At 46.4% G+C, this 57,671-nt stretch carries 51 protein-coding genes and 2 pseudogenes (1 of these 53 only partly in view); 8 read left to right on the forward strand and 45 right to left on the reverse strand.

Annotated features, from left to right (window positions below; genetic code table 11):
• Window positions 1-200: 200 nt before the first annotated feature.
• The 23 genes and pseudogenes from CIK93_RS08135 to CIK93_RS08240 form a co-directional block, all read right to left on the reverse strand.
• Window positions 201-1,193 (reverse strand): DUF445 domain-containing protein, encoded by a 993-nt coding sequence (locus CIK93_RS08135; protein ID WP_158215498.1) that lies wholly within the window; start codon window positions 1,191-1,193, stop codon window positions 201-203.
• A gap of 14 nt (window positions 1,194-1,207) precedes the next feature.
• Entirely contained in the window at window positions 1,208-3,964 is a 2,757-nt protein-coding gene (locus CIK93_RS08140) for an AAA domain-containing protein (protein WP_094399531.1), read from the reverse strand.
• Between the two features lie 3 nt (window positions 3,965-3,967).
• Complete coding sequence (locus tag CIK93_RS08145; RefSeq protein WP_094399533.1) at window positions 3,968-7,810, reverse strand: type I restriction endonuclease subunit R; 3,843 nt, start codon at window positions 7,808-7,810, stop codon at window positions 3,968-3,970.
• A gap of 28 nt (window positions 7,811-7,838) precedes the next feature.
• Window positions 7,839-8,837, reverse strand: coding sequence for a virulence RhuM family protein (locus CIK93_RS08150; protein ID WP_094399535.1), 999 nt, complete (start codon window positions 8,835-8,837; stop codon window positions 7,839-7,841).
• A 169-nt stretch (window positions 8,838-9,006) separates the two neighbouring features.
• Window positions 9,007-11,310, reverse strand: coding sequence for an N-6 DNA methylase (locus CIK93_RS08155; protein ID WP_094399537.1), 2,304 nt, complete (start codon window positions 11,308-11,310; stop codon window positions 9,007-9,009).
• 25 nt (window positions 11,311-11,335) lie between these two features.
• Window positions 11,336-11,590 carry a helix-turn-helix transcriptional regulator gene (locus tag CIK93_RS08160; protein ID WP_094399633.1) on the reverse strand — a complete coding sequence of 85 codons (255 nt, stop codon included), beginning with the start codon at window positions 11,588-11,590 and terminating at the stop codon, window positions 11,336-11,338.
• A 141-nt stretch (window positions 11,591-11,731) separates the two neighbouring features.
• Window positions 11,732-12,148 carry a glycoside hydrolase family protein gene (locus CIK93_RS08165; protein WP_094399635.1) on the reverse strand — a complete coding sequence of 139 codons (417 nt, stop codon included), beginning with the start codon at window positions 12,146-12,148 and terminating at the stop codon, window positions 11,732-11,734.
• Between the two features lie 96 nt (window positions 12,149-12,244).
• On the reverse strand, window positions 12,245-14,434 hold the full coding sequence (locus CIK93_RS08170; protein WP_094399539.1) for a type IV secretory system conjugative DNA transfer family protein: 2,190 nt from the start codon (window positions 14,432-14,434) through the stop codon (window positions 12,245-12,247).
• A gap of 82 nt (window positions 14,435-14,516) precedes the next feature.
• The gene (locus CIK93_RS08175) at window positions 14,517-15,425 is read right to left on the reverse strand and encodes a fimbrillin family protein (RefSeq protein WP_094399541.1); all 909 of its coding nucleotides are present in this window, start codon (window positions 15,423-15,425) and stop codon (window positions 14,517-14,519) included.
• Between the two features lie 66 nt (window positions 15,426-15,491).
• Entirely contained in the window at window positions 15,492-16,145 is a 654-nt protein-coding gene (locus CIK93_RS08180; protein ID WP_173815130.1) for a DUF1566 domain-containing protein, read from the reverse strand.
• Window positions 16,146-16,153: 8 nt separating this feature from the next.
• Entirely contained in the window at window positions 16,154-16,627 is a 474-nt protein-coding gene (locus tag CIK93_RS08185) for a hypothetical protein (protein WP_240513529.1), read from the reverse strand.
• 104 nt (window positions 16,628-16,731) lie between these two features.
• Window positions 16,732-17,577 carry a conjugative transposon protein TraN gene (traN, locus tag CIK93_RS08190; RefSeq protein ID WP_094399545.1) on the reverse strand — a complete coding sequence of 282 codons (846 nt, stop codon included), beginning with the start codon at window positions 17,575-17,577 and terminating at the stop codon, window positions 16,732-16,734.
• Window positions 17,578-17,646: 69 nt separating this feature from the next.
• Complete coding sequence (traM, locus tag CIK93_RS08195; protein WP_094447057.1) at window positions 17,647-18,789, reverse strand: conjugative transposon protein TraM; 1,143 nt, start codon at window positions 18,787-18,789, stop codon at window positions 17,647-17,649.
• The gene (locus CIK93_RS08200) at window positions 18,773-19,192 is read right to left on the reverse strand and encodes a hypothetical protein (RefSeq protein ID WP_094399549.1); all 420 of its coding nucleotides are present in this window, start codon (window positions 19,190-19,192) and stop codon (window positions 18,773-18,775) included. The genes traM and CIK93_RS08200 overlap by 17 nt, the downstream gene beginning before the upstream one ends.
• A 12-nt stretch (window positions 19,193-19,204) precedes the next feature.
• Complete coding sequence (gene traK, locus CIK93_RS08205) at window positions 19,205-19,819, reverse strand: conjugative transposon protein TraK (RefSeq protein ID WP_025830775.1); 615 nt, start codon at window positions 19,817-19,819, stop codon at window positions 19,205-19,207.
• Window positions 19,820-19,840: 21 nt separating this feature from the next.
• Window positions 19,841-20,971, reverse strand: a complete 1,131-nt coding sequence (locus CIK93_RS08210) for a hypothetical protein (protein WP_094399551.1) — start codon at window positions 20,969-20,971, stop codon at window positions 19,841-19,843.
• Window positions 20,972-20,986: 15 nt separating this feature from the next.
• Entirely contained in the window at window positions 20,987-21,751 is a 765-nt protein-coding gene (locus tag CIK93_RS08215; protein ID WP_094399553.1) for a DUF5045 domain-containing protein, read from the reverse strand.
• 27 nt (window positions 21,752-21,778) lie between these two features.
• On the reverse strand, window positions 21,779-22,504 hold the full coding sequence (locus CIK93_RS08220) for a hypothetical protein (RefSeq protein ID WP_094399555.1): 726 nt from the start codon (window positions 22,502-22,504) through the stop codon (window positions 21,779-21,781).
• Between the two features lie 14 nt (window positions 22,505-22,518).
• Window positions 22,519-25,056: a hypothetical protein gene (locus CIK93_RS08225; protein ID WP_170935017.1), complete on the reverse strand. Its 2,538-nt coding sequence runs from the start codon at window positions 25,054-25,056 to the stop codon at window positions 22,519-22,521.
• A 95-nt stretch (window positions 25,057-25,151) separates the two neighbouring features.
• Window positions 25,152-25,307 carry a hypothetical protein gene (locus CIK93_RS13685; RefSeq protein ID WP_158215499.1) on the reverse strand — a complete coding sequence of 52 codons (156 nt, stop codon included), beginning with the start codon at window positions 25,305-25,307 and terminating at the stop codon, window positions 25,152-25,154.
• Window positions 25,308-25,327: 20 nt separating this feature from the next.
• A complete protein-coding gene (locus CIK93_RS08230; RefSeq protein WP_094399559.1) occupies window positions 25,328-28,033 on the reverse strand; it encodes a TraG family conjugative transposon ATPase in 2,706 nt (901 codons plus the stop codon).
• Between the two features lie 167 nt (window positions 28,034-28,200).
• Window positions 28,201-28,500 (reverse strand): DUF4133 domain-containing protein, encoded by a 300-nt coding sequence (locus CIK93_RS08235; RefSeq protein WP_094399561.1) that lies wholly within the window; start codon window positions 28,498-28,500, stop codon window positions 28,201-28,203.
• A 48-nt stretch (window positions 28,501-28,548) separates the two neighbouring features.
• Window positions 28,549-28,764, reverse strand: a pseudogene (locus CIK93_RS08240) (DUF4134 domain-containing protein); the annotation flags it as partial.
• A 966-nt stretch (window positions 28,765-29,730) separates the two neighbouring features.
• On the opposite strand from CIK93_RS08240, the gene CIK93_RS08245 reads away from it, so the two are divergent.
• The 7 genes from CIK93_RS08245 to CIK93_RS08275 are packed head-to-tail and all read left to right on the forward strand — an operon-like array spanning window position 29,731 to window position 37,540.
• Window positions 29,731-29,937: a helix-turn-helix domain-containing protein gene (locus CIK93_RS08245; protein WP_094447058.1), complete on the forward strand. Its 207-nt coding sequence runs from the start codon at window positions 29,731-29,733 to the stop codon at window positions 29,935-29,937.
• Between the two features lie 15 nt (window positions 29,938-29,952).
• A complete protein-coding gene (locus CIK93_RS08250; RefSeq protein ID WP_094447059.1) occupies window positions 29,953-30,570 on the forward strand; it encodes an RNA polymerase sigma factor in 618 nt (205 codons plus the stop codon).
• 1 nt (window position 30,571) lies between these two features.
• Window positions 30,572-31,039: a hypothetical protein gene (locus CIK93_RS08255; protein ID WP_144007609.1), complete on the forward strand. Its 468-nt coding sequence runs from the start codon at window positions 30,572-30,574 to the stop codon at window positions 31,037-31,039.
• A gap of 18 nt (window positions 31,040-31,057) precedes the next feature.
• A complete protein-coding gene (locus CIK93_RS08260; RefSeq protein WP_094447061.1) occupies window positions 31,058-32,818 on the forward strand; it encodes a hypothetical protein in 1,761 nt (586 codons plus the stop codon).
• Window position 32,819: 1 nt separating this feature from the next.
• Window positions 32,820-35,027 (forward strand): hypothetical protein, encoded by a 2,208-nt coding sequence (locus tag CIK93_RS08265; RefSeq protein WP_094447062.1) that lies wholly within the window; start codon window positions 32,820-32,822, stop codon window positions 35,025-35,027.
• Complete coding sequence (locus tag CIK93_RS08270) at window positions 35,024-36,427, forward strand: WG repeat-containing protein (RefSeq protein WP_094447063.1); 1,404 nt, start codon at window positions 35,024-35,026, stop codon at window positions 36,425-36,427. Before CIK93_RS08265 ends, CIK93_RS08270 begins: the two co-directional genes overlap by 4 nt.
• 3 nt (window positions 36,428-36,430) lie before the next feature.
• Window positions 36,431-37,540, forward strand: a complete 1,110-nt coding sequence (locus CIK93_RS08275) for a hypothetical protein (protein ID WP_094447064.1) — start codon at window positions 36,431-36,433, stop codon at window positions 37,538-37,540.
• A 69-nt stretch (window positions 37,541-37,609) separates the two neighbouring features.
• Here the strand turns inward: CIK93_RS08275 and CIK93_RS08280 are convergent, their stop codons facing one another.
• From CIK93_RS08280 to dnaK, 21 genes and pseudogenes are all read right to left on the reverse strand, one after another.
• Complete coding sequence (locus CIK93_RS08280) at window positions 37,610-37,915, reverse strand: hypothetical protein (RefSeq protein ID WP_094447074.1); 306 nt, start codon at window positions 37,913-37,915, stop codon at window positions 37,610-37,612.
• 2 nt (window positions 37,916-37,917) lie between these two features.
• Window positions 37,918-38,766: a hypothetical protein gene (locus tag CIK93_RS08285; protein WP_094447065.1), complete on the reverse strand. Its 849-nt coding sequence runs from the start codon at window positions 38,764-38,766 to the stop codon at window positions 37,918-37,920.
• Between the two features lie 4 nt (window positions 38,767-38,770).
• Complete coding sequence (locus CIK93_RS08290; RefSeq protein WP_158215500.1) at window positions 38,771-39,841, reverse strand: relaxase/mobilization nuclease domain-containing protein; 1,071 nt, start codon at window positions 39,839-39,841, stop codon at window positions 38,771-38,773.
• Between the two features lie 97 nt (window positions 39,842-39,938).
• Complete coding sequence (locus tag CIK93_RS08295; RefSeq protein ID WP_094447075.1) at window positions 39,939-40,316, reverse strand: MobC family plasmid mobilization relaxosome protein; 378 nt, start codon at window positions 40,314-40,316, stop codon at window positions 39,939-39,941.
• Between the two features lie 227 nt (window positions 40,317-40,543).
• A complete protein-coding gene (locus CIK93_RS08300; RefSeq protein ID WP_254046765.1) occupies window positions 40,544-40,852 on the reverse strand; it encodes a helix-turn-helix domain-containing protein in 309 nt (102 codons plus the stop codon).
• Window positions 40,853-41,021: 169 nt separating this feature from the next.
• Window positions 41,022-42,347 (reverse strand): site-specific integrase, encoded by a 1,326-nt coding sequence (locus tag CIK93_RS08305; RefSeq protein ID WP_094447068.1) that lies wholly within the window; start codon window positions 42,345-42,347, stop codon window positions 41,022-41,024.
• 40 nt (window positions 42,348-42,387) lie between these two features.
• Window positions 42,388-43,707 carry a hypothetical protein gene (locus tag CIK93_RS08310; protein WP_094447069.1) on the reverse strand — a complete coding sequence of 440 codons (1,320 nt, stop codon included), beginning with the start codon at window positions 43,705-43,707 and terminating at the stop codon, window positions 42,388-42,390.
• Window positions 43,708-43,916: 209 nt separating this feature from the next.
• Window positions 43,917-44,084: pseudogene (locus CIK93_RS08315) on the reverse strand (conjugal transfer protein TraE); the annotation flags it as partial.
• 58 nt (window positions 44,085-44,142) lie between these two features.
• Window positions 44,143-44,475 carry a DUF4134 domain-containing protein gene (locus CIK93_RS08320; RefSeq protein WP_005812854.1) on the reverse strand — a complete coding sequence of 111 codons (333 nt, stop codon included), beginning with the start codon at window positions 44,473-44,475 and terminating at the stop codon, window positions 44,143-44,145.
• A complete protein-coding gene (locus tag CIK93_RS08325) occupies window positions 44,472-44,924 on the reverse strand; it encodes a hypothetical protein (RefSeq protein ID WP_094399563.1) in 453 nt (150 codons plus the stop codon). The genes CIK93_RS08320 and CIK93_RS08325 overlap by 4 nt, the downstream gene beginning before the upstream one ends.
• Before the next feature lie 228 nt (window positions 44,925-45,152).
• Entirely contained in the window at window positions 45,153-46,157 is a 1,005-nt protein-coding gene (locus CIK93_RS08330; protein WP_094399565.1) for a hypothetical protein, read from the reverse strand.
• A gap of 297 nt (window positions 46,158-46,454) precedes the next feature.
• Window positions 46,455-47,552 (reverse strand): ImmA/IrrE family metallo-endopeptidase, encoded by a 1,098-nt coding sequence (locus CIK93_RS08335; RefSeq protein ID WP_158215501.1) that lies wholly within the window; start codon window positions 47,550-47,552, stop codon window positions 46,455-46,457.
• A complete protein-coding gene (locus tag CIK93_RS08340) occupies window positions 47,536-47,859 on the reverse strand; it encodes a hypothetical protein (protein ID WP_094399569.1) in 324 nt (107 codons plus the stop codon). Before CIK93_RS08340 ends, CIK93_RS08335 begins: the two co-directional genes overlap by 17 nt.
• A gap of 120 nt (window positions 47,860-47,979) precedes the next feature.
• On the reverse strand, window positions 47,980-48,912 hold the full coding sequence (locus CIK93_RS08345) for a toprim domain-containing protein (protein WP_094399571.1): 933 nt from the start codon (window positions 48,910-48,912) through the stop codon (window positions 47,980-47,982).
• A gap of 199 nt (window positions 48,913-49,111) precedes the next feature.
• Window positions 49,112-50,218, reverse strand: a complete 1,107-nt coding sequence (locus CIK93_RS08350; RefSeq protein ID WP_170935018.1) for an AAA family ATPase — start codon at window positions 50,216-50,218, stop codon at window positions 49,112-49,114.
• Window positions 50,219-50,220: 2 nt separating this feature from the next.
• Window positions 50,221-50,562, reverse strand: coding sequence for an AlpA family transcriptional regulator (locus CIK93_RS08355; RefSeq protein WP_094399575.1), 342 nt, complete (start codon window positions 50,560-50,562; stop codon window positions 50,221-50,223).
• Window positions 50,563-50,608: 46 nt separating this feature from the next.
• Complete coding sequence (locus CIK93_RS08360; protein ID WP_094399577.1) at window positions 50,609-50,977, reverse strand: helix-turn-helix domain-containing protein; 369 nt, start codon at window positions 50,975-50,977, stop codon at window positions 50,609-50,611.
• A 135-nt stretch (window positions 50,978-51,112) separates the two neighbouring features.
• The gene (locus CIK93_RS08365; RefSeq protein ID WP_254046766.1) at window positions 51,113-51,736 is read right to left on the reverse strand and encodes a hypothetical protein; all 624 of its coding nucleotides are present in this window, start codon (window positions 51,734-51,736) and stop codon (window positions 51,113-51,115) included.
• Between the two features lie 344 nt (window positions 51,737-52,080).
• Complete coding sequence (locus CIK93_RS08370; RefSeq protein WP_094399580.1) at window positions 52,081-53,328, reverse strand: site-specific integrase; 1,248 nt, start codon at window positions 53,326-53,328, stop codon at window positions 52,081-52,083.
• Window positions 53,325-53,891 carry a helix-turn-helix domain-containing protein gene (locus CIK93_RS08375; protein WP_094399582.1) on the reverse strand — a complete coding sequence of 189 codons (567 nt, stop codon included), beginning with the start codon at window positions 53,889-53,891 and terminating at the stop codon, window positions 53,325-53,327. The genes CIK93_RS08370 and CIK93_RS08375 overlap by 4 nt, the downstream gene beginning before the upstream one ends.
• Window positions 53,892-54,105: 214 nt before the next feature.
• Window positions 54,106-56,046: a molecular chaperone DnaK gene (dnaK, locus tag CIK93_RS08380; RefSeq protein ID WP_094447070.1), complete on the reverse strand. Its 1,941-nt coding sequence runs from the start codon at window positions 56,044-56,046 to the stop codon at window positions 54,106-54,108.
• A 244-nt stretch (window positions 56,047-56,290) separates the two neighbouring features.
• On the opposite strand from dnaK, the gene CIK93_RS08385 reads away from it, so the two are divergent.
• On the forward strand, window positions 56,291-57,454 hold the full coding sequence (locus CIK93_RS08385) for a hypothetical protein (protein ID WP_094447071.1): 1,164 nt from the start codon (window positions 56,291-56,293) through the stop codon (window positions 57,452-57,454).
• A 92-nt stretch (window positions 57,455-57,546) separates the two neighbouring features.
• On the opposite strand, the gene recA is transcribed toward CIK93_RS08385, so the two are convergent.
• Window positions 57,547-57,671: the 3' portion of a recombinase RecA gene (gene recA / locus CIK93_RS08390; protein WP_094390843.1), read on the reverse strand. Its footprint extends 904 nt past the window's final position; 125 of the gene's 1,029 nt are visible here — the last part of the coding sequence; the start codon falls outside the window, past its right edge — the gene reads right to left on this strand; the stop codon is at window positions 57,547-57,549.

Raw genomic sequence — 57,671 nt, forward strand, 5'->3', positions numbered from 1 at the left:
ATAGTCATAAAACACGCCATTTACTCGACGGTTGTCAATAGCCCGAAAGCCGCACACTTAAAAACTCGTTTTTCAGAGAAGATATACTTCATCCCGCAGAGAAGATATACTGATATGGAAAGTTAGTAATACCATGGGCAGGTATGTACAGATAAATGGCAAAGTATGTGCACATCTTTGGCCAAGTATCTGCACATACTTTATTGGAGGACTTGAAAGAGGGTGTTCAGGCTTCCCATAATCAGACCAAGCAAGGCTCCCAACCACACGATGGCTTTCAGCTCCTTGTCCATCACCTGAAATATGAGTTTCTCTGTTTCCTTGACATCCATCTCGTTGATGCGCTCACGAACGATCTTGCTGATGTCGATGGATTCAAGAATTCGTGGAAGGTGTTCGCTGATAACAGTGCGGTAGATGGACTCTGTGGTATTCACGGCTTGGTTCAGTTGCTCATCGTGACCTTTGAGTAATTTACAGACAGGGGTAGTCAAGAAACTGTCCACCTCTCCGTCTATCATATTGGACACGATTTCTGCTCCGTTGTTTTTCAGCATGTCATTGATATGCTTGGCAAGGAAATGCTCTGCAGGCTCCCGCAAAAGTCCCAAGAACTTGGCAACGATGCTGCCACCAAACAATCCTGCCGCCATGCCTTTTATGCCACCTATAGCTCCACTGATACCCGAAAGCAGTTCCTGAGCACCATCGATGCTGAACTTGTTAGCCAAATGGTCGATGGCAATATGTGCCACCTTATCTCCCACGGAAGAGTCTGACAGTTTGCTATAAGTCTGTTTCGTGATACTCTCATTGATACTGTTGGATATAGCGGCAATCTCTTCTTCTGACAGATAATGTCGCAAGAATTCACGGACTGTCTCTCTATTCCGTTTTTGCGTGTCGATAAAATCCATCACTGCGTCACGGAGCTTCCCTATCATATCTTCAGACAATAGGTATTTCTCCAGCACCTCCTTATTCATAAGGTTTTCGCTTATCACCCCACCAATAGCCTCCGCTATGCGTCCCTTCTCCTTGGGGATGATGCCCGGAGTAAACGGCACGTGCCATCCCATGATATATTTCGCCTTGTGCGGATGGAACAGCATGCGTATGGCAATATCATTCGTTATGTAACCTATGAGTCCTCCGAGACAAGGAGCAACTATGTATGACATCTGTATATCCATATACATTATTATTTTTAATAAACACAATTAGTTAGTTGTTCAATGATTCTCTCCCCTTCACCGCTCCCTTTTGTTGACAGCCGTAGCAATGGAAGGGAATAGAGGGCAAAGATGTGGTCTTTCATTTTGTCACGTTGATGCTGTTCCGTCGCATCGTTGTGGAAGGAATAGCCGTCTGTCTCAATGGCAAGCACAGGCTTTTTGCTGATGCTGTTGATGACGAGGAAATCGACATGGGTGTTGTAGTTGCCTGCGTATGCCAGTTCCTCCTGCGACATAAGGGATGTGTCCTTGATAATCTGTCGGAGCGGTATGTGGCAAAGCACTTTCAGGCTGGAGAAACGGCTGTCAGAGGTGAGTATGTCGTTGATTAGATGATAGGTCATGTTCTCTGAGGCATACTCCGAGATTTGCGGCAAACGTTCGAGCATGGTCATTCGCTCTGCCGTATATTGCTCATAGAGATAGTCGAAGATGGAGGCTATCTTGCTGTCGGTGACGGTGCAGTTGTTGTAATGGATGTAGTCAAGCAAGTCCATGATGTTGCCGTGGTTCTCCTGTTCGTTGCCTGTCATCACAAGGCAGAACTTCTTCTTGGCACGCGAGACAGCCACATTCAGAATGTTGGCATCATCGGCAAATGGAGTAATCTGGTTATCTACCACACTCATGATGATGGCATCCTTTTCCCGACCTTGAAACTTGTGTACAGTGGCGGCATCCAATTCTGGCATCTGACTGTGGATTTGTTTGACCTGATTGTTGTATGGCGTTACTATGCCTATGTCGTCATACTCCCTCAGTGAGGGAAGTACTTCCTCACGCACTACATCTATCTCACGCTGGTTATACTGTGCCGTGGCATGGTTGCCCTTTCGGGTAAGAAAGGCACAAAGCACATCCTCCTCACCATGGTCGTGGGTCATGATGAGCAAATTGCCTCCATAGAACTTCTGATTGCAGAAATTGATGATGCGAGGATGGCATCGGTAGTGTTCACGGAGCATGGTCTCGGGCACATTCCTGATGACAGTACGGACGGACTCCAAGAAACTGTTCTTGGCACAGTCATACCCCTCTGGGATATGGTATTGCTCCATGATGGCAGTCAGTTTGGTCCGGTCTTCATCCGTCACCACATTAGGCAGTTGGAGCGCATCGCCGACTATCACGGCATTGTTTGCACAAGTAAGAGCCAAGGCACCAGTCTCTATCGACACCTGTGAAGCTTCGTCCATGATGATGTAGTCGTATGGCTTGTCACCAAAGACGCACGAACGGGCAGAGAAGGTGGTGCTCAGCACTACGGGGTAGCGTTTCAGGAAATCCTCGCCGTGAGCTTTCATGTCCTTGGTGTCCTTGAAGAGGACGCTTTCCTTTTTGGCATATCTGCCATGGAGAGAGGCTTTGAACAGTGTCATGGAAGTATCTGTCAAGGTCTTCGTCAGCAGGTCAGCATCGTAGGTGGATAGTTCCTGCCTGATAGTCTCTAAGCGTTCTTCTATCTCTATGCGTCGGTTGAGATAATAAAGAGTCTGAAGTTCTATGACCAACGGCTTCATGTCTGACTGTTCAAACTTGCCTGGCAGCCTCAGCCTGTATCGGCATATCATACGCATCCAAAGCGATTTCAATCCCTCCGTTATCCTTGACCAAAGTCCATCGGGGGCAATGAGTGTTCCGTCTGCCTTGGACTGGTAGTGAAGCCATAGCCTTATGATAAGGGATGACTGCACCCTTCTCTCCAACGGTGTATGTTCATCAATGCCATTATCCATACAAAAGTGCCGCCATTCCAAATCAACGCTTTGCTGTTCCTGGCGCAGCATGGCATCCTCGTTCAATAGCGCATACACCTTATCAAGACTTCTGAGCGTATCATGCAACGTACTTTTCATTCTCATCCCATCCTGCATGGGACAAGACCACGATGAGACCTCCGTAGGAACCAATGTCTGTTGGCTGATGAAGAGTTCCTTGTTCTCCTTGCTGCCAAGCGGTGCCACGATGAATGCGAGACCGTATTTCTCCAACTTCTCCTGCACATTCGTTATGGCAGAGTTGTTGTTTGACACTACAAGCACCGTTTCCCCTTTCCTCACGATATTGGCAATGACATTGAGGATGGTCTGGGTCTTTCCTGTTCCCGGAGGACCTTGCACCACGCTCACCTGATGCTCGAAGGCTGCTGCCACGGCTTTCTTCTGACTGGCATTGCAGCCAAACGGGTATATCAAATCCTTGTGGCTGAGTTTCCTCACCTTGTGCTTGTCGGGATTGATGTAGCAAGCCGCTGCGGTCTTGTCATCAATGAAATCCACCTTCTCGTATATCTGCGACAGTATGCCCTCCTTGTCCTCTTCTTTCCGAAGCGGATTGATGGCTGCCACCTGTTTGAGGTAGGCATAGGTGTTCATTGATGTTTCTTCGTCCAAACAGGTCTTGACTACGTTGAGCTGTCCTTCAGCATACTCTCCCTCATATCCGCTGCGGTATTTGATTCGCCAATAATTATTCTGTCCAGCTTCAAACTGCCATATCTCCGTGACATCCGTTTGTAGGCGACCACCTCGATACACCTTGCACAGTTCTGGTACAAGCCATTGGGGATTGGTGAGCCATACCACCTTGTCTGCACTATATGTATAGGACTTCGGATTGTTCTTGAAAGAGACACGAAAAGCATTGGCACCCAACTTACTGATGGATGCTATCTGCAATGTCTTCAACTCTCCGTTCAGGAGAATAAGCGATTTGGTGAGGTCTTGCATGGTCTATTCCTGAATGTTCTCCACCTTGCACACGAAAGGCAAGTAGCGGTTGCTGCCTCTACGCTGAGCCTTCAGAATGTCATACGCTCCGATGTCGGACATTGCGGACGGATCGTATTCTATCAGCAGGAACTGCTTGGCTTCTTTTTCCTGTCTGAGCATGAAACCTTCGGGAACATCAGCACGACTTACCAACTGTGTCGGGGCAGTGAGGGCAAAAGGCTTTGCCTCGCTGTTCTTCCAATAATGGAACATGATGTATCTGACGCTCTGATATGCCTTGACGGCTTCCTCCGAAAGGTTCGCCTCCTTGATGCCGAGTGCTATGCGCCCTGCCTTCTCTGTCTTCTCTCTCGCTGCCGGCGATATGGCATACATCAGCACAAGGTCGAGAGTACCTGCAAGCAGGTCACATTTCTTGGTGTTTCTCAGGCGCACCTCCAAACTGCCGTAGATAAGAATGTCTTCGGCCACCATTGCCACATTTCTCTCTTCCTGTGGCAGAACATATTTTGGAGCAGAAGGCTTGCCGGGCCTTGCAGGAGTTTGGTTGCTCTTGTAGTTTACCACCTGTTCCATCACGCCGTTGACAGTCTCGTTGTTCCACTGCGGAGGATAACCGTTCTTGAACAAGAGTATTTTCAGGTCATTGTCCAACTTGCTCTTCAGATTGACGTTGTTCAGGAAGTCGGCATATACGGTGGAACCATCCACCTGTTGCTTGATTTTCTTCGCCAGTTCCTTGCATCGTTCGTCGGAATACTCAAAGCCTTTCTCGTCGCGCATCTTGACGAGTATGTCATAAAATGCCTTTTCCTCAAAGGAGATGCCGAGCCGCTCAAAGCTCTTCTTGTCATCGTCCAGTTCCCGCATGATGTCAATCAGCTGGTCGCTGAGGGCATTGACACGCTCATCCACCATCTCGCTGATGCGGCTGATGGTAGATGTGGCTACCTCGTTGGCGTATTCACGGTTGTTGTATTGGTCTATCACCTGTTGCAGCAACTTGTCATACACCTCAGCACGGGTGCGGTTGGTCTTGCCGTATTCCTTGATACTCCTCCTCAGCAGTTTGACAAGCATTTCAAAACGGGTGTTGGGGAGGGTCACTTTCTCCAATTCCTCCTTGAATTCCTCGCTGTAGATGTCTTCCGTGCCGCCGTTTCTTTCCAATACGATTTCCACGCTGCTGCATCCGATGGCTTCCTTCACCATCTGTTCCACATGGCGATTCATTGACTGCACGCTATGCTGCGTGTCGGTCATCTTGCCGAGGAAGCCCGCTATTCCCATCATGCACTGTGCCCACTTTGCCTCTTCGTCCTGTATCAGTGGATGCCCCTTTGCGTCCAGTGCGTTCTTGACGATGTTGTAGGCACTGCGCATTCTCTTGACATGCCCCAGATACTTTGTCTTCAGGGAGGGATTCTTGGCTGTTCCCTTTGCAGAATGGCTCAGTATGTATTCTGCTGCATTATGCAGGAACTGAAGTCGCTGCATGGCATTGTCAGAGAAGAAAGTATTGAAGTCCAGTCCCTGCACCAGTCCTTTGAGTATGTCCAGTTCATTCTGGAATATGGCGTATGCCGAGGCTTCATCCGACAAGTCTATGGAGTCGCCGTTATAAGTTTTGATGGCCTGCTTCATGTTCTCCCTGATACCGAGGTAATCCACCACCAGTCCGCAGTCCTTTGTCTTGTACCGTCGGTTTACACGGCTGATGGTCTGTATGAGGGTATGCTTCGACAGCGGTTTATCGTTATACAGCACTTTCAGACATGGCACGTCAAAGCCTGTGATCCACATGTCCACCACGATGGCAATCTGGAAGTTGGACTTATCATCCTTGAAGCAGCCTTCCAGCGTCTTTCTGTGGGCATCCGTGCCAAAGGTGTCCCATTCCTCCTTGCTGTCCTTGTTTTTGTCGCGCGTACATACCACATTCAGCAGCTGCACAGCGTCCATGTTGTCCAGTTCTTCTGCCGTAAACTGGCTTTCGTCCATGGCTTTCCGCTTCTCGCCCCATTCAGGACGTAAGGCAAGCATTTTCTTGTAGAGGTTGAAGGCAATGTGACGGTCGTTGCTCACCACCATGGCTTTCTGCACCAGTTCGGGAGCGAGTTCGCAGAGCTGTTCATAGTGCTCCACGATGTCTTTGGCCATACGCTCCAGTCGTTCTTCATTGGCAAGGATGATGTTCATCTGTGTCATGTCTTCCTTACTCTTGTCCACATCCTGGGCGGCAGCTCCTTCCGCCTCGCACTTTCGGTAATATTCCTCCACCTTCTTCGCCTGTTCGCTGTTGAGGAACACACGCGCCAGTCGAGCGTTGTAGGTAATGGGAACGGTAATCTTGTCGTTCTTCGCCTCCTCCATGGTGTAGCGGTCCACCTCCTTGCCGAACACCTGTATGGTCTCCTCAATGGGCGTGCCGGTAAATCCCACGAAAGTGGCATGAGGCAGGGCACGGTGCAACTGCTGGGCAAAGGTTTCCGTAAAGAAGGCACCGACTTTCTCTTTCTGCTCTGCCGATGGTGCCAATGTTTTTCTATCCTTGACCTTGTCGTCCTTGGTGCGGATGCTCATGTTGCTGCCAAGACTCACCTGCGTGCGGTGTGCCTCGTCGCTCAGACAGATGATGTTGGAGCGGTCGGAGAGCCTGCCTTCGCCATCAGCAAATTTGTGTATGGTGGTCACATACAGACCACCGCCGAGGTTCGCCTTCAGTTCCTTGCGCAAATCCTCACGACTGTCGAACACCTTCACGTTCTCATCTTCCAAGTAGGTCTTGGCATTGCAGAACAATCTGCTGCTCTGGTCTTCCAAGTCTGTGCGGTCAACGATGACAATAATCGTCGGGTTGTCCATCTCTGTGGAGTAGCGGCATTTCAGTTGACGGGCAAGGAAGAGCATCGTATGCGTCTTGCCGCATCCCGTCGCACCGAAGTAGGTACCTCCCTTTCCGTTGCCTCCCCGTGAATGGAGCGAACGGAAGATGTGGTCGCGGAGCATTCTGGTGGCAAAGAACTGGGGATAGCGGCATACTATCTCTATCTCCTTGCTTGCCTCTGCCTCATCGGCAAAATAGACATAGTCGCGGAGTATCTCCAGCATTCTTTCCGGTGACAACGCTCCCTTGATGAGCATCTCCATCTCGTCGATGCCCACCCGTCCGTTGGGGTCTTCGTTCTCCACCTTCTTCCATGCGTAGTAATATTCCTCGGGCGTAAACTGGCTGCCCATGCGGGTATTGGCTCCGTCACTGATGATAGTCAGTGCAGCATATTTCATCATGGAGGGTATGTCGCGGCGGTATCTCACGCAAATCTGTTCCCAAGCCGTGCTGATGGTGGCTTCGGGGTCAGCGGGATTCTTCAGTTCCACGACAGCCAAGGGTATGCCGTTCACCATAAGCACGATGTCAGGACGGCGGTTCTCCTCACCCTCCACCATCTCAAACTGGTTGATGCAGCGGAAGATGTGGGCAGTCCCCACGTCGTCAGCGTCGAAGTCGATATACCTCACCTTAAACGCCTCGCTGCCGTCCAACGGCTGATAGTCGTAGCCATCATGGCATACGAGCTTGTGAACGGCGCGTGCCGTGAGGTAGTCGTTGACTCCCGATGTGTTGCGCAGGTTGGCAATCATCTGCTGGTAGTCCAGTGTCGTCAGACCTCTGTCACCATACTTTGCCTGAAGATACGCCATGAGGTCTGGCTCATAGATGGCATCCGTAATCCTCCTGTCTGCCAACTCGCAACCAGGAATATACGACCAGCCCACTTCGGTGAGCCGCTGTATGAAAACCTCCTCGTATTCGCTTTCGTGATACCTTACGTTGACCATGATGATTCTGTTTTTAACTGTCAGATTCTCACTTCTTATTCCCCGTGTTTCTCTTCCCCTTCTTGCCAAGCATCTTGATACTGTCTAAATATGCCTGCTCTACTGGCGAAAGCGTCTTCACTTGATACTTTCGATACTCGGCAAGTGCCTTCTCCATAGCATCCTCATGGCTGACGCTTCCTGTCCCCTGAAGCAAAGGACGACCCGTGGACATCAGGATGGAATCAAGCTGCTTCACATAGTCCATCATATAGACCGGCTTATGCTCCAACGCCATGATTTCCGCAAAGTCAAAATATCCGGAGACGATGTTGTTGAGAACCTTTATCTCTTTTTCATCCAAATAGTTCTTGGCTATCTTTATGTCATTCAAACATGGCAGTTCTCCCTTGAAGGACATCAGTCCCATAAACGGTTTCTCGGCATCGGCACGTTCGTAAATGACCTCGGCAGCGGTATGGCCATGGGCTGCATAATGCAATTTGTTCTGGACAATCTTGAAAAACAAGCGGGAGGCTTCCGTCCGAGGGTCATAGTCAACGCTGGTGGCATAGACATCAAGCACCTGGCGATAAAGCACCTTTTCCGACGAACGGATATCCCTGATGCGGTCGAGCAGTTCCTTCCAATAACTGCCGCCGCCAAGGTTTTTCAGCCGTTCGTCATCCATGGTGAATCCTTTTACGATATACTCATGCAGCCGTTGTGTGGCCCATTGCCTGAAGCGCGTGCCTTGAATTGATTTGACACGATAACCAACAGAGATAATGACATCAAGGTTGTAATACTTCACCTCCTTAGACTGCGTTTTCCCTTCTATGGCACCATGTTGAGTGGTTGTTCGGAATTTCCGAACAACCACTTGCTCGTCCAATTCTCCTTCTTTGAAAATATTGGAAATATGCTCACTGATTGTTGATTTGCTCTTATTAAACAAAGAGACTATTTGGTCTTGATTCAGCCAGACTGTGTTGCTTTCAAGTCGCACATCAAGCCTTACTCCCTCATCCGACTGATAGATGACCATTTCGCCCAAATCACCATCGGGGGCATCTTCCCATTTATTTCCGCAATCCAGGCATACATGAAGCAAGCCCTCCGTCTGGATATTACGGGAACCGCACGCTGGACAAACCGGGCATTCGATATTATTATGGATGTTATTATTCATTGCTCGTTATTGTTTTATCTTTTCGTTACTCGGACTCACGTGCAGATTGTGAACGCGTGCGTTCACAATCGTCCGCCTCATGTATGATGTGTTGCATCAGTGCAGGGCAGATTTCACGGCTCAACCGGTCTGCCTCTTCCGCTATGCGCTTTGCCTCCTCAGCACAGTGGTAGATGTTGACAATGGCTCGCTGAACGTCTATCGGGGGAAGGGGGATTCTAATTGCCAAGAAACGAGGCCAATCCAAATTTGCTCGCACACTTGAATCGCTGATAAACCATCCATATCTATCCATCTCGTCCCTCTTGAAAAATAACAGGAAGAACTCAGGTAATATTTTGTTAGTATTCAACTTAAATGTAGTATAAGCAGGAGAAATCAGTATCGGGTTGATGTCATTATACAACGCAATTCTAATACATATATCACGTCCTGTCTGCATACCACTAAACGCAAAATAACCTTTCTTGACGACTTTATATTTGCTAATATCCACACCGGTTAAATCTGCAACTGTGGGCATAAAAGCCTTTGTCTTATTTATTCCACAGACTTCAATTTGTTTGTTGCCAGTATTTCTTTCATCTACTAATTCAATAAAATCACCAATAATATGCAGAGGATAGCTCGAAATGGCGTCAAGAATTGAAACCTCAGACTTTATAGTTTCGAACTTATAATTAAGGTCGCTCATTTTGTTGTGGACATCATCTATAATAGAAATTGTATTATTGATAATATTCTTCTTATGCAATATTACAGACTTATCCTCAAATTTGATATACCTACTTGGCGTGAGGCTCCATCCATTCGCCTCGATCTCGTCGATATAGGCAGCATGATACAGTTCGGGCTTGTCGTATGCCTCCATTTCGGTATAGGTCTGCCAACCGTGGTAGATGTTGCATATGGTCTTAATTTGCTCCTCGTTGAACACCACGAATGTCTTCTTCGACTTGTCGGTCTTGATGGTGCTGTTGTTTTGGTTCCATGTGCGCAAATCCACAAAGAGCACCTCGTTCTCACGGTTGCGCAGCTGCCTGCCATTGCGTATGCCACCCTTCTTGTTCTGATTCAGAATCCAAAGGGTTACGCTCGTATCTGTGGAATAGAACATCTCACGCGGCAGGATGAAGATAGCCTCCACCTTATCGTTACGTATCAGCTGCTCGCGTATGGCCAGTGTGTCTTCATCTTCTAACGCACCGTTGCTCAGCAGGAAACCTGCAATGCCGTTCGCCGTATCGAGGTGATAGAGCATGTGCAGAATCCAGGCATAGTTGGCATTGCTCACAGGGGGTAAGCCATAACCGCTCCAGCGGATGTCCTTTGTCAGCTGCTCCTCAGTGCGCCATGCTTTGAGGTTGAAAGGCGGATTGGCCATGATGTAGTTGGCACGGAGGTCGGGATGCTTGTCGTTGGTGAATGACGATGCATTGCTGTCGCCCAAATGATAGCTGATGCCACGTGCGGCGAGGTTCATCTTTGCCAGACGGTAGGTATCAGGGTCGCTCTCCTGGCCATAGACACTGACATTGCGCTTATTGCCGCCATGCGCCTCGATGAGACGCACACTCTGAACGAACATGCCGCCACTGCCGCAGCAGGGGTCGTAGATGGTGCCGTCGTATGGCTCGATAAGGTGGGCTATCAGCTCCACGATGCTCTGGGGCGTATAAAACTCTCCGTCCTCCTTGGTGGCATTGACGGCAAACTGCTGGAGGAAATACTCATACACACGACCTATGAGGTCGATGTCCTTAAAGTTGCGTGGGTCTATTTTGTTGATGTCATCCATGACACCCTTCAGCACTGACGGTTCCAGACGGGCATTGACAAAGAGGTTGGCAGGAAGGGCATTCTTCAGGTTCTTCTCCGCTTCCATCAGTTGGGTGATGCCGTTATCAAGGGCAATGGCTCGTTCACTGGCTGGCAACGTGACAAGCTGCTCCCAGTTGTAGCCGTCCTGTAAATAGAAAACACCATCCTGTTCAAATGATGACTTGTTTTCCTGCATCATAGTCACGAAGTCACGCTCCTCTGCCGACAGCGCATCCTCTGCCTTGCCCAAATTAGTCAGCACATCGCTCTTGATTTTCTCTTTCTGTTCGTTGAACCGTGAGCAGATGAGACGCAGGAAGACCAGCGTCAGCAGCATGTCGCGCTTGGTGGTCATGTTGGCATTGCCGCGCAACTTGTTCCGACATTCAAAAAGAATGTCTTCCAGATTCTGCTGTTTCTCAGCCTTCTTGGCAGTCTTCCTAGCCTTGGGCTTCTTTTCTTCGGTTTTGGAGGCATTTGCCTCTGCCTTATTTTGTTTCTTTGCCATTATTGTCCTTGATTGTACGATGTAATTACACTAACACACCACCTTTGGGTATTTTCACATAGACCATATTAGGATCTTGGGCAGTGGATTGGAGCAAGTCCTTAACATCCACTTGAAGCACCCTTGCTATTTCAAGAAGCGTTTCAATAGAGGGTTGGGAAGCGTTGGTACACCATTTTGAAACAGTGGCGGGGTCTTTCCCCAACTGTTCTGCAAGCCACTTGTTTGTCTTCTTCTTCTCTGCCAAAACTACCTTTAGCCTGTTGATGTCTTTTGCCATTATGTTCTCAGTTTTACTGTTTAACGATGCAAAAGTAATAAAATTCAGGTAAAAAAAAGAATGTTTAAGTGGTTTTAACTCGCTTTTCCTGCATTTTTTTTGCGTTTTAGGCAATATAATGGAAAATTGGGCACTGTTTTACTATTTCTGATACAACAATAGCAATTCTACCTTTCTACGCTTTCTGATAGATGGAACTACTTTCCCCTTATAGCGGCAGAAGCGGATGTAGTCGTTGTGAATATTTCGGTCGCCGCTTTCTATCTTTTGAACGAGACGGCTTTTCGGGTGGTTGGCGTGCCCCATGAGGGTACCATAACCGACATTATAGGCAAGGGTGGCAAGGAGAAGGCTGTCCTTGCAGTATGAGCGGAACATTTTGCAGAGCTTGCGGAGGTCACGGCGGAGCAGGGCATCGGCTTGTTTTCGGGTAAGTGGAAGACGGAAATGTTCACCGGGCTGGATGCGGTGGCCATATCCGATATAGGGATAATCCTTGGCTTGGTGTAGTCCCTCAAAGAACTTGATGCAACAGACTGCCCGCTCGAATGGGGGCATTTTATAAATGCCGTGACTCTGTGCGGGAGCCACGGCAATGGTGAGGACGAATGTGATGATGGTTATAATGATTCTCACTGCTTTTGATGATTACTTTTAGGTGAGTGTACGAAACTGCTGTATCTCCTTGATCATGGCTTTCACGTCCTCCCCAACCTGAACGAAGTTCTTGTAGAGGATGCGCTCTCGCTCTTCCTTGCTCTTGAACTTATAGAACTTAGGGAGTGGAACATACTCCGATTCCTCCTTCTTGATTTCCGTCATGTCGAAGTCGGTCTTGCAGTAGAACTTGGAGGTCTTGAACTCCTCGCTCTCCTGAATATTCATGCTTCCGTTCATGCCGGTCTTGGTGACTACGAAGTCACGGGCGGTCTGTCCACATATCCAACCTGTGGGCATGTCGGAGATTTTGCTTGCAGGCACAAGGCTGTCCATGTTCTCATTGAGGTTGATGGAGGTCTTGTCACGGTCGATGGTCACACCCTTTTTGAGTTGCACTACTTTACCGAAGATGTCACTCGACAGCCATTCGAGGGTTTCCTTGGCACGAGCCGAACCGCTCACAACATTACCCACGGTGGTGATGATTTTCTGCATACCCACCTTGCCGTAGTCGGCTTCCAACTGCGGTAGCTCCTGGAAGCCCAAAGCCACGCTCACCTTGTTGCTTCGGGCAGTGCCAATCAGTCGGTCGATTTTATGGAAGTATAGGGTCGGCAACTCATCGACGATGATGCTGACAGGCACATTCTTGCCTTGACCTGTATTCACTCTCGTCACGAGGCGGTTGAGAATCAATGCATTGAGCGCACCGATGATGCTTTCCATCTCTGGGTCGTTGGCAATCAGCAGATAGCTCGGATTCTTCGGGTCACTGACCTTCAGGTCGAAGTCATCACCATCCTTGTGGAATATCCAATAACTCTCCTTAGTAGCAAGACGGGAGGTATAGACACGTAAGGTGCCTATCATTCCCTCCAACTGCTCCATCGCCTTGTTGGCAAAGGCGGTCTGGAACGGACCCAGCAAGGGGGCGACCTCATTGTCGGTCTGCAACACCTCGAAGATGGTCTGATAACTCTCATTGAGGAACGACAGAATATGAGGCATGTCGCTGTACTTGCCCAACCAATAGGCGGGCTGCACCTCCATGCCCGAATGGTCGAACACACGTCCTGTGGCTATTAGCCGCTTCGTCTTCGGGTCTTCACGCCGCTCGGCTATCAGCATCTTTCCGTCCTTGTCGTAGGGCTCTTTGCCATAGTTGCAGAAGAAATAGATGCAGGCGGCAAGGAAGTTGACGGCAGAGGTCTGGAAGAACTGGTCGCTGCCACCGCCACCTTCCTTCTTTCCCTTTTGCAGGGATTCCAACAGGGTCTCGGCGGTCTCGCTCGCAGCGGCAAGGTTGTTGATATACTTCAACTGGATAGGGTTCACCCTTCGCGAATACTCCACATCCACAAAGTTGATGATGTTGAACTTCATGCCGTTGGGCATCTTGCTGTCCTTGGCGTTCTTGTTCTTCAGATAGTGATAGTAGAGTTTGGTGGCGAGGGTGGGAAACTTGTAGTCATACACCACCATCGCAAAGCCCTTCTCGCTATGTTGCCTGATGAACGGCTCAATAATGGAGAAGGTCTTACCCGAACCAGGAGTACCCACAACCCATGTGCCACGGAACGGATTGACGATGTTCACCCAGCCCTTGCGGAACTTGCCCTTGTAGTAGTACCTCATGGGGATGTTCACGCTGTACTTGTTCTCCTGCAACTCCCTGCATTGCTCGAAGCTCTCATTCTCGAAGTTGAAGCGGTCTTTCAGCAGTCCTTCCTTCAGGAACTTGGAGATATTGTCGAGGGCGATATGCACCAGCACCACACCGATGATGGAAGTGAGCATGTAGAGCCAAGTGTTTAATCTAAGGGTATAGAGACGGGGCATGATGGAATAGCCGAACAGCCATACCGACAACACAATCAGCAGTACGCCCGACACCAACGGGTAAAGCACCTGCCTACGAGCGTCAAACTCCAGATGTTTTTTGTTTCTCGTCCCCACACAGGTGATACATATCAGCAGGAACGTGGCCACCTTGCTATACACGAGGTTGCCGTCATGGTATATCATCCACCGCTTGATGCGCCCATGGATGTCCGTCACCACGCCGCCCAGGAAGTCCAACTGCTGGGGCTCTAATGCGTAGGCGAAGAACTCCATCAGTATGGAGACATATATCACCGCCCTGAATATCTTGTAAAAACCCTGTAACTCTTTGCTTTCTTCCATTTACTTTTCGATGATGCTTTATGATTGAGTACAAAAGGATGAAGGATGCCACGGTGGACACCCTCCAATCCTCTTTTAAGTTTTATTCGTAGCCGTTGATGGTCTTCTCAGACTCTACTGTCCACGGAGAGATAGTTGCTGATATAACCTCCAGGGTGTTACGCACAGGCTTCAATGAATAGCTGTAGGAATGACCTGCTTTCCACGTGTCGTTTGTGAGGAATACAAAGTTCTCCCCATTACTCAGTTGCAATGTCATGTCCGGCATAACCTGTGCAGGAACATAAAGCGTATATTCCATGTGGTCACTTTGAGGGTCGCCGAAATAATAGGTCGTCACAGACTCGTCACTGCATTCCACCTTTCCGGTCTTGATATTGAAAGTACCGCTGTCAAAATAACCGATGAACGTGAGTAGGCTTCCTGCAAAATCGTTGGTGGTGAAACCGTATTCGGGTGAGGTATAGACCTTGATGATGACACGCACCATCTGATGGGTGAAGTTCAATGTAAGGCTCGGACTGGCGTATGATGCCGTTCCATTGGCAAACAGGAAATCATTGACCTTCTGCTCACTCTGTACTGCTGCTTCCGGCACTTGGAACTCTATGATATCGTTAGTAGGACTTGCCATGTAAGGATAGTAGGCATTGAATGTGTGAGTGTCAGTGTCCGTGAAAAATACCTTGCTGGCTGACACAAATTGATTCGTGCTGCCGTTTCGGGTGAACTTCATGTTGTTGATCATCCCTGTGGAAGAGATGCCAATCATGTCATTGAGTTCCCACTGATTGTCCACGGCTCGTGTGGAGACGGCAGGTTGCAGCATCTCCAGATTTGTGAACACCTGCAGCTGCTTGGTCGATGTGCTGTCGGTCACTACCACCGAACCGCTGCCACCGGGCAGGTAAATCTCATTGACGATGTCTTGGTCACAGGACGTGAGGAGCACGGCTCCAAGTCCCAACATTAGAAACAAATTCTTTTTCATGCTTTTTCTTTTTTAATTGTTGTACTTTGATGATGATACGGGTGATACTTGATGTCTGTATATGGGCTAATCCATTATCGTGATGATGGCTCTCGACTTATGCGGCTGCCATTTGGGAGTCTCCTGTATAGCACCGCTGCCAAGGGAGTAGAGCCATGCCTTGGCGGTCGCTTGTCCTTCTACTTCCGTTGAAGTCCAATACCAACAGTCATCATCCTCATCGGGGATGGGCGTGCCGCCGCATTTCAGGATGTAGGGGTTGATGATGTCCTTGACATGATAGAGCAGACGCATCTGCGCCACACTGGGGATATAGGCACTCTGACCATAACGCCACAGGTCGAAGACACGCTCAGCCAAAGGCGACTTCACATCGGTCGTACCATAGAGGGCAAAGGTGTTGGCGTTGCCGTCATAGGCGGTGAGGTCACAGGAGGTGTCCTGCTCTACACCGATGCTGTCGGCAAAGGATTCGGGAGCGATGTCCCACAGATAGACGGCATATCCGTTCCCCTCCATCTCTTCCCTCTGGTTGATGTTGAACACCACGGCAATGGCTTGCTTGCCCGATTGCTCGTAGGTTTCGTAGGGCATTACCTTGCCGTCAGTGGTCAGTATATGAGTGACCTTCATAGCGGTGTCGGGAAAGTCCTGATGCTCGTCACAGGCAGTCAGCAACACCGTTGCCGCAACTGCAAGAATTGATAATAGCTTCTTCATACGCATAGTCATTTTACAGGAAGTTTCACACCCAAGACAATACCCGTTCTAAACAGGTCTTCGCCCTTAATCATCACGTCGGTCTTCACCTGCCAAAACAGTTTCCAGCCGTGGCGCAAGGTGTAGTTATGTTCATAGCCGAGGTGGATGCCGCCCAAGAACCTGTCGGTATCACTGCCTGCAGATGCTCCGATGCGCATGTTGCCATGGTGGTTGCGTCCCCTCGCCACACAGGGCTTGTAGGCGAAGCCGAAGCCATAACTGCGGTAGTTGCTCCAGAAACTCTCAGGACACACATGACCGCACGAGGCGCACTCGTCCCACTTGATATATCCGTTGGCAAAATACTCCCACGCATTGTGATACTTGGTCTCATGCTCATAGGATAGCGTCACTTCCAGTCCTCGCTCATACAGGCATCCGAAGCCCAAGGATATGCGGTCGCTATTCTGCTGCGCTATTGCTGGAGTCATGCTTGCCATAAAACAGATAACTATCAGCAACAAGGTATGCGCAAGCCTTTTTTTCATTCTACATTGGCTTTCCCTTTGGCCGCCGAACGTTGTTTCTTCACTCTTCATTTTCATCATTCTTCCTCCAACAGTATATGGTTAAACGAATCGGCAGACAGCACATCCTCATAGTCGATGCTGAGCGAGATGGTGCGTCCGCTTATCTGCTTCTCCGACAGCTCGATGGTCAGCACCTTGTCGTTGGGGAAAGTCATCTTCTTCACCACAATCACGTTGCGGTAGCCATACTTGAAGGCCTTTGCATCGTCCAACACAAGGGCTGGGGTCAGTTCAACTATCTGCGCATTGGTAGCCTTGCTCTGCTTTTTGTCCGACAGCTTCACTCTCATCTCGTCGATGTCGAAGCGGATGTTGGTCTTGTTCTCCACGGAGAAGTCGATGAAGAAATATTCGCCCACGCTGTAGATGTTGTTCAGGCGCATCACCATGCGGTGCTTCTTCGTCGCCACATTGCGAAACTTGGCAGCTGATGACCATATCTGACGCGCATACTTGGTCATATCGGCAGTGGACAGGCTCACAGCCGGGTTGTTGTAGGCATTGCGCTCCGAACATTCTATCTCCTTGTCGGTCACCGCCTCCTGCATCCTCGTGGTGTATAGCAAGGCATACTGTGTGCGGTAGCGTTCCGTCACGATGGTCACTATCGCTAATACCTCGCCGTCGGCATACACGTTGTCCTTGGGCTTCAGGCGGATGGTGTTGTTGATGGGTTGGTCGCCCACCACCTTGTCGGTGGATATATCGACAAAGCGGATGGGTTCGGAGGCGGTGATGACGGTGGTCACTTGGTCGTTGACCGTCAGCTGCTCCATCTCTTCATAGGTGGTCTGCGCCTTGGCTGACAACACGCTCAGCCACAGCAACGCACAGATGTTGATTTTCTGAATAATATTCATAATCCTTGATTTTTTGATGTTTATACTCTATGAGCCACCGTTCCCGAAAGTTTTGCTTTCGGGCAGTGTCTATTTCCTTTTCTCTTTCCCATTAACCAGATACACAAACGTCCCATACTTCAGCTTCACCTTATTCTTCTTGATAGCCTTACTGATGGCGTTGCTCGTCTTCTGGTAGGCATTGGTTACGGCTTGCATGCCCCATTGCGAGAAACTGTTGTTCGCTCCCGTCTGGTCGATGTTCATGTTGTTCTGCATCGCACCGCTCGCCACGTCCTTAGTTGTCTCTCTGAACTGGCTGCCGGGGACATACAATCCCTCTAGTCCGTCTGTGTCATAGAGCGAGAGCGAAACCTTTATCAGCTCATCATCCACCAAGATGGAGTTGATACTGCCCTTCACTCGCTGCGAACCGAAACCGCTCATGGTGGCATAGAGGTACGACCCTTTCTTCACCACGGTCTCACCAATCTCGATGTCATCAAGCAGTCTTAACCGCACCCTCGACCCGTCCGTGGCTTTCACGTCCTCGTCAATGATGGCCTTGATGAGCTTCGGCTCATGCTCGTTCTGAGTCAGGGTGTTGAAATAGTCGGAAGTCACCTTCACCTTCTTCACCACCTCCTGTGCCTTGTCCTCCTCGTCCAATGCCTTCACTGCCTTGCTGTCCTCGGCAATCTGACCTTTCACCTCAATCTGCTCCTTGGGCTGTTCAGCCTGTGTGGTGTCCTGGGCAACGGGAGCAACTGTTGACTGACCTCTCAGCCTCGCTTCGGCGAGTGCCTTGTTGAGTGCTTCGAGTGCTTCCGCTTCTCGCGCCTTGGCATCGGCCACTTCGGCTGCATCGTCCTTCTCTTCTGCCTGACGGACGAGTTCCGCAAGGTCTTCTTCTGTGTACTTGGATTCATACGTTTCTTTCTCTTCTTCGTTGTCACGCTCAATGTTATCCACCGCCGAATAGTCAGCTATGCGACCATACGACTTCGCCATGTTCTCATATTTTCCGCCGATGCCGTCACCGTTCTTGATCTGCGCTCCGGGCAGGTTTGGGTTCAGAAACTCGGTGGTCTGCAGGTTCTTGTCCTGCGTTTCCGCCACCTCCGTATTGAACATGTCAAAGACAAAATAGCCTGTGGCAAGCAACGGGATGTACACGATGGCTGGCAGCATGTACTTCGGCTGACGGAAGTTTATCTTATCTGTTATTCTCATCGCTGTCTGATTTTGATGTTACTGACTTGTCTTGCTCCTCCTTGTCCTCCCGATGCGTCACGGGAGGAACCGTGCAGTGGGCGGCATCCATCAATTGTTTCATGCGCCCTTCCTGCCGCTCGATGGCACTTGCCGCCTCCGTCCGATGACCGTAGTACCTCGCCATCCTGTAGATGTTGATGCCGAAACACGTGGCGACAAAGCCGAACACGATGACGAGAAACAGCGTCTTGTGGGCGTTGGCGAAGCCTTGCACCTTAGCCGCCGCACGGTCTATCCTCGTGGTCTTGGCAAACTTGCGCCCTGCCGCCACCTCCTTCTCATACCGCTCCCTGTACTTGGGGTCGTTCTTGTCGGGCATATCCTCGCCCACAAGCATCCGTCTGATTCCTTTTACACTCATACCGCTGCGATATTAGAAGTTTGACTTCGACTTCTGCTCAATGTCCTTGTTGAGCAAGGTTCTCCAGTTGGTGATAAGCAATCCGTGAGGATTGTTCTCCGTCCTTGGCACTCGCTTCACCTGTCCCGCCGTCACCAGTTCACGCATCAGGATATTGCTCCTTCGCTCGATGCGTTGCCTACCGTAGTAGGTGAACTCCATCTTCTCCTTGTTGAACTTGATGCTGTCGCAGAAGATGCTGAACACGGCACTCGTACCCATGATGTTGTTGTAGAATCCCTTTTCTTTCAGCGTGTTGTACTGTGCCAAGCCCGTCTCGTCCACCAGATACATCGCCTTCTCCATCGAATAACGGATGTACTTGTCATCGGGAGCAAGCGTAAAGAAGTAGTGGTGGAACATCTCGATATGGCTCTTTGCCTCCACATCCAGCGTTTCCTCCATCGTGGTGCGGTTCACCAGTATGGGCACATTGCCGTCTAGCACATACACCTTCTGCTGCGCATCCGTCACCATGCAGCGTGCCGTCCAGATGCTCGACACCGAGATGATGATGCAGCCCACGAGAAAGGCAGAGCAGATGATGCCAACCAGTTTGATTTTGTTTTCTAAGTTCTTGATTACCATAATACATATATTTATTTGTTGTTATCTCATCACTGTCGCCATGGCTCCCGTAGCCGTCATCTTTGCCTGTTGCGCCACACCCTCGCCGAAGTTTCGGGTTGAGAAGGCGGTGTCGCCCTCTGGTATCATCCATGCCGCAAGGTCGGGCACGAGGTTCAGACACTTCAACGCCACGATGCTTGCCGCCATCAGATAGCCTGCCGAGAAGAACGAGTTTTGCAGATAGGCTGCCATCGTCTGCTCACTGGCAGTTATCGCAGTTAGGTTCTCTACCTGTATGCAGAGCACGATGTCAAAGAGCAACAGGACGTAAAAACCGACGAAGTAGAGCATGGCTCCGTAGAAATGTACTGTCAGATAACGGGTTAGCCACTTTGCCCATGATGACTCCCATTTTGGCAAGAGGGAGAACGCCCATTGTATCGGACCGAATATCGTGAGCATGCCGAGCAATATCTGCTGGCAGTATATCGTCGCCCACCAACCGATGCGGAACACAATCAGGGCTATCAGCATAACAATCTTGTCGATGCCCACCACAGCCCCTGCCGTCAGTGAGGTGAACCATAGCTTGCTGGCATCCTTCTCCATATTGGTCACTTCATCCACGCCCGTCTGCTCCATCGTCGCCTCTATCAGGTTGGGGTCTGAGGTGCCTTTGTGCGCCACGTCGGCTTGTGCCTGAAGGTCGGTGTACATCGAGTCTCTGACATAAACCAACTGCTGCACCTCCTCAAACTTGTCGGAGATTTGTGTTGCCTCTGCCTCGTAGAGGTCGTGGGTGTAACTGCCGATGCAGTTGGGGATATAGGATAGGAAGTCCAATACGCACCAGCTGCTGCCGCTGTTGGTCATGCCTGTGTCAGCAGGTGGGTACCACCAACAAAGGATGATGCTCACCACCAAGGGCTTGAACAGTTTCATCACGTCCAAAGGCTCGTTCTTCACCATCATCTTGTAAGCCATGCTTGCCGCCACGATGATAGAGAACAGTGCCGCCAATGCCATACACATTTGGAGAATCCACCAGAATGGCCCCTGTGAGCCTGTGAAGGTGGCATCGGTCAGGAACTCGTTGGTCTGGAATATCACATCATCAATCTCCTCTTCGAGGATGTTGATGCCGAAATCGCTGAGTATGTTGTCTGCCATAATAATTATTGTTTTTTATCTGTTTACGCTTTCTTCACCGTCACCATCGTTGGCATCATCGCTGTCAGACTCTGTCGAGCTCCTCACACCCTTTATGTTCTCCTGCCAACGGCTCTTCGCATCGCTGATGATGCTGCCTTTATGCACCACACGGTCGTTGGTGGCTGCCAGGAGAGCGGTGGTCTGGTTTTGGGTGTTGAGCTGAACGAGGTATTTCAGTAGTGTCTCGTTCTGTGCCGTCAGGTCGGCATAGATGCTCAGATATTGTCGTTTCCTCTGCGCATTGGGCATATAGGCATCCTTGGTGGATTTCACTGCACACTGGTACATATTGTATAGTTCCTCCCACCGACGCTTGTCATTGATGGTGCCTCCTGTGGGGATGATATGGTCAATGTTCGCCTTCATCTTGTCCAACTGACCGTTAATCTTGCTGCTCTCGGCAAGCCAGGCGAGGTCTATCTGTCGGTCGGCTACGTTTAGGGCTTCCACCTCTGCACGCTTGGTCAGGGCCGAGTCTATCTTCTCCGCATCATCCACTTGGTTGTATAGGTTGATGCCGGCAAGGGTACGGAAGCCCAACTTGTTCTTCTCTGCCGCCGTCTTCTTGTAGCTGTTGTGCAACAGCCAATAATAGAACTCAGGGGTGAGAGAACCGCCACCTGTCTCCATCACCGTTATCTGGTTCTGCTTCGATGAGTCGTGGTTATAGGTTACGCTTTGGGCTGTGGCTGAGGTGGTGGCTACTGCCGCCATAATGAGTATCATTGTCTTCTTCATATCTATTCTTCTTTTGTTTGCAATCCGTCAATAGTCAAGTTTTCCTGCCACCTTCCATCGGCTGAAGGCATCTTCGAGTATCTCTTCCTTCGTCCGGGTGCGATACACCTTCTCCTTCCAGTAGCCCATGCGCAACTGCACATACCTCCATGTCTGGAAGTAGGCTTGGTTCAGGTGTTTTTCTATCAGGTCCAACGAGTTGTTGATGTTGTCCAACACCATCAGCAGGTCGGAGGTGGAACAGGCTGCCGCTCCTGTAGCATACAACACGAGGTCGTTGACGCTATGATAGAGTTGGTTTCCCTCGTTGTATATGTTGTCGATGGCTTTCTTGTTGATGCTGATGAGCATCGTGTCCGCCAGTTCGATGTGTTTCCGCTTTATGACCTTATCAGTGAAGTCCTCCAACAGATTCTTGTAGTCACTGATGCGGTCGCTCACCGTCTGGTAGGTGCTCTTCACATTCAGCACTGTGCGCAACGACTGGTACATCACGTCGATGATGTCAAAGGCACGGGTGTATTTGTCCAAATCCACATTCAGTTCCTTGTACTTTCCCACCTCTTCACTGCTGTATTCATGCAGCAGTTGGTTGCTGTACTCCAGTGTGCTGCGTGCCAGCAAGAGGCTTCGCTGCTTCTTGTGGTCGTTGATGTATGCTTCCACCGATACCGCATCGAATCCCCACTGCGCCAAGGCTGTCTTGGGGAAGAGGGTAATCAGCAAGAGAGATATAATGATGGTATGTCTCATTCTTTGTTCCTCCCTCAGTTTTCGTTCTCGTTATCTTCACTATCCCCTCTGTTAGGGTCTGCATTCTCACGCCATCGCTCGTAGCACTCTTCAATGAGTGTCCTTCTGCGACCTTGCTCTGCGTCGATTGAAGGAAGAATGTCCATCAGCACATCAATGATGCTGCGCTTGTAGTGCATCATCTTCTCCAATGATACCAAGTCGGCATATATCTTGGTGATACGGCTGTCCACCTCACGGGCTATCTCCAGGCGGTCACTCGACCAGAGCAGATGTATCACATCGTCATTGTCTGCGGTCTGTGTCGCCTCGCTCTTGGCATACTCCGTGGTGATGCTGCACGATGGGAACTCCCGGGCTATCTCCGAGATACGGTTATTCACCTGCCTCGTCTTCTCCTCGTCAGAGGCATTCGGGTCGAGGGTGAGCACATCCACCACCTGCGTGTCGGTGTATTCCGAGGTCAGCTCCCATGATATTTGCAGTATCGCACGGTGTATTTTGATGCCAAGGAAGTACTTGGGCTTCCTTGCAATGGAGAGTGTCGCCTTGAAGGTGATAATGCCGTTGATGTTGGGCATGGTAGCAGTACGCACGTAGGTATAGCCGTTCCACGAACCGGCTCCTTGCCACGTGAGGTTGTAGGCAGACTTCACATCCTGCATGATGGCAGGGATGCGGTAGTAGTCATCGGTGGCGGTGGCATTGTCATTAGCCGCCTCACTCTTGGCATCCTGTATGTCTGCCAACTGCTGCTGCCATGAAGCCAACTCCTTCTTCAGGTTGTCTATCTTGGTCTTGTTGGCATTGTACTGCTGCCGCAAGGCTGGGGCTTCCTCCACGGAGGCATTGGCAATCTGCGTGAGCAGGTTTTTGTTCTCTGTCTCCAACTGGTTTATCTGCGCCTCCAACAGGGCTATCTTGCTGCTTGCTTCACGTTCCTTCTCGTCCAGTTCCGATAGGTCGAGATTATTTTCTGATACGGTTGTCCTCATGGCGCATTCCTTGCTGTGGGCATTGAGCGAACCGCCGCACTCACGGCACTTGTACTGCGTGCTGCCCTGTCCGAGGGTGACACCGTCCGAACAGGTGACGCTGATGGTAACGCTCTCCACGCCCTTCAGCTTGGCGGCATCGGTGGCTTGGTAGTAACGGCGTGCGTCACTGCCGATGTAATAGACATAGCCTTCTTTGTTGTCGTTATATTCCGAGAGGCGTGCCTGCAACTGACGCTTGAAGGTATTCAGATCCATGCTGTAGGAGTCGAAGACATCCTCATACACCTCTTCTACGTTGTTCCAACTCTTGGTAACGTGTATCTCGTATGCGTATGCTTTCTTGGTCTGCTTGCCGCCACGGCTGATGATGTACGACGACATCCAATAGTTCATCGTATAGGTGAAGCCCTCGTTCTGGGCGTTGAGTTGCTGCACACGGCTGCGACTCCATCCTGCATGGTTTTCCGAGTTGACCAATATCTGCTCTCGCTGTGTGCTGCTGGGGTAGAAGTTGGGGTCGGTGGTATTGATACGATACCAATGGTCACCGTTCAGTATGTTGTTGTCATCGGTCGGCGGATAGTAGTCACAGAGGCTCACACTGCCCTGGTCTCGTCGGGCGATGTACCAACGCTGCGTATAGTAGTTGCCCTGCGTCTCGCTCAGATAGTCAGTCATCCACGAAGTGATGTTGTAGTTGGAGAGGGCAAAGAGGTTGGCGATGCTGTCATGGCCTCCCACCAGACTGATAAGGGTACTGCCAATGCCGTTCTCTGCCTGTTCATAGAGGTCATGGTAGTTGTCATAGATGTCGATGATTTTGCTCACCTTGCCATTGAAAAGGTCGTTGAAGGCACTTTTCTGCAAGAGGGAATCCGCGGAGTTGATGCCTGCCGTAGCCAACGATGCCCCCATGTTGTAAAGTGTCTCGATGTCGGCGGCTAGATTCTCTACGGTGAAGTTGCCAGGCACACTGGCAATGTCGTCCAACAGCTGCTGCCAATCCACGTTGCCAATCTCCGAGAGTTTGAGGATGGCGGCTATCTCCTGGTTGATTTCCAAGAACTGGATGTCGGCAAAGGTCAGGCTGCTGTTGGTCACCACACTCTCAAACTGCATGCACAGCGACTTGGTGTCGGCACAAATCTTCATCAGATAACTGCCCCAGTAGAGGGCGGTCTGCGGACTTTTCAGCATCATGCCTGCCACCGTCCATATCTTGGGCATAATCTTGTTCGCCACCATATTGTGGATACGGCGGTAATAGTAATTCTCTGTGCTGCTGCTCCAGATGCCAAGGTCTGTGAAGGCCTTGCGCTCCAAGAACTTGGCGGCGAATATACCGGCAGTGGCAACCTCAGCGGCATTGTAGTGCTTCAAGATTTCGCCCACCTGCTCGTTATAATAGCTCTCTGCCATAGCTCCAGCACCGAATGCGGCAGCCATGGCGGCAACGGTCTGCTTGTCATAGTTCACGCTGTAATACTGCGCATGAACCTTTCCCACGACAAGCGTAAGACACATATATATTATAATAAGGTGTAAACGTCTCATTGCTTCACTACTTTACGTTTCTACTACTTTACTATTCCACTACTTTACTACTTGTAGTATTTACTATTGGTAGTATTCACTACAGATAGCATCTACTACTCAGCCACCGTTGGCTTTGCCTCCGTCCGACGCGACTCGGGATAGCCCAAGCAAGTCTTGGTCTCTCCGTTCACTGCTCCGTCCGTTCCCGAAAGTTTTGCTTTCGGGCATTTGGGCTTTCCGTCTATTCCGGGCTTTCCGTTTCCGTCCATCAGCCCCCGTGCTCGGCGCGTCAACGGATAGTGGCTCCATCGTCCGTCAGATTTAGCACATGTCCCGCCTCATTCACCTTCTGCGCAAATGCCAGCGACTTCCCGATACCACTGGCATCCCAGTCCCTGCAATACCGCTCAATAGCCTCCTGATGGCTGCATTTCAGTTCTCGCTTATAGAGTTTTAACGCCTCCTTCTCGGCTCGCTCAGTGGTATAGGTCATGTAGCACTCATGCGGTTCCTCCACACCATACACTCCGCTCGTGGATCCCCGTCGGATAAACACCTCACGAAAGAAACTTCTTCCTTCCTTGTTCTCCAAGCGGTTGACCGTGAATATCTTCTTGCAATCCACATCCGTCAAGCCTAATATCGCCTTGATCTCGTCGAATCGCTCACGGAACTTGCTCTGGTCGAGCAGCATCACCACATCGGAGTTGTTGATGATGGCCTCCTTCACGATGGGACTGCCGATGATGTCCTGTATCTCCTGTGTCACCACGCCCACGCTCGCCCAGAACTTTCTCGCTGTCTTGTAGAGGTACTTGATGTACTCTGCCATCAGCGGCGAGGCGATGGCTTTCCATGCCTCCTCGATGACTAAGCACTTGCGGTTCTTCTTCAGTCGCATCTTCTGCAGGAACACGTCCATGATGATGAGCGTCACGATGGGGAACAGCTGCTTGTTCTCCTTGATGGCATCCACCTCGAAGACGATGAAGGTCTCGTCGAACAGGGTGCTATCCACGTTCTCGTTGAGAATCTTGTCGTACTTGCCACCACGGTAGAAGTTCTGCAGCATATAGGCGAAGTTGTCGCAGTCGATGGTGGTGATGTTGTTCTCGATGCATATATGGTCGAGACGCTCACAGGCAAACTCATAGAACGAGTCAAACGACAGGGTCTTCACTGCCAATGCCATGCGCCGCTCCTCCAGTCCCTTGATGAGTTTCTCTACCTTGTCGTGTATCTGTGTCAGTTCTGTGCCGCGTCGCTTCTCCATCGTCGAGAGGTTCTTTCTCAGTGTCTCCTTCTGCGAGGATGGATAGGGTTGCACACCGTTGAAATAGAAGTCATAGTACTCCGTCACCAACTGCTCCACCACACGGAACTCCAGTTCGGGTATCTGCACCTCCGAACCTTTCCATATCAGCAGTATCAGGTTCTTCAGGAAGTCTATCTTCTCGATGTTCAGCTCTCTCTTGCTGATGTTGAAGGGGTTCATGGTAATGGGCTTGTCCTCCGTATAGGCGATGTACTTGCCGCCCACATACTCGCAGAGTCCCTCATACGAGTTACCCGTATCTACCATGACGATGTCGGTGTTCTGCTCCCACAACTGGCGCACCACGCTGTTCATGTGGAACGACTTGCCGCTGCCCGATGGACCAAGGCAGAAGAAGTTGGAGTTGTCGGTCAGTTTCTCCTTTCCCTCCTTTCCTGTGATGTCGATGGCTACGGGCACGCCCTGGCGGTCGGTATAGTAGATTTTCAGTGGGGTGTCCTCATTATGCACGATGCGCTCCTTGTACATCAGGCAGGTGGCGGCATCGCCGAGGGTGAGGAATCGGTCGTAGTCGGCATTCATGCCATAGCAGTTGCCGGGGAAGGAGTTGACAAAGAGCTCCAACTGGTTGTAGGCTCGCTTGCTGATGTGGATGCCCATGCGCGAGAAGGAGTTTTCCAGATGGTTGGTGCATTTCTGTATGTCGGTGTCACCGCTAACTGCCACCACAAGGTTGTAGTGGGTATATACGAGCTGCTTGCTCTCACGGGCTATCACCTCCTGCACTCGCTTGATGTCCTCCACAGCCATCAGGTTGCTGGGGTTGGGCATGGAGGCATGGCGGTTTTTCTTCTTGTCGAGCAGGGCAAGCTCACGTTTCTGGTTGGGCACGAACACCATCTGGTTGAACACCACACAGTCGGCACCGGGCACGCTATCGACGATGCTCACGAGGTCAACAGGCATACTGGTGTTGTTCACCTCTATATTGGCGTAGGGACGGATGACCGACGGCAGGTTGGCGCAATCCACATCCACCAGGCTATACACCTTGCAGCGGCGGTCACCCATGCCGATGGTCTCGTCATCCACATTGAAGTTGGTCATCGACACCACCTTGTCACGGAAGTTCATGGAGAAGAATCGGTCAACATACTCGCTGGCTTCCGCCTTGCCGAGGAAGCGGGACTTCACGCCAGCATCCCTCAACTGGTCTTGCACCTTACGTATCTTCACCAAGAAATCACGCCATTTCTTGTTGTCGAACGACATCAGGCGGCTCTTCTTGTTCTCCTGTGTGATGGTCAGGTAGCAGACGCTGTCGGTAAACGGTCTGCCGTTGAAATAGCGGAAGTAGCTCTGGCTCAGAAACTCATGGTTCCCTCCATTCTCTTCCTTGAACGCCTTCCTCACAAACACGTCCTGCTTATGCAACGCATAACCTTCGCCCAAGGTCTGGGCAAGGGCGGCGAAGAGGTGGGTGAACTCATAGTAGGCCTCGATATTGGCAGAGTATTTCTGCACGGGGTTCTCCATCTTCAGCACAGCAGAGTATTCGCCCGTCTTGGTATAGAGCACACCGATGCCATCCACTTCCTCAATGGAGAAGTAGATGTCCTGGAAGATGCGCTTGCGTTTGCCTCCCGTGCCGAATGCCTTGACACTGATGGCCATGCCCACGCAGATGGCTGAGAATATGAGTATGATGTATAGGGTCATTGTTCTTTTACTTTGAATAATAATCGCAAAAAGGCGGGCGCACCCTCATACGTGATGCCCCCACCTTCATTCAATTGAAATTACAGATTACATTCCACTTGGACATAATGGATTCTTTTTTGTTTTACAGTCTTTTCTTTCGGAATCAGCCCCAATAGGCTTCTTCCTTAAACTTTCTTGGAATAGGCATAGATGAATATGCCGTTGTCACTCTTCTTGCTGTGCAAGCCCTTGCGCTGCTTCATGACGATGAGAACGCCACCGACAGCCACGGCGAGGACAAGCAACACGAGTCCTGCCACGAAACCGAAGATACAGTAGCCGAGGATGAAGCCCGCAACGGATCCTCCCGCTGTGGCAGCCGCCCAGTAGATGTAGCGTCCCTGCAACCCGAAGAACTCCAATGGACGTTGCAGTCCCTTGAAAATGGGATAGTCCGGAAACCGTTCTTGCTTTGTATCAGCCATAACTGTCAGTGTTTTAACGTTCTACATACTCGCAATCTCACGCTGCGCTTAACCTCCAATACCGAAGAACAGAGGCAGTGCCTGGGCTGCTGCAATGAGGAAAATACATGCGCCGACGACCATCATGATCTTCTTCTTGACATCCTGTTCCTCGTTGTTCATGGCGATGTAAACTGAGATCGCACCGACGATGGCAACCACACCTGCAATGGCATAGCAGAGCTTCACTACGATAGGCACATACTTGGCAATTTCCTCCGAAACACACAATATCTTCATAAGTCATTGATATACAGTATAGGTTTTTGAGTTTGAAAAGAAATTTGTTCCCAAAATGAGACAAGGAAGCAAGCTTGTGGGGTATATCAAAAGACAATGGTTCAGTAAGGTAAATTAGGCTTCAAATGGCAATTTTGCCGTTTACATTCATTAACACGGCATTTTGAGCGATTGCAAACTAAACATGGCAAGTGAAGGCAACTGGATATAACTGGAGACTGGCTTTTGCCTTGACTTTACAACTGTACATTTTGTGTCGTAACCATAGAAGAACAGAATGGTCTTGGCTCTGTTTCTCCGATGGTGTCGTTTGAAACGAACCCATATCTTCTTAGTGCGATTAAGACTTTTTGCCGTGAAAGCAAATGCAAATCGAGAGCAGAACTTACCAAGCTTGGGCAATTATGCCGAGATGCAGCTTTGCTTATTCAAAGAAGAAAAAATGGGGCTGAGGTGTCGAATATCAACTTCAATCCGTCATCCTCGTTTCTTTCTTTTCCCTTTGCTTGAAAAGGGACTATCGAAAAAAGGAAAGATAGGCCTGGTGTATCGTACTTCATCTTGAAGGGAGCTGCTTTCTACGCTGAACGATTCGTTCACCATTCAAAAGTACTGTGCATTTCTACCGAGAACACAAAGTCAATGACTATATTGTTGAGGTAGAAGAAGATAGATTATCGTCGTATTTCAAATGTTCCCGATTTGTGACTGATATTCTTAAAATCCATACCAAATTATCTAAAGACTTACATTCCGACATTCTATTATTCTTTAGAAATTCCTATTTCAAAATCATTTATCCGTAAATATAGAAGAAATGATGCAGCAAAACGATGCATAACCATCAATTTAAGTTAAATTTTCATCCTAAATACCACTTTTCCCTTCTATTATTTTTTATTGTCGTATAAAATATATAACTTTGCGTCAAAATTAAAACTTTTGATTAATATGTCTACAGAATTAAATCAGATTAAAGTTCAGCTTGTAAAAAAGAAAAGAACAGGTAAATGGCTTGCGGAACAATTGGGTAAAAGCAATTGTACTATAAGTAAATGGTGTTCGAATTCAGCACAACCTGATTTGGCTACGTTGAATAGGATTGCCAATATATTAGAAGTTGATGTAAAGGAGCTCCTGATAAGCAATATAGAATAAAAACCATATGTATATATGAAACTTGTAAAAATATATAAAGAAGACTTACAGATAGCACATGCTATTCTCATGAGAGACGGACAAGCGACTCGTGAGTATATGTATATAAAATGCTATCCTCTCTTTAAGGCCATTTATGACAACTACTATACAGATTGTGCTTCTGTTGTAGAATTAATCAATCAAATATACGTAGTTATTATGACTCCTGGGCGAGAGACTGGGCGTTGCCAACTACAAAACTATCGTGGAGAGAGTACTCTTGCAACTTGGCTTAAGGCTGTAACTCTATTCTTTTGTTATAACAGGTATGAAAGAAAAGGACGGTTGCCTATGACTGATACTATATTAGATGAGGAAAATAATGATAATACTGATAGATTAATAGACATAGTGTCTTCTGAAGATATAGATTTATCGGAAATCAATCGTCATGATGCAGAACGTATAATAGCCTCAATGCCAAATGAGCGATATCGAACACTCATACGTCTTCGATATTTGGAAAACATGACTAATGAAGAAACTGCAGAAGCTCTTGGTATGACTATGGCAAATTACTATAATAAACATAAACTTGCAAAAGAACAATATGCGAAAGCGTGCAGAAAGGAGGAAGCGTATGAATACTAATATGAGTATTGAACAATTGGCTGCCTATTTTGATGGCAATCTCACCATGGACGATTCTCAAATCGTTTCTGCTGCAATCAATCAAGATGCAATATTACAGGATATTGTGTCAGCAAGTGATGCAATAGAGGAAACAATGAGATTCTCTTCTATGGATGAATTGAGTATTCCAAACGAAATCTTGTGTATGGATTTTGAATTACCAAAGTTAGATGCCAATCTTAATTTGTTTGAGAGCCAACCAAATTCTCAAATATCCCCGGATAATGATTATTTGGCTTTTGATAGTATATCCGATAGTTTTTCGACAAAAACAATGGGTTGCGCCCAATCTTTTGTTTCTGCTGGTGATAGTTTGTCTCAAATAGACAACTCTTTAGATTCAGCTGTCACAGATAGCTTCATGTCAGACGTTACAGATAGCAATGATGAAGCAATAGCATTCATGACAGATGATAGTATAATGTAAAACAAAATTATTTTAGATATGGATCCGGTAACAATAAGCGCTTTAAGTAAGGGAGGAAGTGGTACTGTTCAAGGACTAGGCTCACTTATGGTTGGTGGTTCTATGGCATTTAGAACATACCAAGACTACGTACATCCTGAGCGAAACATTTCTTATATAGTTGAAGGAAAACGAGAAACGTTTCAAGAGAGAATGCAAATGGAGAGCCAAATTTTTCAACGTGAAAGAGATGCTGACAATTACCAGCATCAAATAGATTTGGAATGTAAGCGTATGGAGTTCCAGGAACACATGGAATACAAACGGATGCAATTCCAATTGCGGCTTCAGGAAAGACAGGAGGAACTGCAAAAAGGATTGGCAGAGATGAACAATAGAAATAATAGAATGATTGCTGAATATCAGGCTTTGGCAATGCGTGAAACGCAAGTTCTTATTTCTCGTATGAATGCCATGAATCTCCTTCAGAACAACATGGTACTTGATGCCCTGAAATCTTTCCCTCTTAACATATCACCTATAGTTTTGTTACAAAATCGACCACACTCTTTGAAATCGCTATTGAGGCTTTCTGAAAAAGATGATAATAAGAAACTTACTAAATATGAATTAGAGGAATTGCGTAATGAAATTGAAACTTATGAAAAAAATCCAGAGCCACTTAGCATATTTATTGCACCTTTACAGATGGATTCCAGATTCCAGTATCATCGTGAATTAAGTACGAAAGTCTGGGAATTAACCTTTCACACACTTGAAGGTATTATTACTCGCAATTATAATCCTTCAAGCGAGCGTCCTGTCATGTTCTATCCTACTGCATGGAACGAAAAAGTAACTTCAGGTATGCATGCAAGTGAGACCTTACATTTCTTCTTAAAGGATATGCCCTGTGTGGTCTTGGAACCTAGATTTGATGGCAAGAATTTCCATATAGCATTTTCTGCATGGAACATTGGCTACACGTCTTCTGAACATGAACGTGAAGAATACACTATTCCACTTGATATAGATTTAATCGTAGCAGAAACAATATATAATCGTTCCAAGAAAGCGATTAAGGTGATGGATTATCTTGATGAATGTTCTCTTCCCGATGAGGATTTAAGAATTTTACGAGCTAAATATAGACTTCTGTCCAATAATGTCAAGATTTATGATGCATTGAAGATTCAAGAACATGTAGAGAACGGTACATTAGACGAACTTGAAGCTTTTGGGCTTCTAAGTATGTTTAAAATGGACCTTAGTCAAGATCTTATCCCTATAGCATCAATATTAGCTGCCCATATAGGTATAAATATAAGTATGATGGCTGATACACATCATCTACTTGGCACTAAGGCTGCTCCAATTTTCCATAAATGTGTTATGAATGAGGAGTTATTCAATCCTATATTAACAAATAAAAATGCTTGCGAGAAGATTGCCACTGAATATGAAAATTTACTATATGGTTTAAGGGATGCAGAAAAACAATCCATGCCCAAATTGGCCGCATTAAGAGATGTTCAGGCTCGTGAAATAAGCCTCACACTAAATGTACACAATTCTAAAGAAGAAACTTTGGAGGAAAGAATACGTACCTACGCTCGTAAAAACATGAAACTAAACGAGGAAGATGTTAATTTAGATTTTAACGATTTCTTTACCGAATGTGTTCAATCAATTACTGCTGTTGATAAGCAGTGGTTCATGGCTATTCTCGAAGAAATGGAAAAAGACAATAAATATAAGAAACATTACAAGAAACTTGATAAACGTTTAGAACAACTGTAACATGAGAACATTATATATAGATATAAACAACAAACCTGTTCAGAATACAGATGAAATGATTTGTGTATCTGACAATGAAACATTATTGAACGATTTCTTCTATGAGTTAGGATGTTCAATTCTGTCAAAGAGTGGTATTAATGTACCAAAAGCACAACTCATATCTGGCTTTAATTTGCCTGAAAACGTTGATGCGTATGCAAAAATCATAAAACAATGGGAAGAATTAAAGGCAATCCTTTTCGGCAATGATGTAGAGGGAGAATTTAATGTTCATCTTCCCAAGGAGTATATGTCTTGGCTGGGTAATCATAGCAATCAAGAGTATCGTGCGATTTGTCGAAATAAATCGTATGATTGCACTAAAGAACTCATTGTCACCATTGATGTGAAAGAGTTTTACGATGAGTATGTCAACGATGACTTTATAAGGTCTTTAGTAAAAACATTGCGCGAAAATAACGATATTAAGCAAATTGTTTTCAATGACGATGTTGTAACTAGAAAATCTCAAATAGTAAAAAAACTCAAAAAGCAGTTTGACGATTTGTCTTTTATAGCTTATGAAAACTTCTCTGATCATGTTGATATTTTAAGTGCAAATACACAAAACAATAACAACTGTAAGAGTTTTATGTATGCTATCCAAGAAGTTACAGAGGATTACTATTCCATTATCAACACTAAGGGTGATGTAATTCTTGATGATGTAGCTATTTATTCTAATAGTTTAGTCCTTTCAAACAATAAGGTATATATGATTTCTAATAAAAACGAAATAAAAGAAGTTGTATATGATGGACATCGTGGGATATCTTTAAAATATAGCATTAACGACAGACCCATTTCTGAAGAATCGCACACAATCTGTGAATTAGATAATGGGAAAATCCTCATATTTGATAAAAATATGAATGTTATAATGAATAAGGAATTTGATGATGCAAAATATGCTTATAGTGATTTCGTATTGATAAAAGACAATTCTAAATGGGGCGTTTATGACTCTAGAACAAAACAATATATTATTACTCCCCAATACGATGAAATGAATTGGTTATATAGAGGCATGTATGCTGTATCTAAATTAATAGGTAAAAAGTGTAGATGGGGAGTCATTAACAATAAAAATGAAGAGTTATATCCATTTGAAAACGATGAAATCGTCTCAGCCACAATCCAAAAGGATTATACATGTATTATAGTCAAAAAAGGGACGAAATATGGTATAATCAAATACGATTCAGAGGGTAGGCAAGAAATGGTTCCTTTTGAATATAGTTACATAGACAAAGTATTTGATATAAGTGAAGAAGACAGAGGTGTTTCATTTTTTGAGTGCCACAATGATTATGGCACAACAGTCATAGATTCTGATGGATTTGAAATTATTCCTATGACAAGAGGTATTTCTTTTATTTCTGTTGGTGATAGCCAAATAACGGCTGAGGTGCAGTATGCTGAAGATGATGATGAATATGAAACAGAAGATATTATAGGTGAAATTTCATATTGTCCCCAAAAAAGGACATCTTTAGGAGTTAGGATTGATCATAATATTCTCTATGATTCAAATATGAACACTATTTATGAAACAACTTATGACAGATATTTAAGTTTGGTTGACAACAAGTATATTATTGAACAAACAAATGCAAGAGGTCTTAGTACTGATATAGTAAAAATATTAGATCTCAAAGGACGCATTTTGTTTTCTACTGAAGCCCATAGACTCAGTTCAATAGGTAATGACTTGTTTGCACTTTTTACAACTAATGGAGAGTTGAAAATTATAGATAAATTAGGAAAGACGAAATATAATTTAGGCTCTGATGTATGGTATGTACCTCGTGTTTCTGATTCAATAATTTATTTTATTGAAGCACAAGAAAATAAACAATCAAGAAAATCTAAAGGAATCTTGATGTCGATTCAAACAGATGGTAGCAAAAGGAAGATTGACGAACTTAACAATCTCTGTCATTTAGGGAACTTTATCAATTCAAATCTTGTAGAATTACGAACTGAAGATTGGAAAGTTGGATTATACGATCTCCAAAACAAAAAAATGATTTTCAATTTTGATGCATGGTATTTTTGTGATAACGGGAACGGTATCGAAGTGAGAAAAGATAATGATTTTCACTATTATGATTATTCCGGAAAAGAAATATTCAATAATGAAGGCAAAAAGCTTTGGATATTATGAAAACATTGTATATAGACATAAACAACAATCCTGTTCAGAATACAGATGAAATCTTATGTGTATCTGACAACGGAACATTACAGAATGCCTTCTTCTATGAATTAGGATGTTCTATTATATCCAAGAGTGGTATTAATGTACCAAAAGCTCAGCTCATTTCAGGTTTTAATTTGCCTGAGAATGCTGATGCGTATGCAAAGATCGTCAGCCAGTGGGAAAATCTAAAAAATATCCTTTTCGGCAGTGATGTAGAGGGAGAATTTAATGTCCATCTTCCCAAGGAGTATATGTCTTGGTTAGGTAATCATAGCAATCAAGACTATCGTGCGGTTTGTAGAAATAATAATTACGATTGTACGCAAGAACATTCTATAACAATTGATATAGCAGAGTTTTACAATGACTGGGTTGATGGTGGCTTAAAAATAGAAAGAATTTTGCGTGATAACAATGATATTGAGCAGGTTGTGTTCAATGATCATACAGTTACTAAGCAGTCGCATATTATAAAAAGTATTTGTGAACAATTTAATGTGTCTTTTCTTCCTTATGAAATGTGGAAGGAAAGACCTGCTGTTGTAGAACAGTCTCCAATGGAAGAACCCCTATTGAAATATCCATCTGATCAATGGAATAATATATATTCAGAAATATCACATTTTGAAGATGGTTTAGCAAAAGTAAAAGCCAAAGAATATGTTATTTTTGGGGGCAGTAATAATAAATTATTAAAAGAGCGTCCATATGGTGTAAATAAATACGGATTTATCAATGAAAATGGTGAAGAAATTATTCCATGTGTTTTTGACGAAATTGTAGAAACTTCTGTTGATAGAATATATGCCATTATCAATAATGTTGAGTTTGTGCTAAATAATAAAGGTGAAATAATGGCTCTGTCAAATGATAGTAATGATAGAAAAATCATTTACGAAGAACCTATTACTATTAATGGTGAAAATTTTTGTTTATTTTCCAAACGATTACGGAATAACAAATATGGAATCAAAGACAAGGATGGACATCTTATAGTACCTTGTTGTTTCGAACATATAGAATTTGTAGATTCGGAACATTTTTTAGTCTATATAGGTGATTGCCCCAATGAAGGGCCATATAATTGTTGTTATATTTTAAATCGAAACAGAAAGATTCTAAATCGTTTGCCGATATCATATGAACCATTTCATTTCTGTGAAGGTTTATCTGTTATACAACAGAATCATCCAAGTGAACGCAATAACTACAATTATATAGATATTAAAGGGAATATAGTTATAGAGGGAGGATGGCGACAAGCTGGGCATTTTAATAATGGAATTGCTTTAGTGCGAAAGCATGGTTCATCTAAACAACCATATTATGAAATTGACAAGACGGGAAACCCTATAAATAGATAAAATATGGAATTTATTGATATGGTACATTATTCTCAAGACTCCGACTTTGACTTATTCCGTGGTGTATATGGTTCAGAGTTTACTAACGAAATGATTGCTCACTCTGTACAAACAGCAAGTGATTTCTTTCATATAGACAATCCTGAATACATATATGCATCGCCACTTTCTACAGGTGTGTTTCTTAACAATTCCAATTCTTTAGATGACGACATTCTTAATATCGACATTCAGCAACTCAAGAATTTGGGAATTAGTTCACAAGACAGCCTTGATCTTGTGATAACACATGAAACAACTCATAGAATGTTACAAGGTATTGAAGCGTTAAACTTTAGCGCTCCTCAAGAAGAACTATGCTGTGATTTTATGTCAGGTGTTAGGGCTGGACTTAATGGTATCGATGTGTCACAAATGGAGAGATCTCTTATGAATTCAATTGGAGGTGTGACACATCCAGAGGGAGCTATAAGAATTGACGCACTTAGAGAAGGTGTATATTTCGCTAAAACTTACATTCACGACAATCTCACTTCTCCGACATTTAAAGATTGTATAAACCATTTCCAACAGAGTGATTTCGTTTATTATGACAATCATTCTATGGAATCTGAAGAGGACAAAATGCCAAACAGTTATCTAGAAGAGTTACATCAAGCAATGAGCAACTCTCTTAGTGATATGCACTATTGGGCTTCAAGAATTGATGATTATACGGAGTCTGAAGATATTCAGAGGAGTGTCCAAAAGTTTATGGAAGCAGAACGGGTATTTGATGAAGCAGAGTATATGTTCAGAGAACCAAGAAATACAAGGCAAGGACATCGTTTTTTTTCATCAAGTGACAATTTAAATGAAACAAGTTTCTCTGATTCTGAAAAAAACACGTTCAAAGGATATACCAAAGCTGAAATTAGTCGTCATATAAGTGAAGCGGAACAAAAAAAATCGTCAGCAGAAAGTAACATGCGTCATAATGCATCCCTAATGAAAATAAAGGGTGATAAGCCACATGAATTTGAGAAACACCAGTACGATTCTGCTAAAAGAGAAAGAGACAATGCTGTAAATGAAATCAATAGATGGAGAAATGAAAAACCTGATAAAGAATAACTATATTTAGGAACAAGTTGGAATGAAGGGAATAACAATTTTTTGGGGGCGATTTATATGCCATCGCCATTATCTTTTCATCCCATACCCTTGCCTCTGCACGTTGCTAACAATCCTTTCCAACTCCCTGTCCACCTTGGACAGTTCTTCCTTGGACAACGCATATATGCAGTCAATCGCCAGTCGGTTGGCTGCTATTTTTCTGTGAGCGAGGATGGTCTCTTCGCCACCGATGGAGGGGCGGTTTGCGCCACATGATTCCAGATAGTTGTCTACTGCATCACGCATGGAGTAATAGCCCCAGCCAGTCTTTGCCCAACTGATGAGGGCATTGACGGCTGCTTGTCTTGGGCTGTTGTTTTCTTGTTCGCTCATAATCATTTTTGCTTTTTGTTAATCAATCGTTGTTGTCTCTGTTGCCAGAGTTTATCTATTTCCTGACGGTGTTCGTCCTCGTCAGAGTAGAGCCATTCTATGTAGTCGGCTCGCTGTGAGGTGCGGTCATCCAGTCTGGAGAAGTCACGGAGAAGGACATACTTCTCCTCGATGGTTCTCAGCCTTGCGTTGTCATTGGCGATGATGCACAAGGCGCATAGGAATACTGCCGACAATGTACACATGCAGATGTGGAGAAACTTTTGGAAGTGCCAGGAGTGGCAGAGACGCTTGACCACATACAAGAGGTATTGCTTCACGAACGGAATGACCTCTGCCTTGTCCTTGGGCAATGAAGGAGGAACGCATTTGCGCTGTTGCGCTCCTGTTATCTTGTTGACGAAATCCGCTATCTTGGTCAGGGCATCCGAGTTCTTCCGGCTCTGTTCTCCGACCCTCTTAACGGTGTCCTCGCACTGGTGTACTAACTCCGGCCAATGCTTCTTGTGGGCATCTACAAGAGCGATGCACTTGGTGAGTACTTCATCATATCTTTCGGTCAAGGTCTGGAAGTATTCCTGCTGTGTTATCTCGCCTCTTGCCTTTGCTGCTTCTTCCTCTTCTGCAAACTTCTTCTGTCGAGCCTCCAACAGCAGCCTTACCTCATTTGCCGCAGCCTTGCCAACGGCATCCTTCAATGAAAACGTGTCATTGGAGGTAGGCTTGGCAAGGGTGTCAATCTTGCCCGAAAGGTTGTTGATTGCCTGAATACAATTGGACAGTCCAACCTGTATGTCTTCCAAAGACGTGCCAGGTTCATCCTTCAAGGGTGTCACTTTTCTGTTTGCCATACGCTTATCTCCTCATTCCTCCGTTACGTTTCTTCTTGTTCTTCTCCTTGTCCTCGTCATTCCAACCACGGTCGTTGCCTCCACCGCCACCTCCTGATGTGTGGGCAATGGTTGGCTGGAGTATAACTTCTGCCACTGCTTCCGCTATATTGCTGCCGACAGACGAACCTTCGTTATCGGCATTGCCTGCCACTTCATCAGAGCCAACAGGTGAGGAAGCAGAAGCCTCGTGCTGCCACGCGTTGGAAGATGTGCTGCCATGAAGCAAGCCGACCGACTGACCGACTTCCGTCCGGGTCTCGTCACGATCGGAAATGAGGGAAGAAAGGTGAACTTGGTTCTCTGGTGCGCCCAGCGTCCTGCTCAACTGGACGAGAGACAGGCTGCGGTCTATCTTGCTCCCGGAAAGAGTGACCCCATGACTGTTGTCCGTAAAAGTGACGCCACAGATGCGACCGTCATCGCCTTGGACAAAGTTCATGGTGATGCCACGAGCCGCCAGTGCTGTCCGAAGCGTCTGCCAGTCGTGACAGTGGCGGAGGACTGCGGAAATGGTGTCATACAACTGGTACTTTACCGCATCCCTGCCTTTAAGGTGGCTGCGCCTGACATCCCTTTTGCCCTTGCCGAAGGTCAGTCCATATTCTCTTGTCAGAGCCTTGGTGACTGCCGCCGATGCACGGAAATTGCAGTCGCCCTTGATGGCATTGCCGTCATTATCTATACGGTTGTAAACGATATGGACGTGACCGTGCGGCTGGTCATGGTGTCGGAATATCACGAACTGGGTGTTCACAATTCCACGTCTGCGGAGATACTCCTGTGCCACTTCCGCCATGAACTCGTTGGTGAGCCTGGGTGTGTCATCTGGGTGGAAACTCAGTGATATGTGTCCCACGAAATTCTTCAGTGATGGACGCATCCGAGCCTGTGCCTTGAAACTGGCAACGATGGTGGCATTTGAAGTGGTGCTTACACCAGCCGATGCTATGATGGCAGTGTTCTTATGGGCAATGTCATTGGCATAGTTTACCAGCCCTCCGAATCCCCTGCCGGTGTTAATCTGTGCTATCATAAAGGTTGCTATAAAAAGTATGTGCAGATAAATGCCCAAGTATGTGCAGATACTTGGCAAAGTAAGTGCACATAGTGGGACGAGTAAGTATATATCACTAAGAGTTACCCAGCCGGACGAGAACCTCGTCAATCCTCCCTGCCAGTTCCAAGACCCTTTTTTCAACAAAGGAGAAATGGTGGACATGAGCCTCATGGGCGAGCTGGTTGAGGTTGTTCGCCATGCCCGACAGGGAGCGGAGATTGGCGGCATCCTCCTTCGACATCGCTTCACGGACGTAGCCGTTTACTGCAAGTTCATAGACGAGTGAGGACAGCGAGCATTGCCTGTTCTTGCTCCTTCGCAACAGCTTCGTGTAGCTGCCTTGGTCGAAATATACCTTGACGGAATACTTCCGTTTCTCCCTCTCGTCAGACCTTGGGCGACCGCCCTTGTTCTTCTGCTTTCTGCTCTTGGGTGTTTGGGGCTTATCCATATCTTTGACTGTCGTGTGTGGCACGGTCGGCTTCTCAGCCGTGGTTTTTCGGGACGTAAAACCTATACTTGCTCCCCAAACACTCCAAACTTTCTTCTCAGACGTGGCAATCAAGATTGCTGCGCTGCTGGAAAGGGAAAAGAGGGAAGACAGAAGTGGGCGAACACCCGAGAGGCAAGGCTGCGAAGCCATACCGAGCCGTGGTTGATACAAATGGCTGCCTATCGCTATTTGTCGGCTGCTGCCGCATCGGTATGTGAGGAAAGTAACTTCTGGATGGCGGAAAGGGCGTATCGCTTCTTCCTGCCCATGCGTGAAGGCACGAGGTAGCCTTTCTTCTCCCATGACCAGAGTGTGGTTTCACAGACACCGCACATCTTGGCAACTTCATCCGTACTCAGCCAGGTCTCATCTTCGGGAGTCTGCTCCATCATGAGTGTCTTGGCTTCCATCGCTTTCTCAATAAGTCGGTCGGCAAAGAGAACAAGGTCGTCACTCGACACCTCGATCTTCATCTTGCCGCCTGCTTCTATCATGCTTAACAAGTCCATAAATCTAAAAAAGTTATCCTGAAACAATCTTGTTCTGTAAAGGCGACAGGGGGAACAGGTACAACTTGTGTACAGCCAAAATCCCCTGCAGCCGTAGTCTCTCATATAATATTCCTGTCAAAAGAACGTGTCATCAATAGTGGCAAATGTCCTGTCAGTCGAGCATCCCGATAAGTTCCCTTTTCATCTCGTCATCAATGGTGCGGTATCTGGCAAATGCCTGGCTTCCGTTGGTGTGCCCCGACATGGAGGAAATAAGACTTGGGTCTTTCACCTGCTTGTAGAGGTTGCCGATGAAGGTCTTGCGCGCTGTGTGGGAGGTTGCCACTTCATAGAGCGGCTTCTGTACATTCTGCCTCGTCACCGGGTCGAGCACGCTGACAATCCTGTTGATGCCCACTGTCCGCAACACCTCACGGATGCCCTTGTTGTAGTCGCTCACATTGTAATGGGGAAACAGTGACTTGGTGGGGACACCCCGGTATCGCTCATAGATGGTCATGGCAGTCTTGCTAAGTGGCACACGTATGGTTCTCGCATCGTGCTTCATCGTCTTGTGGGCGATATACTCCAGAACTCCGTCAATGACACTTCCGTTAGTCAGACGCATCAAGTCGCCGAAGCGGCAACCGATGAAACACTGGAAGACGAACATGTCACGGAACATTGCCAGATGAGGGCTGTCGGTAAAGTCGTGGCTCCATATCCTGTCACGCTCCTCGATGGTGAGGAAGAACGGAGTGCCGAAGATGGCTTTGGGTATCTCGAACACGTCAAAGGGGTTGTTCTTGGTGATGCCTTGGTGTATGCACCACCTTACAACTGTCCTCAGTCGTGTGAATATCGTATGCAGCGTATTGTCCGAACGCTTCGTTCCTGCTGTCCACTTGTCCATGCCCAGATAGAGCTGCGGGTATTGGTGATAGTATTCATTCTCATGGATGAGATAATACTGGAAGGCTTCCAAATCATCCACGGTGAAATTGTTCACATTCATAGTGTAGTCCTTCTTCTTGCGGACGTTGCGCTGAAACCTCTCGAAACGCTCAATCTTGCCCACCAGTCCCCTTACCGAAGTGGCTTGCCGCTTGTCGAAGTCCTTGTGCGAGATATATTCCTCCACCAACTTTGAAAGTCTCGTTTCCTGTACGGTCGTTTGCGTCAGTTTGTACGCATTCGGATGGTGGAAACAGAAGATGGTCTTTTTCAGCCAGTCGCTCGTTGCGCCCTTGAAGTATTCCTGCGACACCGTGCGGCAGAGGTCGTGGACGGCATCGTTCAATATCCTGCGCTCCTCGTCACGAACCATAGTCACGCGGCTTTTGTAGCCCTGCCTGTCCGCATCCCAATAGGCAGGATTGATGGAAAGTTCCGTTGCCGCCTTGATGTCTGTCTTGGTATCGTTGTCACGAACACGGATATAGATGGTTGCCTTCTTCTTGGCTGTGGCGGTCTGCCTTACAAATGCTGTTACGTTCATAGTATGTATATATCTAATGATTATATATAAGTTGGTGAAATCACTCTTCCAACATGCCAATCAACTCACGCTTCATGGTGTCGTCGATGGTGCGGTAACGCTGGAAGGCACGGCTCTGGGGCGAGTGTCCCGTGAGTGAGGAAACCAAAGCCTGGTCTTTCACCTTGGCATAGAGGTTGCCGATGAAAGTCTTGCGTGCCGTGTGGGAGGTTGCCACATCACAGAGCATCCTCTGTTCGGGTTGTCTGGTCAGAGGATTGAGCACAGTGACCATACGGTGTATGCCGGCGAAGTCAAGCACGAACTTGATGTACATGTTGTACTGAGCCTCGCAGATGGCAGGGAACAGACGTGGCGAGACATGGCTGTATCTTGCCAGTATCTCCTTGGCTGTGTCGCTTAGAGGCACACGCACAAGCTCGGTGTTGCCGTTGTTCAGGTTCTTGCCAGGGATATACTCCAGCCATCCGTCAATGATGTTGCTGCGAGTTAGATTGAACAGGTCGCCCATCCTGCACCCTACAAGGCACTGGAAGACAAACATATCCCTTACAAGAGAGGCATGGTAACTGCGTCCGTACTGACACTGATAGACTTGGCTGCGCTCCTCGATAGTCAGATAGTAGGCATCGCCATAGACATGACCGTGGGTCTGCACCTGCCGGAAAGACACATCGTCCGAATAGCCCTTCTTTACACACCAGTTGAGAAATGCCTTCAACCTAAGTCCTCCACTAAAAGAGGAGTTCTTGGAAGAGGGGCGCATGGTGGAGTGGTACAACCCGAACTTGGCGAAGAAGTCGGGATGCTTCACATAGAGGTCGTATTCCTCCGTCACATACTTCATATACTCCTCCAGCTGCTCCGCTCCAAAGGTAGAAACCTCATACCTGAAATAGGTATCACCTTCCATTTCCCTTTTCCACGCCTCCAACCGTTCAAGCCTTCTGAATACGGCACGGATTCCGCTTGCGTTCTTGGTCTTGTACTCAGTCAGATACTGCTCGGCTCTGTCAAAGAAGCCGTTTCCCCATGGAGTGGTGTCCTCTGTCTTGGCATTCTCCTTGCTCTTTCTGTCGGGATGGAGGAAGTCATCAATGATGGCTGTCAGAACAGGGCAGGTCACATTCTTGTCAACATTCGCCTCGACATACGCTATCATATCCTTCAACGTGTTGTTGAACTTCTCACGCACCTCCTTAGGCACTTTCTTCGTGTTCTTGTAACCAGGAATTTTGCTGTCCCAATAGATGGGGTCGATGTGCATGGAGGTTGAAACTTTGACATCTTTATCCCTGCCAAACATCACTCTGATATACACGAGTGAGTTGCTTTTTCTCAATACTGCAATTACCTTCATATTTCTTCAATTTTATCTGTTTTTATTCAGTCTGTGGGTACAAAGTTAGTAATGTTCCGACAATTGTTCCCATAGAAATCAAACTTATTGCAAACCTGTTTAAGAAGTTTAAGATTTAGATTATACTCGTAAATCCTTCATTTGTAGCGTATTTTCTTTAGTTTGATATTCATTTTGTCATACTTGGTTTGAGTATGATTTAGCCAAAATGCGTTTTCCTCTGTCACTGTGGTAAGCGCGGTCGTTCCTGCCGAGTAGTCGCCGGCTGCGTTCTGTGCCATTGCTGCGGTGGTGCCGACAAGCAGCATCAGGGCGAGCGTTTTCATGCGCTGTGAAGAGAAGAATCCCTTCACCTTCTTGTTAATCCTTTCAAACATTCTTTTTACCTTTTAATTTGTTACACTTTGAGTTATCTTATCTCGTATCACCTGTATCTCAAATCTGATAACCGAAGAAAGCGGGGAAGACGATGGTCGCTCCTATGAGGAACAGGCAGGCTCCCACCAGCATCATGATGTTCTTCTTCACTCCTTCTTCGCCCGTATTCATCTTTATATATATCTGCAAGGCGCTGACTATGACCACGATGCCCGCCACTGCATAGCACAGATAAACGATATAGAGCATCATCGTCACGGCATAGTCATGGGCACTCGCAAGTGCGTCCGCTCCCCAGCTGTAGTCCACGTTGCCACACTTAGCACTGGCCAGAGCTGGGGTTAAAGCGGCATATAATGATAGAAATGCACTTCTTGTTTTTGACATCATATCTCATTATTGAGTGATTCCACCTTGACCATGTCACGTCCGTTGTGTCGAAGTCCGCGGGCGATGATGGTGTTGTTCAATTCTTCCGAATACATGGGGTCGGAATAGGTGGTATTCACTTCCTCCATCTTCTTTTCGATTGCGCTTTGTATCTTTTCAAGCACATGAGGCTTGCTTTCTTCCGCAGTGGCGGCTGCCTCCTCTGTAGGCTCTGCCAACTGCTTCTCCTCGTAGGCTGTCTCATACTGGTTGTCGCCTACGCTGAAGCCGCCGTCGCTCTCGCAGACCGCTATCGACTCTTCCTCCTCGGTCATGTCACTGACATCAAACGACTCGCCCTGTGACTTCTCGTCCTTGGGCTTTCCATACAGATCCTGCACGATGATGACCGTATAGTAGATGACATAGATTACGGTCACTACAATGGCGAATATTACAAATGACTTCATATCTTCAAGTTTGATTTTACTATGATTTGGCTTATTGCCAGTGCAAAGGAACTACCTTTTCTTCAATATTAAACCGAAATGTCTTTCTGTAGAGCCAAATCTTAACTCTAATTTTGATTACAATTGCAATCATACTCAAAAATCAAACTCGAAGGGCACAAAAAAAGCCCTTCCGATAAAGAAGAGCTTGTAAAGAGGGTGGATGAGAAAATGTGGATGGCTATATGGTCAGATGCTTCCCATGCGAGAAGCCTTGATGCTCATTCCCATCCATTTTTGTTCACTGATTATTCGTTCTACTTCTTTTTCCACTCTCGGATCATCATCCTCTCTCAACGAAAGGACAAGGGAAAGGCGGTCAACCCATTGGCTTTTGTCGCCCATTTTGCTGACAACAGGGTATTTCCATACCTCTATGATATAGTTGCCGTCATAGATGTTGGGATTCTCCATGATATCAGCCGACTTGACGGCACGGTATTCCTTGCTCGTCATCATCATCATCTGTTCCCGGTCGGGATTGAGCATGGAATAATGTGCCAGGGCATTGATGCCGCATACGGGGTATTCCGCATCCAAGCGTATGTCATCGCAAAAGATGCGGTTCTCCACAGGTGACAGCAAGACGTTCTGAGCCTTGTCCCACAGTTCCTTGCCCTTCAGCTCGAAGTGTACTACCTTGCTGCGCTGTCCGTTCTGAATCTTTTGACACAGTCCTACATCTTCAAGACAGGTGACACCCAACGTGACGCTTTCGTAGGAGTATGGAAGCAAAGGCGCAATGTCTCTTGGCGACATTCCTTCGAGACTGCCGACCTGCAGGTGATAGAGCAGGAGGTATTGCGCCACAGGGGTCAATACCTCGGCAATCTTCCTGTTGCTTGTCTTCTCCAATGCTATGATGCCTGGCAAGTGGGCATATTCCTCGGACATGACAAAGAATACCCCCTTGTCCGCCAGTCTGTGTCGCTCATAGGTGGGGCCGGGCGCAAGGATGAACACCGCAGGCATTCCCAGGGCTTCGGTCAACCGCTTGCCCGTGATGGCGCAAGTCCGTGGAGAGGGATTGCCTTTCTTGGGCTCAACGAACAGCAGGGGCGTGCCTTGGTATGTGCCGTCATAGAAACGGTATGAGAGTTTCTCGCCAACCGTGATGCCTTTCAGGCTTTCCTTGGCACGAGGTTCCACCTCAAAGCGTCTGCCCAATATCCTTATTTCTTTTTTCAATTCCATTCTGCTACATTTTAACAATACATTAAAACGATGCAAAAATAAGGATAATAATTGAGAATCAGTCATGTTTTAGCGAAAAAGTGCATATTTGATATGTAATATCAATGCATTTGAGCCGTTTTTGCACCAAATGATGGTGTTTTCATCTGTTTCTTGCCATTCCACTGCTGTTTGTTTCTTCCTCATCAGATAGCCAATTCTCATAAACCAAACTCTAAGGGCACAAAAAAGCCCTTCCAATAAGGAAGAGCTTATGCTATTGGTTAGGCTGATGCCTATATTCCTATGTTCGTTATGCTAACCGATTCTTCTGCTTTCGTCAGAGCGGAACTTGTACATTCCTGTCTCGTATGAAATCCTGCCTAATACAATCCACTTGTTCAGGCCTTTCTCTATAGCCCATTGGGTATATTTGCGCTGTATCATCGCAGGATTTACCCTTACCCTCGGGGCGTTCTTCCATTCTTCGTTTGGAATGAGGGCATTGGCAGCAAAGGCATTGGCTTCTTTTTCCTCTGCACTCTCGTAGTCATAATCCGGGATGCTGAGCTTACAGTCGCTTCGGCTGCCATCAAGATAATGCAGATAGATATGTCCGACCTCGTGCATCAGTGCGAAAGCGAAATTGTCTATGCGGTCGTATCTCCTCGTCAATATGATATGCGGTGTACCGTCTTCTATGAAGGAATATCCATCAACGGAAGCCTTGTCCACCTTTTCTTCGATACAGAAGGCTATTCCCTCAGCAGCCAATAGCTCTTTTACAGTATGCACCGTGGAGCGATTGTCATGCAAGGCTCTTGCCAATGCACCTGTCACTTCATTTCTTCTTTCCGGACTGAATGGTTGCTCAACCTTTTGTTCTTTGGCTTTCAATTCAGCCAAGAGTTTCCATGTCATCAGCATACGAGGGTCTTGACCAGTCTTTGCCGACTTCCTGAACATGCCGGATGTCTCCAGTCTCAACTCGGCAGGCTGGGGCAGACAAAGGGTCTCGGCGATATACTGCATCTGTTGGACCGCTGTAGTCAGTTCTTTTCCGATGCGCTTGAACAAGGTCTTGACATCAAAGATTTCGTTATACAGACTGAGGGCATTTTGCGCTTCAAACTCTTCAACGCCTCTCTGCTCTATCACCTTTATGTCATATTCATATTGGGTTTGCATGTTTACCAACGATACGGCTGAGATGCCGAGAACGCCTTCTATCTTGTCTGCTATGGGCTTTGTAATAGGCCTCTTGCCTTTTATCAGCTCATTCAGATGTGACTTTTGCATACCAATCATGACTGCAAAGTCCTTTTGGGAGATTTCTCTGTCTTCCAATTCATACCTCAGAATGGTACCCGGATGGGTTGCCGTCCAAGGGGTCTTGCTTTCATTTCTTGTTGCCATAGTGGTCATCATTTAATTCTATTAACGTTATTTCCAATCCTGTCTCTGTTTCTCGGAACAGCAGCCGCTCAACTCTATTGTTGAATATCCTGACAGAGCTTAAGGATATATGTCTCAGTTGCTCGTAGTGAAGAAAACTGTAATCCCTCAATTTGGAGACATGCTCCACTGATTTCATCAGGTTGTATATATCAGTCAGCTTCTTCACAAATTTCTTGTCACGAGCGATTCTTTTATATTTTCCTGTATTCACTCCATACAATATGAGTTCACGCAGGTCATCGTCCAATATTTCAACTTTAATCATGCATTCTGCATCTATTTTTGGTGCAAAGTTAATAAATAATTCCCATTAAACGGGAACTTTCTTGATATTTCTCTTCAAATGCGCATATATTTTTGATAAATTAACGCATTAAAATGGTTTTCATGACTTATTTGAGTCATAATCCAACTTTTTTTCTTCATTGATTATTCGTTTCTTCCTCATCAAGTAGTCGTTGACATCCTTGTAGTCGGCATATCTGAAGGACTCGTCCGTCACCCGGTACTCGAACATATTGGTGATGCTCTCAGCTGTCTTGCGTCCTGCCTGGTCGTTGTCGAGGAAGCAGTGGATGTGGGTGTAACGGTCAAGGTATTGCAACGCTCGTTTGAGGTTGGCCACTGAGTTCAGTATCATATAGTCACATGGGTTTTCAATGATAAACCATCTATCTTGCTGTTTGACGAGGGTCATATACGCAAGGAAATCCATGAATCCCTCAAAGACCAGACACCCATTCTGCCACTCTTTGAAAATATGGGCAAGCAGGGTGATGTTTTTATGCCCGATGCAGCCCTTGAAATAAGGATTGCGCACCTCGTATCCTTCACTCAGGTTGCCAAAGGCGATACCATAATAATGTTTCTGTTCGACCTTGTAGTGAATTTCCCTGCAATACATCTTACCGATGGTGATATCAATCTTTCGGCTACTGAAATATGACAGCAATGAATGATTTTGCAGCGGAAGCAGCTGTACGTCATTCATCTTGGTTGTGGTGAATTCCTTTGCTGCGATGGCGGTCTCTATCGCCTTATCCACTGTGGCAATATCCTTGGACGCAAGGAATGCGAGGGCATCGGAAACGGAGTGTTTGTTATACATGCGCTTTACCAGCTCCACGAGGTCACCTCCTTCCTGTATGGCATAGTCGTACCACAGGTTCTCCTTCTTGCTAACCTTGAACGAGGCTGTCTTCTCGTTCCTGAAGGGTGACAGATACCAGTAGGCATTACCCTTCTTCTTTTTCAGCGTTACATTCTCCTTGTCCAGGAAGTCTATAATGCTCAGTTTCTTCGATTGTTCAATATTCATTGTATTTCATTTGTTCGGTTTCACTTTGTCCATGGAAACAGTTTACTTTACCCTTTCTTCTATATAGGCACACCCGTAAACTAAACCTTTTGCTAAACTACTTTTCCGCTTTGCAATTCAACCTCCGGTTTCGGTTTACTTTGGCCTTATTTCTTATATATAGGCACGGACGTAAACTAAACTGCTTTCTGAACTGTTTTTATTCCTCTTCATGGAAAAGGTCAATCTCCGCAGGAGTATATCCGAAATAGTAGTAATTATCCCGCTTCACGATGAGTTTTTTCTCGTTCATCAGGTATTTCAGCATTTTGATGATGACGCTTCTGCCACGCTTAAAGCCGATGTCTGCATAGGCTTGCGTTAATTCCTCCACCATGCGATCGAATCCTTTGATAGGTTTCTCCTTGAATGCAGCCGTCAGCGCCTCGTTATGCTGTTCAGATGTCAAGTCTTGGTAAGTAAACCTTGACGGTTGCTTGTCAACGTTTTCCTTCTCAGGCGTGTGCTCGACAATCTCTGGCAACCCTTCCTCATTGACGGTAAAGGCAAAGGGCTTGAACTCCTTCTCACGGATGTGCATAGCCTTCACCTCACTGATATCGGGATTAGTGGTGCTCTTGGTGATGACAAGCACCGTCTCTGCCTTGTTGTTCATCTCTGTACCGATATGCCCGCGCACGTTGTTGTCACCCTTGTTCTGATGCAATACGCAATGGATATGCAGGTCATACTTTGATGACCATTCCATCATCTTGTTGATGACCTCGACCGATTCTCCCGCATTGTTGATGTCAAGAAGCAAATCCCTTATTCCGTCGATGATGACCAGGCCATAGCTTTGGTCTTGGGCAAGGGCATAGTCTATGACCTCTATCCTGACGGAGGGCGTGTACTCCCTCAGACAGATAAAGTCAAGGTTCTCATTGTCGATGCTTGTAGGCAGGCCGGCGAGTTTTAGGATGCGCTCCAGCACGTTGTGACAGTGATAACGGCTCTGCTCGGTATCTACATACAGTATCTTGCGCTTTCCCTCTGGCAGACTGGCGCGATAGTTCAGTACCTTGCCGTTGGCGAGTGATGCAGCCACCAAGGCAGACACGTTGAAGGTCTTTTTCGCCTTTGCCTTGCCAGTGGATGCACTGAAGTTGCCCAATGTGGCTATGCTGGAATTATCCACCCATATAATCTGAGGAGGCGTTTTATAAGTATCTGTTGCCTTTATCAACGATTCGCTCAATATACGATTGAGACGCTGCACTCCTTCCTCTTTTGAGTTAGGCTGTGCATGTTTATTATTTTCTTCCATTTTCATTCTTTCGGATTATCCATTTCTATTTTCGTTACCATTCCAATGACCTCTTGTTTGTTTTGGAGCAGCCACTTGTCGATTTCTTCTCTATTAAAATACAGCATTTTTCCCCTTGGCTTATAGTGGGGGACTTCTTTTGCTGCTGTAAGTTTGTATAGCAGGCTTTCAGAAACACCAATATACTTACATGCTTCGTCAAACCCCAACACGGTTTTGGTCTGCTTGACCATCTTCTCCAATTCCTCAATTCGCTCTATTAGTTTGTCAACAGGTCCCAAAGCCTCCAAACTATCTTCTATGGCGACTATTCGCTCATAGAGTCTATAGTACTTTTCGTTCATAAGACACATACCTTAATTTATATAATAGTTTACGGATAGGAGATGGTTATAATAGCCGTCTATTCTTTCTTTGTACAGATGAAACGTATTCCTCTGCTTCTCTTTGAATCTCATTCTTCGATTTGCCTTTTACTCCTTGAAGCCATTCGTCTATCTCAGATTTGAGAAACATAATACGTTTGCCTCTCTTGTGAAACGGAATTTCCCGACTGCTTGTCCAGCAATATATGGTATGCTCTACTGGGTGTGTTGGGAGATAAGCACATAATTCAGCAACTGTAAACCATGTTTCTTCTTTCTCTGATTGAACAAGTTCATATATACCATCAATCTTGTCTTCTAATGATGACAGCTTTTTCAGTACCCCCGTTATAGCATTGGGAATATCCTCAAATCTTATACTTTTTTCTTCCATGCTGTTTGTTTTTTATGATTTTTTTGATGCAAAGTTATGTGGAGACTGTCACTAAATAGAAAAAGTAACGTGATAGTAAGGCAGTATCAACCAAACTATCACGTTTTTACTTTCATATAGCCGGATTATGACGGTTTATTCCGCTCTCAACATCTGTTCGACTGATCTGCAGATGGCATATTGACTTGCTGTCATAGTGCTGTTCCTTCTTACCCTTGAAAGAGAAGAGGAAAGACAGCTTGATGTAATGTACTTCTCTGTTCCATCCTTTTGAATCCTGTTCAAGAAGCGACCTCCTCCCATGACATATTGCCAATTATTGTTTATCATGTGATATTGAGCCATGGCATCAAACAGTATGGCGACATTGCGTACGTTTTTGACGCGGACAGATACACCTACGTTGCATTTAAGGAGACTACATAACACGCTACGCACGTCACTCTCGTCTGCAAGATCGAAGATATCGTGACTCTGCACAAGCTCTACCAGCAAATCCATCTGACTGTCTGACAATTGGCATCCTAACGTGAGGGTGGAAGACTTCTTGTCTGGAACAACCCACATACCAGCACCCGCATGGCGCAGATATAGTTCGATGATTTCTTGCTGGGTGAAATCATCCTTTTCCTTGATTATCGCCACACATTTCTTGTCCCTAAATAATGTGCCAATAATGCCAAGCATCATCTGTCGCGAGTTCTTACAACGAGCAAAATCACAGTCTACATAATTGTGACCACGCTCAAATAGTTCCATGAAGCACTCTGTCTTCAAATGATTCTTTTCGGCTTGAAGATACCAGCTTCTTGCGATTACAAACAACTCATACAGTTCCCTGTAGAAGTCATCAACACACTCCACATGTCTGTGGACACGCTTGCTCTCTTCAAAAAGAGAGAAGCCAATAAAGGCTGTCCATTTTCATTTTTACTACTTGTTTATTGCTATAAATGTTTGGTTTCCACAAAAGGTTAAAGTGCCAAAACAATAGCGTCATTGTATCGAATGACGAAAATGAAAGGCACTAAAAACCACCTGTACAATAAAGAACTTATTGATACAAGTGGTCTTCTATACTAAGTGTTTACAAATGATAATCACTATTCATCTATGTCCAACTTAAATGCTTCAGTAGCTTCGTCTTTCTTCTTATCTATTACTTTTGCGTAGATTTGCGTAGTCTTTACATTGGTATGTCCCAACATTTTGCTTACGGTATATATGTCCGTGCCATTAGCCAGTTGTAACGTTGCATAGGTGTGGCGGAAGCAATGAAAGGTGATGTGCTTGGTAATCCCTGATGCTTTTACCCATCGCTCCAAAGGCTTCGAAATCCATGAGGGATCTGGAAGCCCAGCAAACACCAACAGTTCTCCGTCTTTCTTGCGCTCTCCACAAAGCTTGTATGCCTGTGCCGATATAGGCATGTACTCAACGCCCTTGGTCTTCTGCTGAGTGAAATTAAGACGGTACCCACCATTGTATTCTTCCACCTCAGACCATTTAAGCTTTTGTATATCGCTATGTCGCATTCCCGTCAGTGCAGAGAACAAGGCTGCCCGTTTTAGTATATCATCACACGGAGTCTTTGCCAAAATATTAAGTTCTTCCAGTGACAGATACTCTCTCCGAGCACTCTGAAACATGATATTCTTAGCCTTGGCGGCAATATCACAATTCAGATAGCCATCCACAAAGGCTTGTTTGAGTGCTGCCTTGAAAATGGAGAAGTACGTCGATGCCGTATTCCTTGAAATAGTCCCTTTCTTAGAACCACCCTGTGGAGCCTTTATCAAGAAGGAGCGGAATGCCTCGATATACTTCATGTCAATCTGCGAGAACTGTATGTAGTCGCTCTTGGCAAACATCGACAACAGTGTGTGCAGTCTGCGCCAGTTGATAACTATCGATTCTGACGCTGTTTCCTCTCTTTCTTTGATTAGCTTCTCAATATACTCCAAGACATTGCATTTTGAGCGTTCGCTTTGTTCCGCCATTTCCAATTGCTGGTCAGTAAAGAGAGCCATGTTGTCGTACTCTTTTTGACGCAGGACTCGAACGCCATCCGCATAAAGGCAAGTTTCCATATCCTGCTTGGATTTACACTGAATAACACCGTTGTCATCTCGCTTGGGCTTATACTTTATTCTACCAGCAACAGCTCGCTCGCTACGTCTTTTATCCCATATCGGAGTAGTAATAGACCTCCTGAGATATTCACGCACTCGTTTGGGTTTGTCACTTCCCGTCTCATAAACAGGATAAGCTTCAAGATAGATGAACCACTCATCTCTCCACTCACTTTTCTTTAATTTGACGGAGACTTTTGTATAATCTAATCTTTTCATAATGGTTTTATATCTTTATAAAGTTTGTCTATTGATTCCTTATGAGCATACACGTAATTACCGATTTGCCGGGTCGGTATTGAGTATTTGCGTATATGTGCGTACACGGTGCTATCATCCAGATGAAATTTCTTGGATATCTCACCTATTGTATAACAATCCTCTGGTTCCATGCGGTACATGATGACAGGTTTCCTTGGGTTGGTGTCAAGCGGAGATTGGCGAAGTGGGTATAACTTCATCAATTCCGTTTTGCTGACCTTGATTTTGGCTCCTTTACGCTTAATAGATGAGATTCGGTTCAGTTTTATTAGCCGATAAATGGAATCTCGGCTTATACCAAACAAAGCATACGCTTCTGTTATTGTGATATAATCCCTATAATTGGGAATACTCTTGGCTATGCTGTCTAATTCCAACTGACGCTGTTCCTCATCATGCTTGCGTTTCCAAGCTACTTTGGAACATTTTGGCGAGCAATACCAAGACTCCAAAGTCCGTGCGAAGAATTCTTCTCCGCATATAGGACACTTCCGCACTATCTTATACTTTGATCCAGGCATACTAATATCTCTATGTTATTGTTACTAATTATCTTGAGCCCCATAGTTTCGCACATTATCTACTATAGTTTCGAGATACAAATGAGGTACAGATGTTTATAATAATAACGCAAAGATAGCAATATTATTGTGTACGGCCAAAAACAAGAAAAGCGTGTAACTCATTGAGCTACACGCTTTCCATTTGATATTGTATTCTTATTTCTCTATGTGCTTATTTCACCTCCTCGAAGTCAGCATCCTGGATGTTGTCATCCTTCTGGGTGTTCTGCTGTGACTGTTGCTGGTCATTGTAGAATGGACCCTGCTCCTGTCCTGCACCTGCTCCAGCGCCAGCTCCTGGCTGTGCACCGGCATTCTGATACATTTGCTGTGAAGCGGTCTGCCATGCTGCATTCAGTGCATTGATAGCATTGTCGATGGCGGCAACGTCGCCTGCCTTGTGGGCATCCTTCAATTGCTGCAGTGCCTGCTCGATAGCGGGTTTCTGGTCTGCGGGGAGTTTGTCACCCAATTCCTTCAACTGATTCTCTGTTTGGAAAATCATAGAGTCGGCCTGATTCATCTTGTCGATGCGCTCGCGCTCCTTCTTATCGTTTTCGGCATTCTGCTCAGCTTCAGCCTTCATGCGGTTGATTTCGTCTTCGCTCAAACCTGAAGAGGCTTCGATGCGGATGCTCTGCTCCTTGCCGGTGGCTTTATCCTTGGCTGATACCTTGAGGATACCGTTGGCATCGATGTCGAAGGTAACTTCAATCTGAGGAACACCACGACGGGCAGGAGTGATACCTGTCAGGTTGAACTGGCCAATGCTCTTGTTTTGGTTGGCCATAGGACGCTCACCTTGCAGAACGTGGATGGTAACCTCGGTCTGATTATCTGCTGCGGTAGAGAATACTTCGCTCTTCTTGCAGGGGATGGTAGTGTTGGCGTCAATCAGTTTGGTCATCACACCGCCCATGGTCTCAATACCGAGGGTCAGTGGAGTGACGTCAAGCAGAACGATATCGCCTACACCTTCTTCTTTGTTGAGGATGGCGCCCTGGATGGCAGCACCTACGGCAACTACTTCATCTGGGTTAACTCCCTTAGAAGGTTCTTTACCGAAATAGTTCTTGACGAGCTCCTGTACAGCAGGGATACGGCTTGAACCACCAACGAGGATTACTTCATCGATGTCTGAGTTAGAGAGCTTTGCGTCTGCCATTGCTTTCTGACAAGGTACGAGGCATGCCTGAATGAGGTTATGTGCCAACTGCTCGAACTGTGAGCGGGTCAGAGTTTTAACCAAGTGCTTAGGCATACCGTCAACAGCGGTGATGTATGGCAGGTTGATTTCGGTAGATGTAGAGCTTGACAGTTCAATCTTTGCCTTTTCTGCAGCTTCCTTCAGACGCTGCATGGCCATAGGATCTTTGCGCAAATCAACGCTTTCTTCGTTCTTGAAGCCGTCTGCCAGCCAATTGATGATGACCTGGTCGAAGTCGTCACCACCGAGGTGTGTATCACCATTAGTAGAGAGCACTTCGAATACGCCACCACCAAATTCGAGGATAGAGATATCGAATGTACCACCACCAAGGTCGAATACTGCAATCTTCATATCCTTGTTGGCCTTATCTACACCATATGCCAAAGCGGCAGCAGTAGGCTCATTGACGATACGACGCACATTGAGACCTGCAATCTGTCCGGCTTCTTTAGTGGCCTGACGCTGTGAGTCAGAGAAGTATGCTGGTACGGTGATAACTGCATCGGTTACCTCTTGTCCGAGGTAGTCTTCTGCGGTTTTCTTCATCTTCTGCAACACCATGGCAGAGATTTCCTGCGGAGTGTATTTGCGTCCTTCAATGTCAACGCGTGGATATCCGTTTTCGTTGACTACTGTGTAAGGCATGCTTTCAGCTTCTTTACGGCTCTGCTCGTATGTTTCACCCATGAAACGTTTGATAGAATAAACGGTGTTCTTGGGGTTTGTGATAGCTTGACGCTTGGCAGGATCACCTACTTTGCGGTCGCCGTCTTTTACGAAACCAATAACAGAAGGTGTTGTACGCTTACCTTCGCTGTTGGCAATTACAACTGGTTCGCTGCCTTCGAAAACGGCAACACAACTGTTAGTTGTTCCTAAGTCGATTCCAATAATTTTTCCCATAATGTATTTCTTTTTAATTTTTAATATTCGTAATGTTAACGATAACTTAATAGCAAAGCGTGTGCCAAATGGTGTTTGACAGCTGTTAAAAGTGGGTGTTGTATGACATTTTGGCATGTATTAGTGTCATGATGTACTATCGCTTTTATATTAATTATGGTATTCGGTCATGTTTGTTGCTTTAAAATTTGGTTTTTCCCTTACTAAATCGTAACTTTGCAAGCGTTAACTATAAACAACTATTATGAAAAAGCTGATAACAATGGGTATTCTTGCGCTAATGACCACAACGGTTATGGCACAGGGAAGTGATTCCTATATCGTGAAGACGAAAGGAGTGAAAAAGGTGGAGACACCAAAAACTGATGCCAAACAGGTGGCAGGTTCTACAACACAAGAGGCAGACAAGCCTCAGGATTTCGTAGGTCGTAACTTTCCTCGATATGGTTTGTGCGACTGGCAAGATGGCATGCGTTTCATGGTTTTGCCTGAAAAATATGACATGTTGGTGAATACCTTCCGTGACGAAAGTAATAATAAGGAGGTGAGCAACGGTTATTTCCGTCGCAAGGTGATGGTGTATCGTGGCCATGCTGTTGGCAGTAATGGTCGTGCACGGCTCAACTTTACTTGCCAAGATGACAACAAACAGTATTATTTTGAGTTGCCCAACGGCAATTATGAAGACTATTGCTATAATAAGATAGGTGTGCCAACGTTAGCCTATCTGGGTGATGTAGATATTGCCCGTTCATTGCTTGTTGGCAAGACATTGGTAACTACTACTACTGATTATTATATTGATACCGATTATGAAAGCGATGCTGCTGATTTGGTGAAGGTAGAGAAGGGACAGAAAGTGAAGGTTGTTGCCGTTGGTGTTGGAACTCGCTCGTTCCCTGTAAAGATTATCGTTGAGGGTAAGGATGGCAGTGAATTCTTCCAGAATGTGGCCATGAGCAAAACCAATTGTGGTATGCGCGATGATGAGTTTATTGTTGACAATGCCAAACATCTGTTCGACGGTTCGTTTACTTTTGAGGAAGAAGACGAGCGCCAGCAGTCAGCTTCTTTGGGTGATTATGCCCAATATATGAACAAAACAGTTCATTTGAAGTATCCTACTACCATGAAGGTTATCCGCAATGGTGCGGGTAGTCGTGTGGTGACAATGGCCAAGGAAACCACTTTCCGCATTGACGGTATGCGTCCTGTGCGTAATAGCCGGTATGTCACTTTGACACTTTCCGAAACTGTTACAGGTCGCCTTTATACGAAGAATGTGACTTTTAAGAATGAAAATGTGACAGGTGATATAGATGGTCAGAAGGAAGATTATTTCGGGTATCTTTTCTCGGAAGGGTCTGGTAAAACTCCTGTTAAGACTCATACCCGTCGTCGCAGATAATCTCGGATTGTATATATGGTCCAGAGACGGGACTATGATAAAAGGCGCATCGGATATTTCCGATGCGCCTTTTCATCTATGTGATCTGTGTATTACTCTTCGTTTTTGATGGTTTCAACAACCTTAGCTTCAAGTTCTTCGCAGAGTTCAGGGTTGTCTTTCATCAGTTGTTTGACAGCATCACGTCCTTGTCCGAGCTTTTGTCCGTCGTAGCTGA

It is taken from the genome of Prevotella sp. P3-92, assembly GCF_002251205.1.
GTDB lineage: Bacteria > Bacteroidota > Bacteroidia > Bacteroidales > Bacteroidaceae > Prevotella.

Excerpts from the sequence above, each read along its gene's own strand:
- CIK93_RS08260 (WP_094447061.1), top strand. The coding sequence starts at position 31,058 with ATGGATCCGGTAACAATAAGCGCTTTAAGTAAGGGAGGAAGTGGTACT.
- CIK93_RS08370 (WP_094399580.1), bottom strand. The coding sequence starts at position 53,328 with ATGAAAAGATTAGATTATACAAAAGTCTCCGTCAAATTAAAGAAAAGT.
- CIK93_RS08255 (WP_144007609.1), top strand. The coding sequence starts at position 30,572 with ATGAGTATTGAACAATTGGCTGCCTATTTTGATGGCAATCTCACCATG.
- CIK93_RS08325 (WP_094399563.1), bottom strand. The coding sequence starts at position 44,924 with ATGAAGTCATTTGTAATATTCGCCATTGTAGTGACCGTAATCTATGTC.
- CIK93_RS08335 (WP_158215501.1), bottom strand. The coding sequence starts at position 47,552 with ATGGCAACAAGAAATGAAAGCAAGACCCCTTGGACGGCAACCCATCCG.
- CIK93_RS08155 (WP_094399537.1), bottom strand. The coding sequence starts at position 11,310 with ATGGCAAAGAAACAAAATAAGGCAGAGGCAAATGCCTCCAAAACCGAA.
- CIK93_RS08300 (WP_254046765.1), bottom strand. The coding sequence starts at position 40,852 with ATGATAGAAGCAGGCGGCAAGATGAAGATCGAGGTGTCGAGTGACGAC.
- CIK93_RS08365 (WP_254046766.1), bottom strand. The coding sequence starts at position 51,736 with ATGGAACTATTTGAGCGTGGTCACAATTATGTAGACTGTGATTTTGCT.
- CIK93_RS13685 (WP_158215499.1), bottom strand. The coding sequence starts at position 25,307 with ATGGACGGAAACGGAAAGCCCGGAATAGACGGAAAGCCCAAATGCCCG.
- CIK93_RS08215 (WP_094399553.1), bottom strand. The coding sequence starts at position 21,751 with ATGAAGAAGACAATGATACTCATTATGGCGGCAGTAGCCACCACCTCA.
- CIK93_RS08355 (WP_094399575.1), bottom strand. The coding sequence starts at position 50,562 with ATGAACGAAAAGTACTATAGACTCTATGAGCGAATAGTCGCCATAGAA.
- CIK93_RS08320 (WP_005812854.1), bottom strand. The coding sequence starts at position 44,475 with ATGATGTCAAAAACAAGAAGTGCATTTCTATCATTATATGCCGCTTTA.
- CIK93_RS08140 (WP_094399531.1), bottom strand. The coding sequence starts at position 3,964 with ATGCAAGACCTCACCAAATCGCTTATTCTCCTGAACGGAGAGTTGAAG.
- CIK93_RS08135 (WP_158215498.1), bottom strand. The coding sequence starts at position 1,193 with ATGGATATACAGATGTCATACATAGTTGCTCCTTGTCTCGGAGGACTC.
- CIK93_RS08305 (WP_094447068.1), bottom strand. The coding sequence starts at position 42,347 with ATGAACGTAACAGCATTTGTAAGGCAGACCGCCACAGCCAAGAAGAAG.
- CIK93_RS08280 (WP_094447074.1), bottom strand. The coding sequence starts at position 37,915 with ATGAGCGAACAAGAAAACAACAGCCCAAGACAAGCAGCCGTCAATGCC.
- CIK93_RS08145 (WP_094399533.1), bottom strand. The coding sequence starts at position 7,810 with ATGGTCAACGTAAGGTATCACGAAAGCGAATACGAGGAGGTTTTCATA.
- CIK93_RS08375 (WP_094399582.1), bottom strand. The coding sequence starts at position 53,891 with ATGCCTGGATCAAAGTATAAGATAGTGCGGAAGTGTCCTATATGCGGA.
- CIK93_RS08265 (WP_094447062.1), top strand. The coding sequence starts at position 32,820 with ATGAGAACATTATATATAGATATAAACAACAAACCTGTTCAGAATACA.
- CIK93_RS08270 (WP_094447063.1), top strand. The coding sequence starts at position 35,024 with ATGAAAACATTGTATATAGACATAAACAACAATCCTGTTCAGAATACA.
- CIK93_RS08230 (WP_094399559.1), bottom strand. The coding sequence starts at position 28,033 with ATGACCCTATACATCATACTCATATTCTCAGCCATCTGCGTGGGCATG.
- CIK93_RS08220 (WP_094399555.1), bottom strand. The coding sequence starts at position 22,504 with ATGAGACATACCATCATTATATCTCTCTTGCTGATTACCCTCTTCCCC.
- CIK93_RS08310 (WP_094447069.1), bottom strand. The coding sequence starts at position 43,707 with ATGAAGGTAATTGCAGTATTGAGAAAAAGCAACTCACTCGTGTATATC.
- CIK93_RS08165 (WP_094399635.1), bottom strand. The coding sequence starts at position 12,148 with ATGCCCCCATTCGAGCGGGCAGTCTGTTGCATCAAGTTCTTTGAGGGA.
- CIK93_RS08295 (WP_094447075.1), bottom strand. The coding sequence starts at position 40,316 with ATGGATAAGCCCCAAACACCCAAGAGCAGAAAGCAGAAGAACAAGGGC.
- CIK93_RS08385 (WP_094447071.1), top strand. The coding sequence starts at position 56,291 with ATGAAAAAGCTGATAACAATGGGTATTCTTGCGCTAATGACCACAACG.
- CIK93_RS08250 (WP_094447059.1), top strand. The coding sequence starts at position 29,953 with ATGAAACTTGTAAAAATATATAAAGAAGACTTACAGATAGCACATGCT.
- traN (WP_094399545.1), bottom strand. The coding sequence starts at position 17,577 with ATGAATATTATTCAGAAAATCAACATCTGTGCGTTGCTGTGGCTGAGC.
- CIK93_RS08200 (WP_094399549.1), bottom strand. The coding sequence starts at position 19,192 with ATGAGTGTAAAAGGAATCAGACGGATGCTTGTGGGCGAGGATATGCCC.
- CIK93_RS08340 (WP_094399569.1), bottom strand. The coding sequence starts at position 47,859 with ATGATTAAAGTTGAAATATTGGACGATGACCTGCGTGAACTCATATTG.
- CIK93_RS08225 (WP_170935017.1), bottom strand. The coding sequence starts at position 25,056 with ATGAGACGTTTACACCTTATTATAATATATATGTGTCTTACGCTTGTC.
- CIK93_RS08160 (WP_094399633.1), bottom strand. The coding sequence starts at position 11,590 with ATGGCAAAAGACATCAACAGGCTAAAGGTAGTTTTGGCAGAGAAGAAG.
- dnaK (WP_094447070.1), bottom strand. The coding sequence starts at position 56,046 with ATGGGAAAAATTATTGGAATCGACTTAGGAACAACTAACAGTTGTGTT.
- CIK93_RS08210 (WP_094399551.1), bottom strand. The coding sequence starts at position 20,971 with ATGGCAGACAACATACTCAGCGATTTCGGCATCAACATCCTCGAAGAG.
- traM (WP_094447057.1), bottom strand. The coding sequence starts at position 18,789 with ATGAGAATAACAGATAAGATAAACTTCCGTCAGCCGAAGTACATGCTG.
- CIK93_RS08360 (WP_094399577.1), bottom strand. The coding sequence starts at position 50,977 with ATGGAAGAAAAAAGTATAAGATTTGAGGATATTCCCAATGCTATAACG.
- CIK93_RS08235 (WP_094399561.1), bottom strand. The coding sequence starts at position 28,500 with ATGGCTGATACAAAGCAAGAACGGTTTCCGGACTATCCCATTTTCAAG.
- traK (WP_025830775.1), bottom strand. The coding sequence starts at position 19,819 with ATGGTAATCAAGAACTTAGAAAACAAAATCAAACTGGTTGGCATCATC.
- CIK93_RS08245 (WP_094447058.1), top strand. The coding sequence starts at position 29,731 with ATGTCTACAGAATTAAATCAGATTAAAGTTCAGCTTGTAAAAAAGAAA.
- CIK93_RS08150 (WP_094399535.1), bottom strand. The coding sequence starts at position 8,837 with ATGGTCATCTATCAGTCGGATGAGGGAGTAAGGCTTGATGTGCGACTT.
- CIK93_RS08285 (WP_094447065.1), bottom strand. The coding sequence starts at position 38,766 with ATGGCAAACAGAAAAGTGACACCCTTGAAGGATGAACCTGGCACGTCT.
- CIK93_RS08185 (WP_240513529.1), bottom strand. The coding sequence starts at position 16,627 with ATGGCAAGCATGACTCCAGCAATAGCGCAGCAGAATAGCGACCGCATA.
- CIK93_RS08350 (WP_170935018.1), bottom strand. The coding sequence starts at position 50,218 with ATGGAAGAAAATAATAAACATGCACAGCCTAACTCAAAAGAGGAAGGA.
- CIK93_RS08275 (WP_094447064.1), top strand. The coding sequence starts at position 36,431 with ATGGAATTTATTGATATGGTACATTATTCTCAAGACTCCGACTTTGAC.
- CIK93_RS08330 (WP_094399565.1), bottom strand. The coding sequence starts at position 46,157 with ATGGAATTGAAAAAAGAAATAAGGATATTGGGCAGACGCTTTGAGGTG.
- CIK93_RS08290 (WP_158215500.1), bottom strand. The coding sequence starts at position 39,841 with ATGATAGCACAGATTAACACCGGCAGGGGATTCGGAGGGCTGGTAAAC.
- CIK93_RS08180 (WP_173815130.1), bottom strand. The coding sequence starts at position 16,145 with ATGAAGAAGCTATTATCAATTCTTGCAGTTGCGGCAACGGTGTTGCTG.
- CIK93_RS08170 (WP_094399539.1), bottom strand. The coding sequence starts at position 14,434 with ATGGAAGAAAGCAAAGAGTTACAGGGTTTTTACAAGATATTCAGGGCG.
- CIK93_RS08175 (WP_094399541.1), bottom strand. The coding sequence starts at position 15,425 with ATGAAAAAGAATTTGTTTCTAATGTTGGGACTTGGAGCCGTGCTCCTC.
- CIK93_RS08345 (WP_094399571.1), bottom strand. The coding sequence starts at position 48,912 with ATGAATATTGAACAATCGAAGAAACTGAGCATTATAGACTTCCTGGAC.